Raw genomic sequence first — 57,671 nt, forward strand, 5'->3', positions numbered from 1 at the left:
TTGGAATTTCCCCCTCTCTATACATGTATATTTCCGATTCATTTTTTATATTGGATAAATGAATTACGAGGTAAGGGGAGCATCCCTCCCGCATACGAAATCTACGACAATCAACGGCTCGTTTGAAGTACCCGGCGATAAGTCGATTTCCCACAGAGCCTTAATCTTTTCGTCGCTCGCGAACGGAGTGTCGGAAATCGATGGGATATCGACAGGCGGCGATGTGCGAAGTACGATGAGCTGCCTGAAACAGCTGGGCGTGAAGATCGAACAGACGAACGGTACGGTAAAGGTCCATGGGAAAGGAAAATTTTCCTTCTCGCCTTCGCGTGAAGTTCTCGATGCGGGCAACAGCGGTACGACGATGAGACTCCTCACAGGCGTCCTTGCAGGACAAAAGTTTGAAAGCACTATAAACGGCGATGAGACTCTGCGCAAAAGACCGATGCAGAGAATAATCGATCCGCTCGCTCAAATGGGAGCAAACATCGTCCCGTCATATAACTCGACGGCGCCGCTGAAAATTTTCCCGTCCGACAAACTGCACGGAATCAGGTACGAGCTTCCGCTTCCGAGCGCGCAGGTAAAATCGTCTGTTCTTCTTGCCGGAATGTTTGCTGAAGGAGAAACGACCATCGTCGAGCCGGTCGAGTCGCGCGATCATACCGAGCGGATGTTGAAATTAAATAAAGTTAAGACCCCTTCCGGCTTCGAGACGAAAATTTCTTGCGATTATAATGTGGAGCCGGCAAAGTATGACGTCGCCGGCGATATTTCTTCCGCAGCTTTTTTCTTGGCCGCCGCTGCGATTCTCCCGAATTCATCCGTAACTGCTCTAGGTATCACGTTGAATCCGACGAGGATCGGTTTCCTCGACGTGCTCGAGAAAATGGGAGCGCAGGTCAAGGTTGAGAAAGCCCGCGAGGCGGCGGGTGAGCCGATCGGAGATGTCACGGTCTCATATTCCGAGCTGAACTGCATTGAAATCAAAGGCGGGTTGATCCCGAGGCTGATAGACGAGCTGCCGATTATCGGCGTGATGGCTGCATTTGCACAAGGAGAGACCGTCGTCCGCGATGCGCATGATCTCCGCAGAAAGGAGTCCGACCGGATCGTGGCAGTTGTCGACAACCTTGAAGCGATGGGTGCGGAGGTCGAAGAGCTCGATGACGGCTTTATCGTCCATGGTACAGGGAAATTGAATGGAGCGGAAATAAATTCATATAAGGACCATCGAATCGCCATGGCGTTCGCGATAGCCGGGCTCGCGGCGCACGGCATGACAACGATCGAGAATGCGGAATGGGCGCAGATTTCCTATCCGGAATTTTTTGAAACTCTTGAAAGACTTGTCGTGAGGAATTGAAGATGGCACGGGTTAAACTCGACAAGATTTCGAAAGTTTATGACGGCGGAGTCGTCGCTGTGGAAGACGTCAGCCTCGATGTCGCCGACAAGGAATTTGTGGTTCTCGTCGGACCTTCGGGATGCGGGAAGACGACCACGCTTCGCATGATTGCAGGACTCGAAGAAATTTCGAGCGGCGAGCTCTACATCGAAGATCGGCTGGTCAACGACGTCGCTCCGAAGGATCGGGACATCGCGATGGTGTTTCAGAATTATGCGCTCTATCCGCACATGACGGTGTTTGAGAACATGGCGTTCGGATTAAAGCTGAGAAAATACTCGAAGCAGGAAATAGATTCACGCGTGAGGGAAGCGGCGGAAATTTTGGGAATAACGGAGTACCTTGACAGAAAACCCAAGGCACTGTCGGGTGGTCAGAGGCAGCGCGTCGCGCTCGGACGGGCAATCGTCCGGAAGCCGAAAGTGTTTTTGTTCGACGAGCCTCTTTCGAACCTCGACGCCAAGATGCGCGTCCAGATGCGGGCAGAGATTTCTAAACTCCATCAAAAACTCGGCGCGACGATGATTTATGTGACGCACGACCAGGTCGAAGGGATGACGATGGGCGACAGAATCGTCGTTATGAAGAGTGGAGCGGTGCAGCAGATCGATACGCCTTTGAACCTTTATAATAATCCGGTAAATAAATTTGTCGCCGGATTTATCGGAAGCCCCGCAATGAATTTTTTTGAAGGACATATCAGAAGGAACGGCAAATTATTTTTCAACGAAGTGAACGACGGCATCAAGCTGGAAATCCCCGAGTCCGTCGAATCGAAACTCTCTCCTTACGCGGGAAAGAATTTGTATCTCGGGATCCGCCCCGAACACATTTCAATTTATGAGTATCATCATGGTGAGCTCGATGCGGCCTCATCGCTGCGGGTCGATATTTCCGAGCCGATGGGAAATGAGGTCTATCTGTATTTCAATTCTCCTACGACGCAGATCGTCGCGCGCCTTTCTACGCCGGTCGATCCCAAGCCCGGCTCAGAGCTGAAAATGTATTTCGACACGACGAAGGCCCAGTTTTTCAACAAGGAAAATGAAAACTCGATTTTATTGAATTAATATGGAAATACCACTAACCGGACTACCGGATCAATCGAAACTCTACACGGACTATCTTGAAAATTTCGATAGCCTCAGGAAATACTACAATATAGATTTCTCCAACGAAGATGAGCTGCGGAATTATTTTGCCCGTGCCCTCGAAAGTTTTTCTCCGAAACGCGAGAGGCTGATCGGAATACTCCGCGGCCAGAATTCGCGGTTGAATAATTCTCCAGGTCATGAAGCTTTGCTGGATGTTCTCAGCAAAGACAATGCCCTCGCTGTGGTGACCGGCCAGCAAGTCGGCTTGTTCTGCGGACCGCTTTACACTCTCTTCAAGACGATAAGCGCGATAAAGCTCGCTGACGAGTTGAAACAAAGATTTTCCGAATTTGAATTCGTCCCCGTGTTCTGGCTTGAAGGAGACGACCACGACTTCGAGGAATCGAACCACATACATCTGTTGAACGGTGCATCGGACGTCGTTCGGGTTGAAGCTATTATCACGAACGGTGAAGGGGAAAATCTCCATCCGCTGAGCGAAATAAGATTCGATGCGTCAATCGAACAGGTTTTTCAGCAGGTCGACGCTCTGCTCCCTGCGTCGGAATTCAAGCCTGCCATGATGAAAATGATAGAGTCGTTTTACAGAGAAGGCGAGACTTACTCCACAGCATTTGCAAAGACCATGACGAAGCTGTTGGCAAAGCATCCGCTCCTGCTGGTGGATTCATATGATCCCGAGATAAAAAAAGTCCTCAAGCCGGTCTTCGAGAAGGAATTCCAATCGTCCCCGCGTACGAGCGAAGAGGTCATCAAGCAAAGCGCGGAGCTTGAAGAGATTTACCACGTTCAGGTGAAGCCGAGAGTGATAAATATTTTCTACATCGAAGACGGTATCCGCCGGGGTCTTGAACCCATTGGAAACGGTATTTCTCTTCGTGGCACAAAGAGGAAGTTGATGCAGGAGCAAATCAGAACGATACTTGAAACGAAGCCGGAATCATTCAGTCCGAACGTGGTGCTTCGGCCTATTTGCCAGGACTATCTTCTTCCGACGGCTGCTTACGTCGCCGGTCCGGGAGAGATTGCCTACTTTGCGCAACTGAAAGGTGTGTACCAGCATTTCGGAATAGAGATGCCGCCGCTCTTTCCGAGAGCCGCCGCCACGATCCTTGAACACAGAATTGAAAAAGTCATGGAGAAATATCGTCTGGAATTCTCCGATGCGTTTTCCGATTTTGAGCAGGTAATGAAGAAGGCGTTGGCGGCCGCGAATCCCGAAAATATCCCGGGTGAGTTTCAAAAGGCCGCCGGGGAAATAAAGAAATCAGTCGAGAGTCTTGAGCCTCTGATCTCCCGCGTCGATCCGACTCTGAAGGGAACAATGGACTCCACGGTCTCGAGAATAGTGTATCTCCTCCAGCATTTCGAAGAGAAGACGACGACAGCTTATCGGCGCAAGAACGAACAGGTTCTGCAGCAGACTAAAAAATTTCAGCACTCGATTTTTCCAAATCGCGAATTGCAGGAGCGCGTATTAAACTTCACTTACTTTTATAATAAATATGGAGAAGAATTCATCGAGATCCTTTTCCGCGAGCTGCCTTCTTACGCAAAACTCCACAAGGTGGTAATCATTTGATATGATACGCGAGGCAATTTCAAAACTTGTCGCGGGCGAGAATCTCTCGCGGGATGAAGCATACAGGACCATGCTGGAGATAATGAGCGGAGAAACTACCGAGTCGCAGATCGCCGGATTTCTCATTGCGTTGAGAATCAAAGGCGAGACCGTGGATGAAATAGTCGGCAGTGCGCTCGCGATGCGCGAGAAGGCGGACAAGCTTCATATCGAGAAAGAGGTGGTTCTCGATACTTGCGGAACGGGCGGCGACAGCGCGGGCACATTTAACATTTCTACCGCTGCTGCATTGGTTGCATCTGCGGCCGGCGCGACGGTCGCAAAGCATGGAAATCGAGCAGTGTCGAGCAAATCGGGAAGCGCAGACGTCTTGAAGGCTCTTGGATTAAATCTGGACGGACTCGATTTGCAGAAGACGGAGAAGGCACTGCGAGAGATCGGGCTGGCTTTTCTTTTCGCGCCGGTCCATCATAAGTCGATGAGGTTTGCGGGGCCGGTCAGGCGCGACCTCGGCGTGCGGACAATTTTTAATCTGCTCGGCCCGTTGACGAACCCGGCAGGAGCGAATCGTCAATTGCTGGGGGTTTACAGCAAGAATCTCCTGCGAAGAATAGCGGAAGTTCTTAGAGACCTCGGGAGTGAGGCGGCGCTCGTCGTTCACGGTGAGCCGACGATGGATGAGATTTCGCTCTGCGGAAAAACTTTTATTGCGGAACTAAAGAACGGAAAGATAGACGAGTACGAAATTGCGCCTGAAGATTTCGGCTTCAAGCGCGCTGCGCTAAACGATCTCGTCGTCCATAATCAGGAAGAGTCTGTCGATGCTTTTATGAAGGCAATAAAAGGGATGGATTCGCCGTTCTTTGATGCTATGCTTCTTAACGCGGGTGCGGCAATTTATGTGGCGGGCATCGAGCAGAATATTGAGGCTGGAATAGCCAGGGCGCGTGACGTTGTCGTAAATGGACAGGCGGAGAACAAGCTCCGCTGTCTTATTGAGATAACCGGGTCTGCCGGTCCGACAAACACTCCGCAAGCATGATCGAGAGTTTCATTCTGGCCGTGGTGCTTTTTGCTTCCGCATCACTTTGCTGGGGTTTCGTATGCTCCGTTGACGCGGTCAAGTTTGGGAAACGTCTCCTTATTACCTCGATCTTTATTTCAGCAATCCTTTCTATATTTGCCGCCATATTTTTCGTGAAGGGATTTGCGGAATTGGAAGAGGATATCGGTATTCTCGGCGCATCAATAGTCTTTGCCCTTTCTTTTATTCTGAGCCTGTCGGTCGGTGCCGTGTTGAGCGTCTATTCGAAGTCAGCGAAGATGTTCGTGTATGTCGAGAAAATGCTTAGAGGGTCCGGCGAGAAAGACGGGCGTGAGGAAATTATCGACGAGATTCTGGATCGCAGCTCCGAAACCGGACAGATAGATGTCCTTGAACGTGAGCTGATCGAGAGCGTGCTGAAGTTCACCGACAAAACAGTCCGTGAAGCGATGGTTCCACGCGGCGATATAGTGGCGATTGATATTGATGAAGATCGCAGGCATTTCCTGCATAAGGTTATCGAGGAAGGATATTCGCGTCTTCCGGTCTTTCGCGGCTCGATAGATAATATCGTCGGAATAATTTATGCAAAGGATTTGCTGACGATGGTGGAAAGCGATGCTGTGATAGTTCTCCACGACCTTCTCCGGCCTCCGTACTATGTGCCGGCTACGAAAAAAATAAGTCAGCTCCTCCGTGAAATGCAGAGGGACAAGATACATCTCGCGGTTGTGGTCGACGAGTTCGGCGGAACAGAAGGCATTGTGACTCTTGAAGACGTTCTCGAGGAAATCGTCGGTGAGATACAGGACGAATACGATGAGAATCCATCGGAGTTGACCCGCGATCCGAACGGAGATGTTCATATTGCAGGGTTGATGACAGTGAACAGGTTCAACGAGCTTCTCGAAGCCGGTGTCCCGCAAAGCGACGATTATGACACCATGGCAGGCTTCGTACAGAAACTTGCCGGAAAGCTTCCCCAAAAAGATGAAATCTATAACCACGAGGAAATGTTTTTCATCATAGAAGAAGTCGCCCGTCATAGGATCAAGCGGCTTCGGGTATCGTTTAAAGAACACCCGGCTCAGACTGCCGAGACGAACGATACGGCTTCTGATATAGATCGCTTGACCGACGTCTATCGCCGGTTTCAAAGACAGAGTGGCGATAGGGTTGATCCTTCCACAGATAGGTCAGGCGATTCGTACGGAAAGAAAAAGAGCCGCAATGGAAAAAAGAAGAATTCGAGGGACCAATCTCGACAGGAAAAGATGAAAACCTTCAGGAAACCCGGGGAGATGAAGTGACGAATTTCCTTGAGGAAATAGTCCGTAAGAAAAAAATAGAAGTCGAGACGGCGAAAAAGAAGTTGAGCCTCTCCGAATTGAAGAATATCGTCGACGGCTTACGGCCGAGGAATGATTTTAGAAGCGGAGTCACGCGGAAGAAAGATGGACCCCTAAGTGTTATCGCGGAATTCAAGCGTGCGTCGCCCTCAAAAGGCGTGATTGCAGAAAACGCCGATCCGGCCGCAATCGGCCGGGATTACGAAAAAGGCGGGGCCTCTGCGATCTCGGTCTTGACGGAGAAAAATTATTTCAAAGGCACAGTTGAGGATCTGCAGTGCATCCATGATGCTGTGAGTAGTGTTCCTATTCTCAGGAAAGATTTCATCGTAGATGAATACCAGATTTATGAATCTGTGCGAATGGGCGCGGATGCAATATTATTGATTGTCACGGCGTTGGCTGAGAGTGAACTGAAGAAATTCGCAGCGCTGGCAAAAGACCTGTCACTTAGCAGCCTAATTGAAGTGCATTCGGAGGAGGAGCTTGGAATTGCGCTCGCCGCCGGTGGGGAAATTATCGGAGTGAACAATCGAAATCTTATTACTTTCGAAGTCTCCAATGCAGTTTCCGAGCAGCTGGCAAAGAAGATCCCCGATGAAATCGTGAGCATCAGCGAGAGCGGGATCCGCGACATGTCGGGACTTCAAGCTGCGTTAGAATCCGGCTATCATGCCGTTTTGATCGGCGAACATTTTATGCGGGCGGAAAAGAGAGCTGATGAAGTGCGAAGATTTGCGTCTTATCGCATGGAGAAGAGCGCTCGGCGCATGGCACGGATGTGACAGATGTTCGTAAAAATCTGCGGTATCACAAACATCCAGGATGCTTACGCCTGCATCGAAACCGGCGCAGATGCGATCGGCTTGAATTTTTACCCGAAGAGCAAACGTTTCATTCGATTTGATGATGCCGCGGCAATCGTTCGGGAAGTCTCGGCCTACGCGACGACCGTCGGTGTCATGGTACAGCCTACGATTGAGGAGATCGCCGAAGCGATCGATGCTACCGAGGTCGATGCACTTCAGGTTTACGAGCCGAAATTTGAAACGGCGGACTTCGATTTCAAGAAATTGCTATATTACACCGTTCGCGTGAAGAAGCGTGGCGAAGTAAAAGCCGCGTCGAAGGTTGGAGCGGACCTGATTTTTTTGGATTCATTTACGCAGAGCGAATTCGGCGGGACTGGCAAAATATCGGATTGGGATGAAATTGTGCAAAGCGGCGTCGATCTGTCGACCAGGTTTGTGATTTCAGGAGGCCTGAACAGCCAGAATGTCTGCGACGCTATCAAGAGGTTGAATCCGTACGGCGTCGACACAGCGTCGGGGGTAGAATCGACCCCGGGCAAGAAGGATCATGGAAAAATTAGAGAATTTGTGTCGAATGCAAAGCAATGCGGCAATACCGACTAGGTTTTCGAAAATCGGATGTCAGCAGTTGGTAGATAGAACCTGAAAGTTGAAGAGCAAGAATGGAAAATGTAAAAGAAAAAATTGACGAGTATTATAAACTTCCGGACAAAAAAGGCCATTTCGGGACTTATGGCGGATCGTTCGTGCCGGAGACAATTGTAAAAGCCGCACAGGAACTCGACGAGGCGTTCGAGTCCGTAAAGAATGATAAAGATTTCAACAAGGAATTTGAAGACTTATTAAAAAGCTTCGCCGGCAGACCGACTCCAATTTTCTATACTAAAAATCTAAGCCGCAAGTACGGCGCGAAATTTTACCTAAAGAGGGAAGACCTTCTTCATACCGGGGCGCACAAGATTAACAACACGATCGGTCAGGCGCTGCTTGCTGAGAGATTAGGCAAGAAGAGAATTATTGCAGAAACTGGCGCAGGCCAGCACGGAGTCGCTACGGCGACTGTTTGTGCGCTGCTCGGATTGAAATGTATCGTTTATATGGGCGAGGAGGACATGCATCGCCAGGAGCCGAACGTTTTCAAGATGAGACTTCTTGGCGCGGAAGTCGTTCCCGTCTTGAGCGGGACAAAGACCTTGAAGGAAGCGACGAGCGAAGCGATACGAGACTGGGTGACAAATGTCAGAGATACATTTTATATAATCGGCTCGGTTGTCGGGATGCACCCGTATCCGAAGCTGGTGAGGCATTTCCAGGCAGTAATCGGCCGCGAATCGAAGAAACAATTCAAAGAGAATTATGGAAAGCTTCCTGATTATGTCGTCGCTTGCGTCGGCGGTGGAAGCAACTCGCTGGGGATTTTTTACGACTTTGTAAGGGAGATTCCACACGTGAAGCTGATCGGCGTCGAGGCAGCGGGTGAAGGACTCGATACCGGAAAAACCGCGGCTTCTCTCTCGCTCGGCAAGCCGGGCGTGCTCCATGGTGCAATGCAATACCTCTTGCAGGATGAAAATGGAAACGTCCTGAATGCATATTCGATCTCGGCTGGTCTCGATTATCCCGGCGTCGGACCGGAACATTCCTACTTAAAAGATTCCGGTCTTGTCAAATACGTTTCCGTGACGGATACCGAGGCTCTCGATGTCTTCGTCGAATTGTCGCGTCTCGAAGGGATCATCCCTGCACTCGAATCTGCACACGCTGTAGCTTATGCGGAGAAGCTCGCGGCGGGTGAAGGACAAGGGAAGGATATTCTCATCAATCTTTCCGGTAGGGGAGATAAAGACCTTTACAGCGTGGCAAAAAGGTTGAACCTGGTGTGAATTTTGAAAACTAAGATCGGTAAGCATTTCGATTTCGAGTCGGCACACCAGCTGAAAGGCTCAATATACGGAAAGTGCCAGAACCTCCACGGCCATCGGTATCACCTGATAGTGGAAATCGAGGGCGAAGTCGATCAGCACGGATGGGTATGTGATTTCGCGGAGATAGAAGAAGTCGTAAAGAAATTGATCATCGACAAATTCGATCACAAGAATTTGAACGACCACTTCGAAGTGTCGACCGTCGAGAACATTGCCAAATTTGTTTTCGAGACGATAGATAAAGAGCTTAAAGCTAGCACTTATCGGTTGTCGAAAGTTTTGTTGTACGAAACAGCTGACAGCTATGCCGAAGTTACGCGTTAACGAAATTTTCTACAGCCTCCAGGGAGAAGGCGCTCGTAAGGGGAGCGCAAATATTTTCGTGCGGTTTGCGCATTGTAATCTCGAATGCGGATTCTGCGATACGGAGTTCGAAAGCTTTCGCGAGTTGACAGTCGATGAGTTGCTCGAAGAATGCAGCCGATTCGCTTGCAAGAACATAGTCTTCACGGGAGGCGAGCCTCTCCTCCAGCTCACTATCGATGTGGTGAGAGCGTTCAAGAAACCCGGATATTTTCTGGCCATTGAAACGAACGGGACAATCATTCCACCGAAGGGATTAGACTGGATCACCGTGAGTCCGAAGGTTGCGGAGCACGTTCTGGCGAAAAACTTCAGGAGAATCCATATCAACGAACTGAAGTACGTTCGCAACAAATCTCAGGGTATTCCTCGGAGCAAAGTCAAGGCAGATCATTATTATATCAGCCCGGAATTTGACGGAGACTACCCGAATGAAGAAAATATCAAACACTGCATTGATCTTGTCAAACAAAACGCTGAGTGGAAACTTTCTCTTCAGGAGCACAAGCTTCTGAAAATCAGATAAGTGTTTTGATAAAAGATCCGATCTTGATTTAAGCTTGGGTTGGCCTACCTTGACTTTACTTTAAACGACATTTAAATTGAGCCCGAAAATTTTTTGGTGAAATAGATGCTTTCTCAATTCGGAATTGTGCTGCTTTTCTTTATTGTCGGAGCAATACTCGTAGTTGCGACGCTTTTGATAGCACGGTTATTGAGACCTCATCGGCCGAGCGCGGAAAAACTCAGCACGTACGAATGCGGCGAGGAGCCGATCGGCGATAGCCGGATAAAATTCAACGTAAGATTCTATATCATCGCGCTAATATTTCTGATCTTCGATGTTGAAATAGTGTTCCTTTTCCCGTGGGCGCTCGTCTATCAAAAGCTCGGCATGTTTGCGTTCGTAGAGATGATGATTTTTCTGGCGATCCTCATCGCGGGTTATGTCTATGTGTGGGTGAAAGGTGATCTCGACTGGGACAGGCCGCGGCCAAGGTATATCGACTACGTACGCAACGAATTGACCAGGACCAAGCAAGTCGGGACCGAAACGAAGTGAATGGAATTCTAAATTTGATTTTACGATGGGTTTATTAGATAAACAATTCAGCGACGGAAATATAGTAATAACCTCTCTCGATAATCTTCTAAATTGGGCACGGCTCTCTTCTCTCTGGCAAATGCACTTCGGGTTGGCTTGCTGCGCAATCGAGATGATGGCAGCGTCCGCGTCGCACTTTGATATGATGCGGTTCGGTGTCATACCACGGGCCACTCCGCGTCAAACCGATGTCATGATTGTTTCTGGAACGGTCACACTGAAGATGGCGACACGGGTCAAGAGGCTCTACGAGCAAATGGCCGAGCCGCGCTATGTCATTTCAATGGGATCCTGCTCAAACTGCGGCGGTCCGTATTGGGAGCATGGCTACCACGTTTTGAAGGGTGTTGACCGTGTTATTCCCGTAGACGTCTATGTACCAGGATGCCCGCCCAGACCAGATGCGCTCCTCGAAGGTTTGATGAAATTGCAGGAAAAGGTTAGGCGGGAAAGTCGCATCAAGAAAGAAGATGTTAAGCTGGCGCCGGCTGCGTGAAGAATTGGTCCATGCTTCGCAACGGCTGACATCTGATAGCTAAAACATGAACGCAAACGAAATTCACGATAAGGTAAAATCAAAGTTCCCGGAAGCGGTTATTGAATTCAAACCCGAGGCCGTTACCGAGCCCTTCATTGTCGTCCGTTCCGAAATGATCAGGGAAGTCGCGCAATTTATTTCAGAAGATCCAGAGTTGAAATTTGATTACTTGATTTGTCTGTCGGGAGTAGATTTCAACGACGGCAATCTTGGCATCGTTTATCATTTGTCTTCGATGCCGAAAAGACACCGGATCGTGTTGAAGGTGAAAGTACCTAAAGACAAACCTGAAGTGCCGTCCGTCGAATCGGTTTGGAAGACAGCCAACTGGCATGAACGGGAAGCGTTTGATCTTTTCGGAATCGTTTTTCTCGACCATCCCGATCTGCGGAGAATTTTGTTGCCCGACGACTGGGAAGGTTTCCCGTTAAGAAAGGATTATAAAGTACAAGAGTATTACCAGGGAATGAAAGTGCCATACTAAATGGCAGCGTCCGGCACTTTTATAAAAATTATTTTGCGGAGAGATCCGCAGAAAGTCCCACCTGAGCGAGTAGCAAGAAAAATTTTTGATCTAAGTCAACGACTAAGCGATTTGGAAAATCTCAGAGGAATAAATGGCTGAACTGCACACCGAAGAAATGGTCCTGAACATGGGACCGCAGCATCCTTCGACGCATGGTGTGCTACGGGTCGAATTGGTTGTCGACGGCGAAGTTGTAGTCGATGCCGTTCCACATATCGGGTATCTCCATAGATGCTTTGAGAAGCATGCCGAGGCAATGAATTACCAGCAGGTTGTGCCATACTGCGACAGAATGGACTACCTCGCGTCGATGAACAACGACCACGCGTATGTGCTTGCTGTAGAGAAACTTCTGAACATTCAGGTGCCGGAGCGGGTGGAATATATCCGCGTTGTGATGGCAGAGCTTCAGAGGATCGTCAGCCATCTGGTTGCAATCGGAACTTACGGCCTCGACATCGGTGCGTTCACGCCGTTTCTATACTGCTTCCGCGACCGCGAGATGGTGCTTGATCTGTTCGAGAGAACCTGCGGAGCGAGGCTCCTGTATAATTATATGTGGCCCGGCGGATTATCACACGATATACCGTCCGATTTTATTGAAAAGACGAAAGTCTTCGTCAAACAGTTTCCGGCGACGATAAAAGAGCTCAACGATTTGTTGAGTTACAATGAGATTTTTGTTAAACGCACGGCAAATGTAGGTGTTCTCCCTGCTGATGTGGCAATCAACTACGCGGCAAGCGGCCCGGTCCTTCGCGGCTCGGGCGTGAAATGGGATTTACGGAAAATGGATCCTTATTCGGTGTATCCAAAATTGGATTTTGACGTCGTGGTGGGAACGGGCGAGATGGGAACGCTCGGCGATTGCTGGGACAGGTACATGGTCAGAGTCCGCGAGATGGAACAGAGCCTGAGAATAATTGAGCAGGCAATCGAAAAGATTCCTGAAGGCAACGTCCAGGCCGCGATCCCGAAACGAATTCGACCGCCCGTCGGCGAGGTTTATGTGAGAAGCGAGGCGCCGCGCGGAGAACTCGGCTATTACATAATCAGCGATGGGAGTCAAAATCCGTTCAGAGTCAAAGCGAGGGCGCCGTCGTTTGTCAATCTAAGTCTGCTTCCTGAAATATCCCGCGGCTATTTAATCGCGGACATGATCGCGATCATAGGGAGCATCGATATAGTGCTGGGCGATGTCGATAGATAAACGAATCCGAGATTTGAGATCTAAGACCCTAAGTTGTAAACCATAGATTCTTTTATGCATAATTTCATAACATATTACCTTGGTACGGGCATCGTTGGCTCGCTGGTGTCAAGCCTCTTGCCTCTATTATGGATTTTCCCGTATGCCCTTGTTGCAATGTGGATCGAACTCAAAGTTTCGGCTCATATGCAGGACAGGCTTGGTCCGATGCGCACGGGAAAATGGCATGGATGGGCGCAGCCTCTCGCAGATGTTGTGAAACTCCTGCAGAAGGAAGACACGATACCGACTGCGGCGGATAAATTGTTATACATCCTCGCTCCGCTTCTCGTGTTTGTGGGTGCATACGCGGCTTATGCTGCACTTCCATTCAGCCCTGCTTACATTGGATGCGACATCAATCTCGGGATTTTTTATATCATTGCCGTAAGCGCCATCGTGGTGCTCGGTATTCTGATGGCCGGTTGGTCGTCGGACAACAAATGGTCTCTTCTCGGCGCGATGCGGACTGCTGCCCAGCTTGTAAGCTACGAGATTCCTTCATCACTTGCGGTGATTGCCGTTATCATGGTCGCCGGAAGTTTGAACCTGAACGACGTGTGCGCCGCGCAGGCTGGGTGGTTCTGGCACTGGTTTATTTTTGGAAAGTTTCCATTTCTCTTCATTACTTTCATAATTTATTTCATCGCCTCTCTCGCCGAGACGAACCGCGCGCCGTTCGATATCCCCGAAGCGGAGTCGGAGCTCGTCGCGGGTTATCATACCGAGTATAGCGGGATGAGATTCGCATTCTTCTATCTTGCAGAATATGCGAACATGTTTACGGTCGCGGCAATCGCGTCGATATTGTTCTTCGGAGGATGGAGCAGCCCGTTCGGTGCGTTCATGTCCGGACCGGTGTGGGGCGCGTTTTGGCTGATTACGAAGGGAATGGTTTTAGTATTTGTCCAGATGTGGCTGCGCTGGACGCTGCCGCGCTTCAGAGTCGACCAGCTGATGTATTTGAGCTGGAAGGTTCTTACGCCGTTTGCACTTGCAAATCTGGTTGCAGTCGGTCTGTGGACAGTGCTCCGGTAAGAAATCATAAAGATTGAATCTTGATTTACAAATTATGAGTTCGACGACAAGATACTTTAGAAATATAGGGAAAGGATTCTGGACGGTCCTCATCGGAATGAAAGTTACGATGAAGCACATGTTTACGCCGGCAGTAACGGTCCAGTATCCGGATGCAAGGATGACGATCCCCGAGCGGGGCCGCAACCGGCTTTACGTCAACATGGACGACTGCATCGGATGCGACCAGTGTGCTATGGCATGCCCTGTCGATTGTATCACCATCGAAACTGCCAAGTCTCTTCCTACCGAAGATCTTGGAGTGACCTCTACGGGACAAAAGAAGCGTCTGTGGGTCACGCAGTTCGATATCGATTTCGGAAAATGCTGCTACTGCGGTCTGTGTGTGCCGCCATGTCCGACAGAGTGCATATACATGACCAACGTTTTTGAATTCTCCGATTACGACCGCAAGAATCTGATTTATAGTTTCATAACTCTTACGCCCGAGGAGGTCGCGCAAAAGACGAAACAGGCGGAGGAGGCTGAGCGTGAAGCGGCAGCGAAGAAAGCTGCGGCCGCCGCAGCTGCAGCGGCGCAAAAGGCGGCTCAGGCTGCCCAGAAACCGCAAACCTCGCCTACAGATTCATCGCAGTTGACGCCGTCGGCGCAGACGAGTCCGATTCAAAAAAATGTTCCGGAAGTTCAACCGCCACCATCATCGACCGGTTCGGAAAATCAAAACCAGGACAAACCGAATTGAAATGAACTTTTACGATGTAATTTTTTACGCATTTGCGATTCTAACTATTGTCAGTGCAATCGGCGTCGTCTTTTCTCGAAATATTGTGTATGCCGCATTTGCACTCTTGTTTGCCTTCTTTGGAGTCGCAGGAATCTACGTCTTGCTTGCCGCCGATTTCATAGCGGTAACGCAAATACTTCTGTACGTCGGCGGAATCCTCGTCCTGATAGTTTTTGGTGTCATGTTGACTTCGAAGGCATACGATGTGGAGGTGAAGCGAGGCGTCTTGCAGGTGGTTCCTGCCGTTGTTATTGTCGGTGCCATTGCCGGGACGCTGATCGGAGTTTTCATGACGACGCCATGGCCGATATCGAATTTTGCCCCTTATGAAGAGACTGCCCGTCCGATCGGAGCGCTTCTGATGACGCAGTTCGTGCTTCCTTTCGAACTGGCTTCGGTGTTGCTGCTCGTCGCGCTTATCGGCGCTGTAATTATTGCACGACGCGAGAAAGGGACAAAACCACGATGATGACGCTGCATGTAGGGTTGTACCACTTTCTGATCGTCAGCGCCATGCTTTTTGCTCTCGGGATTTATGGTGTGATCACGAGAAAGAACGCTATCATGGTCCTGATGGGAATCGAGCTGATTCTGAATTCGGCGAATATAAATTTTATTGCGTTTACTCGATTCGGACTGATGAACCTTACCGGTCAGGTGGTTGCCATTTTCGTAATCATCCTTGCTGCGGCGGAGGCTGCAATATTGTTGGCAATTGTCCTGAATGTTTTCCAGCAGCTCAATACGGTGAATGTCGACGAAGTCGACAAGTTGAAGAACTGAAAATCCAAAATTGAAAAATTTAAAAGGTGTCTCCGATTGAAAGTACGTTGATAAACTTGGCTCTTGCGGTGTTGCTCCTGCCGCTTGCAGGTTTTGCGATGCTGATATTTTTCGGCAAGGCCATCCCGCGGCGGGATCTTTTTGAGACCGGGATTATGTTCGTCGCCCTCGGGCTCTCTATATTTATCATGATCGAGAAGGTCTTCGTACTGTCGGTCCCGAGAATTGACATGACAATACGATGGATCGACCTCGGGCTTTTAGGATCGACTCAGGGGTTCGTTCTCGACGTCGGCATAGCGATCGACAATCTTTCCGCAATCATGCTTGTCGTAGTCACGCTGATAAGCGCCTTGGTACATATGTTTTCTCTCGGCTACATGAAAGGCGACGTGAGATATTCGCGTTACTATGCATACCTAGGTTTGTTTAGCTTCTCAATGCTGGGTATAGTTCTCTCCAACAATATCTTGATGATGTATATCTTCTGGGAGCTAGTCGGGATCTGCTCGTACCTTCTCATAGGGCACTGGTACGAGAAGAAATCCGCTGCCGATGCCGGGAAGAAGGCGTTCATCGTCAATAGAGTTGGCGACGTCGGATTTTTTATCGGGATCATGATTTTATTTACTCAGCTTCATACCGTCTTGTTCAAAGGAATATTCAGCGGAATTGCAGACGGGCAGCTGTCCGATGCATGGCTGACGGCCGCCGGCATTTTGATATTCTGCGGGGCAGTCGGCAAGTCCGCGCAGTTCCCGCTGCACGTATGGCTGCCGGATGCTATGGAAGGTCCTACTCCCGTGAGCGCCCTCATTCACGCAGCGACCATGGTTGCCGCCGGCGTGTATCTCGTCGCAAGGGTTTATCCTATGTTTACCGGCGATGCGCTGACAGTCATAGCTTACATCGGAGTCATCACAGCATTCATCAGCGCTACTATCGCCATTACGCAAAATGATATAAAGAAAGTTTTAGCCTACTCGACGATAAGCCAGCTCGGCTATATGATAATGGGGCTCGGCGTGGGCGCTTACTCGGCAGGCTTCTTCCATCTCGTGACTCATGCCGCATTCAAAGCAGGACTGTTTCTTGGAGCAGGCTCCGTAATTTACGCAATGCATCATGAGCAGGACATGCGGCAGATGGGCGGGCTTCGGAAAAAGATGCCGATAACATATTGGTGCTTCGTTATTTTTAGCCTGTCGATCGCGGGAATCCCATTCACTTCAGGCTTTCTCAGCAAGGACAGTATCCTAGCCGGTGCGTTTGCCTACGGAAGGCTCTCCGGGAATTATCTGATCCCGATCGTAGCATATGCGGTCGTCTTTCTCACCGCGATGTACATGTTCCGTCTCATCATTATGACATTTCATGGCGAGCCGCGTGATCAGCACAAATTCGAACACGCGAAAGAATCACCGGCGGTCATGACGATACCGCTGATCGTACTCGCGTCGCTGTCGTTGTTTTTTTTCTACAGCCTCAATCCTTTCGATCCGGAAAAGGGATGGATTCCGCAAGCAGTTGAAAGGCCTGAATCGGTCGCACCGGGGTGGCAGCAGCGAACATGGGATATAATAAAGATTCAAGAAATAACAAGATTGCATCCGAATCTCGGAGGTTCCTCTGCCGTCACAGGACAAGGCGAAACAGGCTCGACTGGCCAACTGCAGGCGAACAACAACGTGTCCCCATTTGAGGTGCAGCCGGGTGACATAGTGAACAATACGACTCCATACGAAATCATACTTGGGGAAGTCCGCTATCCCGGACTCGAGCTTTCGCTGTCGATGGCTGTGATGGGAATCCTTGCTGCCTTTGTTATTTATCAGTGGAAGAAAATCGACGCCGGCAAGTTGAAAGAATCTGTGAAACCCGTTTACACTTTTCTTTCGAATAAATGGTACTTCGATGAATTATACGGTGCGACTGTCGTCGGTGGAACGGTGGCCTTCAGCAGAATGCTTGCGTGGTTTGACAACAACGTGATCGATGGCATTGTGAATGGCGCTGCGACTGTGACTCGTTTAGGATCTTCGCTTAGCGGGTGGTTTGACAACAATGTTGTCGATGGACTGGTGAATTTTTCTGCATGGTTCACCGGTCTTCTCGGACGGGAAACTCGCAGAATCCAGACCGGCAAAGTACAGACTTACATTGTGTTTGCATTGCTGGGCGCGATAATAATATTTTTTGCGTTCAGGCAGTTTTGAATTATGAGTTTGATACTCTTAATTCGAAATTCGGAATTTAAAATCTTTTAGGAGAATTATGGCTTATCAATTCCTTGGAATTGGTTACCTGACCTGGATCACTTTCTTGCCTGTACTCGGGATGATTCTTGTTTTGCTCATCCCGAAGGCAGGCGTGAACCTGATGAAATGGACGGCACTTGCTGCAACGCTATTGCAGCTCGTGTTTGCGGGGCTCATCTGGATGAATTTCAGCGCGCCGCTTACCGGCATCAATGATCCGAACAACTTCCAGTTCGTCGAGAAAACAAGATGGATTGACCTGCCGGGTGTGGCCTGGTTTGGACGGGTTGCTGTCGATTACTTCATGGGAATCGACGGCCTGAGTCTGCCGATGGTGATCCTCACGGCTCTGATTTCATTTGTCGGAGTGATTGCATCATGGAACATAAATAAATCTCAGAAAGGTTACTTCGCTCTGTATCTTCTTCTCGACACCGGTATGATGGGCGTCTTTGTCGCGCTTGATATGTTTCTGTTTTATGTTTTCTGGGAATTGATGCTTCTGCCCATGTACTTTCTCATTGGCATCTGGGGCGGACCGAGGAGGGAATACGCGGCAATAAAATTCTTCCTTTATACTCTGCTTGGTTCGGTACTGATACTTTTAGTCATGTTGGGTCTATATTTCAGTGTCAGCATAAAAGAATCTGGTCAGGAGATGCACACGTTTAACATGCTTGCGATGATGGATCCGAAGAATTTCGTGACCGGTTCACTATTTGCCGGACTCGGTACCTACTGGAGATATGTCGCATTCATAGCGCTTTTCATCGGTTTTGCGATAAAAGTCCCGGTCTTTCCGTTCCATACGTGGCTCCCCGATGCTCATGTGGAGGCGCCGACGGCCATTAGTGTCATTCTTGCCGGCGTCCTTTTGAAAATGGGAACTTACGGACTCTTAAGAGTCAGCTTCCCGATTTTCCCTGACGCGATGTTGAAGTACGCATTTCCACTCGCGATTCTCGGCTTTATCAATATTATTTATGGTGCTCTCTGTGCCATGGCACAAACTGATTTCAAGAAGTTGATCGCTTATTCAAGCATAAGCCACATGGGCGTGGTGCTTCTTGGCATCGCATCGCTGAACACGCAGGGCGTTGCCGGCGGAGTACTGCAAATGTTCAACCATGGCGTCGTCACCGCGATGCTATTCTTGATAGTCGGAGTGATTTACGACCGGGCTCATACGCGCGGCCTGGATGATTTCGGCGGACTCGCAAACCAAATGCCGGTTTATACCGGGATCATGACCGTCGCTTTCTTTGCGGCTATCGGTCTGCCGGGGCTGAGCGAGTTTGTCAGCGAGCTTCTTTCTTATTTGGGTGCGTTCCAGACTTTCAGATGGGTTGCAATTTTCTCCAGCCTCGGAATTGTTCTGACAGCGGGTTATATGCTCTGGACACTGCAGCGCGTCTTCCTTGGACAGCTTCCCGAAAAGTGGAAATCGCTGACCGATGTTAACGGGAGAGAACTCGTTTCGTTTGTTCCTCTCGTGATCGTGGTTATTGTGCTGGGTGTGTTCCCGTCCATTATGCTCCATCCGATTAATGCATCGCTGAACCATCTTGTCGATTTTGTCCAGAAAGTCGGGAACGGCTTGACGGCAGCGAGGTAAGTGAGAAGTTAAAAGCGAAAAATTAAAAATGTTTCAGACCATCTACGAGAGTTTTGGTTATATCTTGCCGGAGACGACGCTCGCAATATTTTTTGTCCTGACGTTATTGACGGCGATTGTTGGAAGAAGGCGCGGGAAGTACCTACCCGCGTTTATGGCTCTGATCGGATTCATAATCGCGGGCATCTACGTGTTTAGGCAGATCGATGTCAGTGTGCTGGTGTTCAGCGGCATGTACGCGGTCGATCCATTCAGCTGGTTCTTCAAAGTGATATTTTTAATAACCGGGATACTCATCGTTCTCTTCTCGATGCAGAGCCGCGAACTTGAGGCGGCTTCAACGAAGTATGCAGAATATTTCAGCCTGATAATTTCGCTGACCATCGGCGCGTTCTTCATGGCGGGTTCGACAAATCTGCTTATGATGTATTTGTCGCTGGAGCTCGTCAGCATTTCATCCTACATTTTATCCGGCTTCACGAAGGAAAACGCGAGAGCAGATGAAGCGTCGTTGAAGTACGTGATCTACGGAGCGTTTTCGTCGGGACTGATGCTCTACGGTATTTCTCTGCTTTACGGACTTACGGGAGAAACCAATATCTATTCATTCAACCAGGCGATAGCCGCCGGTGGTGCACCGAGAATTACCATCCTGGTTGCGATCATCCTGATGCTTGTCGGACTGGGTTACAAAATAAGCGCGGTGCCGTTTCACTTCTGGACGCCCGACGTTTATGAAGGTGCGCCGATTACGGTTACCGCATTTCTTTCCGTCACGTCGAAGGCGGCTGGCTTTGCGATGCTAATAAGGTTTTTTAAAATTGCATTCATCGATGTCACTGCTCAACCGATGGCTGCGGGGATGTGGGAGATCTTCAGAGGGTTCAATTGGACGGACATAATTGCTGTGCTTTCGGTTCTTACTATGACCGTCGGCAACCTTGTTGCGATATGGCAATCTAACATGAAGCGGCTCCTCGCATACTCGAGCATCGCGCATGCCGGGTATATCCTGATGGGATTTGTGACGCTGACGAACCAGGGCATATCCGCGATGCTTGTGTATCTCATAGCTTATCTTCTGATGAACCTTGGAGCATTTTACATCGTAATGCTGGTCGCAAATAAATATCATACCGAAAACGTCGACGGCTACAATGGACTCGGTTATCGTTCGCCATATGCGGCATTTGCGCTGACCGTATTTCTCTTTTCTCTGACTGGGATTCCGCCGACGTTCGGATTCATAGGAAAATTCTATTTGTTCTCATCGCTGATCAGCGCACATTATATCTGGCTTGCGATTGTCGGTGTCATTAACAGCGTGATCTCGCTTTATTATTATGCGAGGGTCGTGCGCAATATGTACCTCGTCCAACCCGAAGACACAACGCGGATCGAGTTTGATTTCGGCACCAATCTCCTTATGACGGTTTTTGTTATTCCCAACATCGGATTGATGCTCTACTTCTCACCGATACTGAGCTGGGCTCAGTATTCCGTAAGCATGTTCGGACTGAGATAACCCCTGCGTCGGTGGGGTTGCGCCGGAGCTGATGAGTCGAAATTTTCCTTTCTCCTTTATATCTTAACGTTTCAGGCAACGTTGAAGATGTTGATAAATCGTTAGTGATAAATTGAAGATGCCGCCGCCAGATTTGTTATATGCCGGCATGAGAAAGGGAGACTTTTGATGCGTAGTATCTACCTAATTGTGTGTATTTTCCTATCAACTTCTATTCTAGGTTTCAGCAGAACCGTTGTTTTCTACGAACAAAATTTTCCCTCAGTTGATAACGGGGTGATCAGTCGTGCGACACTTGAACGGGCATTTGCCTCGATGAACACTCAATTCGTAGGACTTGATGGTCTGGAGAAAGATTTAGCTGACAGTGACCTTCTTGTATTGCCATATGGCTCCGCGTTTCCCGCAGATGCCTGGGACATGGTTAGCCGTCATTTAGGAAGCGGCAACCTCCTGGTGTTGGGCGGAAGACCACTTTACGTGCCGGTGTACCATGATAGTGCCGGCGGCTGGTGGGCGGGACAACCGCAGAATACTTTTTCAAGATACCTCGGCATCATGTACTCGCATGTCGTGACGCAGCTCGAAAATCCGGCGCACAAGCCATGGAGTCTGAGATGGGGTGATGACGCGCCATTTTTCAGTAACCAATTACCGTCAATCACGTTGAATCCTGAGCGTGTTTTCGCTAATTCGGGTTTTGGACAAAAGTATCGCGGCATCGGGTTTCTAGTCGATGCTCACGGCAATCGACTCGCCGCTCCGATAGTCGCCGACGATCGATTCGGTCATGCCTCAACACCGCGGCGTGGCGTTTATCTGAGCTTCGACGCTGACTCCACTTATTGGAATTCAGAAGCGGCAATAGATTTAATACATCAAGCTGGAACATATGCATCCTTCGGTGGGGATCGCCTATGGATCGATTTGCAGTCATTGGCAGTTGATCCGGGCGAGCATGTTACAGGCACGATTGATGTTACGCGGAACGGAGAGCCGGCGGAACTAATGCTGGAATTGTTGTCGGGCTCAAATGTCCTTGAGACCAGGAAGGTAAGTTGTAGTAATTCTCTCCATGAGGAAATTGGACTGACCACGCCATTGAATGTGTCCGGACTCTACGAAGTGCGTGCCATCTTATCGGTGGGTGATACGGTTGTTGACCAGTACACCTCTGGAGTCGAGGTGCGTGATACGTCGCTTCTGCACTCAGGCCACCAGATTGAGGCAGGGCGAGATTATTTCAAGTTGGACGGGAAACCGTACTTGCCGGTCGGGATCAATTACTTCTCTACAGATCCTAATACTTCCGACTTCTTTGTTGGCGGGAGTCTGGGCGGCAACGCATACGTTTGGGAACGAGACTTTGCCGAGATGGAGCACGAAGGAATCACAATTGTTCGGACGGGGACGTGGCAAAATCGCGTTCGTTATCTTGATCAGGTAACCGGTGCGGCAGACGAACAACTTCTCCGAGCCATCGAAGCTTACCTCGACGCAGCCGCGCGACATCATATGCAGGTTATATTCACGTTCTTTGCATTCAATCCTCAAGTGGAAATGCAGCAGGGACCCGGACAGGAAGGCGACCTCCTCGGACCGGGCTCCAATCCATACCTGGATCCGGTCGCGATAGATGCAGAAACCGCTTATGTCTGTTCCATTGTCTCGCGCTTCAAGGATGTACCGTTTTTGAGTTACGATCTTATTAATGAACCGAGTTTTGCAAATCCAAAGCGAATATGGAAAGGAAATTCGCCGAACGGCGATCCGAGAGAAGTTGCCGCCTGGCACCGTTGGATCGAAAAGCGTTATGGCACAATCGACAGTCTCGCGAAGGAATGGCATACACCTCCTTCTGAGCTTGGCTCATTTAATGATGTGCCGGAGCCCACGCTGCCAGATTTCGATTTGACGCGTTACGGAAATCCAAATACGGTGCGGGCGATTGACTTCGATTTGTTTGCACAGGACGCTTTCATCCGATGGGCGGATACGATCATTCAAACGATTCGGTCAACAGGTTCTAAGCAAGTAGTTACTGTGGGTCAGGATGAAGGCGGGGTCACTGATCGCGTGCTTGATCAATTCTGGTCAAATTCAGAAGTCGACTACACGGTAAACCATACATGGTGGCGGGACGATGCGTTACTGTGGGGTTCGGTTGCCGCCAAGAGTACTCGCAAGCCGAATCTGATTGAAGAAACCGGCCCTCAGCCTGTCTGGGACATGGACGGAACCTGGCGCTGGGACGATCATGGAGGACTCGGACTGGAGGAGCGGAAGTTAGCGCTTGCGTTCGCGAATGGGAACGCCGGTATTCTACATTGGGATTGGACTCGCAGCGATGACTTTGGCATCATGCGGCGCGACGGTTCTGAAAAAGTTTGGATGGATGCGTTGAACGGCATAGCCTCCTTCGCTAAAAAAGCACAGCCCTACGCGACCGAAGCCGGACTTCCTCAGGTCGCTCTAGTACTGCCTCAGTCACTGCAGCTCTCGCCGTTCAGCAGTTATGGTTTGGAGGTGCAGCAAAAGGCGGTGCGCGCATTGTACCAGTATGCACGATCGACGGCATTTGCGATTGGAGAATATCAACTTTCTCATATGCCAGATGCGAAACTAATTATTGTCCCTGCGCCATGGATATTGAGCCAGGAATCATGGAATTTATTGATGAGCAAAGTCAGAGACGGTGCGACTCTACTCATCTCCGGAAGGATCGACGTCGATGAGCATTGGATAACGGTTCCCCGTCGCTCAGAAGAACTGAACCTGAAGTACACGTCGGCCGATCTGACCACGCGGGAAGTCGAGGTGAAGTGGCCCGAAGGCACCGCGCACTTGAGCTATTCCACGGACAAGACTACTTACGCGCAGCACGGTGCGTTAAGCAACGGCCGGACCTTTGACGACATCTCTTTGGGCAGAGGACATATATTGTACTTCACCGTTCCCCTTGAGCTTTCCGACCAGCTTAGCGAGATCGGGCGGATTTATAGGTATGCTATTAGGTTCGCCGGTGTCAATTCTCCTTACGAGACTTCTTGTGAAGATCCCGGCATTCTGATTTGTCCGACGGAGCTGCCCGAAGCGACACTTTACGTTTTGACTTCCGAGAGTTCGAACACAGCTCCGTTCGAATTTCACGACAGACTGAGCGGAAAAAATTTTCAAGTTAAACTCGCACCCGGTAGGGCAGCACTGATGCTTATTGGAACGGATGGACGGCTCGTCGCTTCCTACAATGTGAAGTGATCCCGGATAATCTTAAAAAGTGGATCAACACCTTCCTTAAAGATCTCTGTTTGTAACTATCGGCAGGAAATCTGTGTTATTCATGGTACGGTTATGTTACAATTTGCCGAGGAGGAGTTACCGTGGATACCAAGAAATTCCCTAAGCCATTTGATACGGACTTGAATCGCAGAAGCATTTTAAAGAGAGCTTTGGCGGGCGGAGTTCTTGCAGCTACATTCCCCTCACTCGTGAGAGAAAAATTTCCTGTCGGTTTTTCTTTCGATGTGTCACCGTCGGATTTCGATGAGATAACGGTTGCCGAGCTGCAAGATGGAATGAAGTCCGGAAAGTATACGGCAAGATCAATAGCCGAGCGCTATCTTGATCGCATCAATGCAATCGATAAACAAGGTCCGACTCTTAAGAGTGTAATCGAAGTGAATCCTGATGCGTTGGAGATTGCCGATGAACTCGATAAAGAGCGGAAAGAAAAAGGCGAGCGAGGACCGATGCATGGTATACCGGTGTTAATTAAGGATAACATTGACACGGCCGATAAGATGATGACTACTGCGGGTTCACTTGCGCTCGTCGGCTCGAAACGGTCGTCCGATTCATTCCTTGCACAGCAGCTGCGAATGTCCGGCGCGGTGATACTCGGCAAAACTAATCTCAGCGAATGGGCAAACATTCGATCGAATCACTCTACGAGCGGATGGAGCGGCCGCGGCGGACTGACAAGAAATCCTTATGCACTCGACAGAAATACGTCGGGATCAAGCTCTGGTTCTGCAGTAGCAGTGTCGTCGAATCTCTGTGCGGTGGCGGTCGGAACTGAGACTGACGGTTCGATTGTAAGTCCCTCGTCCATAAACGGTATCGTTGGGATAAAACCGACGGTAGGATTGGTGAGCCGCACCGGCGTGGTGCCGATCTCACATTCACAGGATACGGCCGGTCCAATGGGAAGGACAGTGCGAGATGCGGCGACTTTGCTTGGCGCCCTCGTCGGCGTGGATCCGGAAGACAAAGCAAGCGGAGCAAGCAAAGGCAAATTCTTTTCCGATTACACTCAGTTTCTAAATGCCGATGGTTTGAGAGGAGCGCGAATCGGCGTTGTCCGAAGTTACTTTGGTTTCCATGAGGGTGTTGATGTTGTGATCAACAACGCAATTGAAGTTATGAAAAGCAGTGGAGCAACTCTCATCGATCCGGCTGAAATCAAGACTCTCAGCCAGCTTGGGAACGCCGAGGATTTAGTCCTTCAATATGAACTCAAGGCAGATATGAAAACATATCTCGACAGGCTCGGCCCGAATGCGCCGGTGCATACTTTGAAAGACATCATCGAGTTCAACGAAAAGCACAAAGAAATCGAGATGCCTTACTTCGGGCAGGATGTTTTTCTAAAAGCTGAAGCCAGAGGTTCACTGACGAGCAAGGAATATCTTGATGCTCTCGCAAAATGTCGAAGACTCTTCAGGAGGGAAGGAATTGATGCGGCTCTAAAGAGACATAGACTCGATGCGTTGATTGCTCCTACCGACAGTCCTGCTTGGCTGACGGACTTAGTGGACGGCGATCATTTTCTTGGAGGGAGTTCACAGGCAGCTGCGGTTGCAGGTTATCCAACCATAACCGTGCCCGCCGGATTTGTATTTGGACTTCCCATAGGTGTCTCGTTCTTCGGTCGCGCCTGGAGCGAGCCGACGCTTATCAAACTTGCGTATTCATTCGAGCAGGCAACAAAAGTAAGGAAGCCCCCACAGTTCAAAGCCACAGTTGATTTGGTTTAGATATCTCTTAAAAGCACGGTTAGCCTCGTGCCATTACTCTAAAACGAGAAAGTTACACCATTCGACGGGTCTTGCTCATGCCGGCGGTTCTGAGCTTGAGTTACTTCACAAGAGTCATTTTTCTCACCTGATTGATCCCGGGTGAAATTAAACGATAAAAGTAAACTCCGCTCGCTATATTCCGGCCATTGAAATCTGCATAATAACTTCCCGCATTCTGTAGTTCATTCACCAGCGTTTCCACCTCGCGGCCAAGCACGTCGTAGACCTTTAAGGAAACATTGCCAGGTGTCGAGACCTGGTACTCGATGACCGTCGTAGAGTTGAACGGGTTCGGATAATTTTGCATGAGAGCCAATCTTTGTGGAATCGTGAGGGCGTTGAATACCGCATCGGTGTATGATTTGAGATTGTTCGCAGCAAACACCATTATGCCCGCCTTGGGCGAAGAAGTGGGTTGCCATGCCGCAGCAGCAGTTGCAGTTGATAGATCATAATAATCGTTGAGGACCCCGACCATGGTTTTGGACGAACCTATGGAATCGGCCCACTGGTTGAATCGAGAAATGTAGTTCGGTGAAAAATAGGCTATGTCCATTACAAAATTCAAATATGCTGCAACATCCCGGGACCTGCCTATTACGGAACCTGGAGCGCCTCCGGCATAGATGGCCGCTGCATATATTTGTGAATTACTGTTGGAGGATAGCGGGCCAAAATACTTCCCGATCTCTTTTATCAATGCTATGTAGTTTGTGTTGCCGGTCGCCCCATGTTCTATATCAAGTGAAATTCCATCTAAATGCAGTGAGTCAATTGCACATGTTTTTATAAACGTGGCGAATTGCTGATAATCGTACTTTGTACCATCATAAGCAGTGAACGGCGTTGGAGTGCTCCACGATGCCGCGTCGTCGACATTCATTAAAACTTTGACGCCTCTTGCCTGTAATATCCTGATGTCCCTGATGATTTCACCGTAATAATGATAATTTACATTTGTAGTGGTCATCCATCCCGTCGAGTAATGGGCCGAGTCAGCTAATTCCCACAATGTTCCCTCGAAAAGTACCACTATGTTGGCCTCGTCCGTGAATGTTGTCAACGGAAAATGGTCGGGTCCACCGGAATCAAACACATAATATGCCACCTTGTTGGTTCCCGCGACGGGAATGCCTGCTTTTGACACTTGCAAGGCAGGAGTAACAATAAGCAGCAACGCCGTAATTCTTGCAGACAGTATTCTCTTCATGACCGGATAAAATTGCCGTGCCCCCGAGCGGAAGTCAAGGTACATTCGCGACAAGAGGAGTCTGACTGTTTCAATCTCAGTCGTACGAGCAATCCCCCAAGGAATTCTGAAAGTTAGTACTGGTTATACGAAAAAGTCCCGTCAAACGACGGGACTTTTTTCCGTATCAACCGAGTTCCGATGCAATCTTGATGTTGCGACGTATTGCTTTTACGCGCTTCATCCTCTTGCGGACTGATGGCTTCGTAAAGTAAGTTCGCTTCTTGAATTCTTTGAGAATTCCGGAACGCTCGTACTTCTTCTTGAAGCGCCTCAGTGCTCTGTCGATCGGCTCATTCTCTTGAACAATGACGCCGACCAATCTTATCACCTTCCTTTTTTTAATGAACTTTAGTTAAAATTTAATCGACACTCGTTCTAAAAACAAGGGTCGATTCGGGAATTATTCGTGTCAAAATCGTTCATTCGAAGAACGCAAATAATGCAATTACGCTCATATCTCATTATATTTACTTCGTTAAGGGATAAATGACAATGACCAATCTCAAATATCAGTTCGGCGAAACAATCGTCGAATTTGGAAAACGTACCTATCTGATGGGGATCTTAAATATCACGCCCGATTCCTTTTCCGATGGAGGCAGATTTTTTGATCAGACCGACGCGGTGTTGCATTCGTTCCAGATGGTGAAAGACGGAGCGGACATTATCGATGTCGGTGGCGAATCAACCAGACCCGGTGCGGAGTCTGTTCCGGTCGAAGAAGAACTGCGAAGAGTGGTTCCTGTGATTCACAAGATTCGACAGAAGAGCAACGTGCCCATTTCGGTTGATACGTACAAATCCAAAGTTGCAGTTGAAGCTCTGAAGGCGGGTGCAAACATCGTTAATGATATCAGCGGCCTTCACTTTGACGAAAGGATGGCGGATGCCATTGCGGAAAGTGGAGCATCCGTGGTGATAATGCACATGAAAGGTACCCCGAAAGACATGCAGGCGAATCCGCAATACGATAATGTGATACAGGAAATCTACGATTACTTGGCCAAGTCTGTCGATGCTGCGGGGAAAAAAGGGATAAGACAAATAATGATCGATCCAGGTATCGGGTTCGGAAAAGGGCTCGAAGATAATTTGATGCTGATAAATCATCTCGAAAAATTTCGCGGCATTGGCGTGCCGATATTGATTGGTGTTTCCAGGAAATCGTTCATCGGGAAAATTCTTGAAACTCCTGTAGAGACGAGGTTGGAAGGTACTGCTGCAGCAGTGACGGCAAGTATTCTTCATGGTGCAGACGTCGTTCGCGTCCATGATGTGCGCGAAATGCGCCGCGTCGCTCTCATTGCCGATGCGATTCAGAGGCAAGGGATTTAATGGAATTATTTCACATCGGTTTCATCACGGTGTCGCTCATCGATCTCCTAGATATTGCGCTGGTGGCTTTTATTTTTTACAAGCTGTATCAGGTCATGCGAGGAACCGTCGCAGCGCAGATATTCATAGGGTTGCTGATGATCCTCGCTTTGTCGTTTGCCGCGCAAGCTCTCGGAATGCGGGGTCTCGGATGGCTCCTCGGAACTCTCACCAACATTTGGGTAATCGCGTTCATCGTTCTGTTCCAGCCTGAGTTGAGAAGGCTGTTTCTCTACTTCGGCAAGAACAGCTTCGTAAGGTTCTTTATTCACATCGATATCAGCGAGACGGTGGATGAAATTGCCGATGCGGTAGCTGAATTGAGCAATCGCCAACATGGTGCTCTGATTGTCATTACGCGCGGGAGTGCGCTGAGAACGATCATAGAGACGGGCGAAGAGATGGGTGCGAAAGTCTCAAAAGAACTCCTGATCGCCATCTTCAACCCCAAAGCCCCATTGCATGATGGAGCGGTTGTGATCCGAGGCGACACGGTCGAAGCGGCGAGATGCACACTGCCCTTAACCGCCACTACCAAGATAAGCGGGTATGTTCTCGGAATGAGGCACCGTGCGGGGCTCGGCATATCGGAACAATCGGATGCCCTGGTAGTGATTGTCTCGGAGGAGACCGGCACAATTTCAATTGCAGAAGAAGGTATGCTGAGTCGCGGACTTTCTCCTGAGGGATTACGCAGGAAGCTGAAAGAGACTTTGCCGCGTCCTTCAGGGAGGACCGCGAAGTCTCTCTTTTTGAAACGTGCGACGGAAGATGCTTAGAGTCGCGGCCGCGATACCTGCCTACAATGCAGCAGGGACTATCGGGTCTGTAATCTCTCAAGTCGCTGCGTACGTCGGACCCGAAAATATTTTTGTTGTGGATGACGGCTCCGCCGATGAAACTACCCTTATCGCCCGAAGAAAAGGTGCTTGGGTTTTACGGCACACAAGAAGAAGAGGCAAAGGCTCGGCACTCCATGATGCAGTAAAAGAAATTATTGAGCAGGACTACGAATGGATCATAACTCTCGATTCCGATTTGCAGCACGATCCGGGGGAAATTCCCAACTTCCTGTCGGCAGCGGAGCACTTTGACGTCGTGTTAGGGAAGAGATCGATATCGTCAAGTGGAATGCCTTTCCATCGATTTCTTTCAAACTTGATCACCAGCAAGCTCATTTCGCTGAGGACAGGTATCGATGTTGAGGACAGCCAGTGCGGCTACAGACTCTTTCGGGCGGAGGTTCTGAGAAAAATAGAATCGCCATCCAGGCATTATGACTATGAATCGGATATCCTACTCAAGGCTGCTCTTGGCGGTTTCTCGATCGGGTTTGTTCCGATAAAAACAATTTACAACGACTCGAAGAGCAGCATCAGGGTGATCGATGTTCTGCGTTTCATGAAAGTCTACCTAAAGTCTTTTGCATGAATTCGACACGAACTCCAGGAAACATAACAGTGACTCTATGACAAAAACAGGATTGCTTGACAAGTACTTAGAAGCGCGCGATGATATGGTGAGGCTCCTCAAAGAACGACGAATTTCCGACGAACGTGTTCTTAAGGCGATGATGAAAATAGAGAGACATCTTTTTGTGCCCGTGCCTCTTCGGCACCACGCTTATGACGATGCGGCGCTTCCTATAGGTGAAGGACAGACCATCTCGCAGCCATTTACGGTTGCGATTATGACCGAAGCATTGTGCCTTAGGGCGCTTGACAAGATTCTCGAGATAGGAACTGGAAGTGGTTACCAGGCGGCGATACTGGCCGAAATGGGAGCGAGAGTGTTTACGATTGAAAGAATTCCCGCATTGCTCAAGAATGCAAGACAGGTTTTGGAGAGTCTGAATATTAGGTTCGTCTCAAAAGAAGGTGACGGCACAATCGGATGGGTCCAATTTGCTCCATATGACGGAATCATCGCAACTGCAGGTGCCCCTGAGATTCCGAAACCGCTGGTCGAGCAGCTAAGGGTCGGCGGGAAACTCGTCGTGCCGGTTGGCTCGCATGCTTTTCAACAGATGAAAGTGGTTACCAAGATAAACGACAATAATGAATTTGAGGTGGCTGACAAAGCAGACTTCAAGTTTGTCCCGCTGATTGGCAAGGAAGGCTGGCCTGAAGAGTCATTTCCGAGAGGGTCGGATGGCAGAGAGAATGATAAATGAACGAACAGTCGTCGCTATCGTGGGGCCTACCTGTTCTGGAAAAACTAGGATAGGAATCGAGCTTGCAAAACTCATCAACGGCGAAATAATTTCCGCGGATGCCCGGCAAATTTTCAAACTGATCGATATCGGAACGGCCAAGCCGACGCGTGAAGAATTATCGAAAGTCCCGCACCATCTTGTTGATGTTTTCCCGCTTGACAAAGAAATCAGCGCCGGCGCTTACGCGGAGCTCGCCGGTAAAATTGCAGCTGAGATTTTTTCCCGCAACCGCGCTCCAATTATTGTCGGAGGCTCGGGGCTCTACATTCGCGCTCTCGTTGACGGGCTATTTGATGCTCCGAAGATTGAACCGAAAGTCAAGGAAGAATTGAGGGAGAGGCTTCACTCGGAAGGAGCAAAGGAGCTTCTTGATGAATTGAAGCGCATCGATCCGGACGCGGCGCAGGGGTTGCTTCCGCAAAATTACAAACGTGTCGTCCGGGCCCTCGAAGTCTATTACTCCTCCGGCAAGCGAATTTCCGAATTGAGGAAGACACGTCCCTCGGTTGTTAATTTTAATGCCATTCAATTTGGAATTCAGCTTGACAGAAAGCTTCTATATCAGAGAATTGAAAGACGCGTTGACGAAATGGTCGGCCGTGGGCTCGTCCATGAGGTGAAGGAGATTCTGAGGCGTGGATTTGATCCGAAATTGAATTCTCTTCAAACTGTCGGCTACAAAGAAGCGATCAACCATCTCAAAGGAAAAATAAGTTTTGAAGAGATGATCTCATTGATCAAGATGAATACGCGCCGGTACGCGAAACGACAGATGACATGGCTTAAGAAAGACAAGAGGATTGTTTGGATTGAGGCGGACAATAAAGATCCGAAACAGATTGCTGAAGAAATCTGCAGCCATGCCAGTGAAAATGGATTTGTGAAAAACAGAATAGGGGCTGGTCTAAAAAAGGATTGTAATTAATTCCTAACTGGGAGTGCTTCGATCATCATATCGGCAGCTTCAGAGGCGTCTCTTGCTATCTTTACATATTTCGTACAAGATTCGAGTCCTTCGTAGGCGAGTTCCGTATCGAGGAGATCGACGACCGGTTTCCAAAAATCCGTAACCACGATGATCGGCTTTTCGGAAATCATGTTCTTGTTCATCAGCTCCCAGACGAGTGCAAGCTCAACCAGCGTTCCGGTACCGCCTTTCAGAATGATGTAACCGCTCCCAAGTTCTATTAATTTTTGAAGCCGCTCATAAAGCGTCATCGTGTGAACCTGCATGTTCACGTATTCATTTGGTGTGGGAGAGAAAACAGCGGATGTCACTCCGATGATATTTCCCTCCACCCGGGATGCTCCCTTCGACACGGCTTCCATTATGCCGCGATAGCCGCCGGTGCATACCGACAAGCCCGCCTCAGACAATTTTCTTCCGAGTAACTCGGCTTCTTGATATTCTGGGGAATCTTCTTTCGGACGACTGCTTCCGAAGATGGATACAATCCTGTTCGGTTTGTTTGGACTTAGAGCTATGTTTTCAGACACCTCGAATGTCCGTATCTGGAAAGAGTTAATTATAAATCACGATTCGCTGACCGGGTCGGATGTCGCGGTCGGCGGTTACGTTCCATTTTCTAAGTTTATTTATTGTTATGCCGAATTTCTTTGCTATGCTCCATAATGAATCGCCGCGCCGGACTCTATAGATCATTTTTGATTCTTGATTAGCTGATTCCGCGATCATGCTACTGTTATTTGCGTATCCGATGGATGGTCTCAATATTTTCAGACGCTGCCCGACTCTCACACGGTTTGTCGACAAGTTGTTCCAGCCTTTCAGGTCGGAGATACTGACTCCATAGAAAGCGGCAATCTTGGTTAGGTTCTCACGACGTCTGACTCTATGAAAAGTAGCTGAAGCCCGTTGAGAAGGAGTTGTGGTCTCGACTTTTGACGACACCTCATTTTGATTTTGCATATCAACGGAGGACACATATAACTTCATGTTGGGTTTGATCCTGGAACCGGTCAAACGGTTTATTCTCTTTAATGCTGCGACTGTCGTGTTGTAATCGCTGGCAATCGACGTAAGCGTTTCGCCTTCCTCGACGATATGAATTGAAGAGTCTGTCCGGCCCGCATCATGGTGCACCTGCCTGGATGCGAAAGCGGCGCCGCCTTGCTGTTTGTTGCGTGCGTAGAATGAGCTGTTTACCGGGATCATTAGTATTGTGCCGGGACGTATGCGGCGAGTTCTTCGAGAGAAGTCGTTCGCAAGTTTCAGCGAAGAGAGCCTGACTCCGTACCTCCTGGCGATTCCTCCGAGAGTTTCTCCTCGCCTGACAGTATGAAAAGTCCAGGTGAGTTTTGCGCTTTCAGGAAGTTTCTGATAGTTCATAGCAAATAAGGGTCCCATGCCCTGCGGTACCTTAAGCGGATAACCACCGCCATCAAAATTAGGAGGCGTCACCGAGTGCACCAATTCCGGGTTTAGATCGAGCAACGAGTCGATATCAATTCTTGTTTCATCTGCCAGCACCTTCAAATCGACGCTCTCGGGAATTATCACGGTGTCGCAAAGGGGGGGAGAGACTTCATCCACTTTGTCGTCGAATCCGTAAGTCTTCGGGTCCATCGCGATGAGAGCAGTTGCAATGTATTGCGGGACATAATTTCTTGCTTCTCTTGGAAGTCGTTTCTTTATTTGCCAGAAATCTCTCTTGCCGTGGCTTCTCCTGATCGCTCTTCCAACCGATCCACAATCATACGAAGCGAGTACTAAATACCAGTCACCGTACCGATCATACAAGTCGCGCAGGTATACCGCGGCTGCGCGCGTACACTTGATAGGATCGCGTCTCTCGTCGTACCACCAGTTCGAATGAAGTCCGTACAGTGAGCCCGTGCCTCGCGTGAACTGCCAGAGTCCAACTGCTCTCGCCCATGAGCGCGCTTTCGGGTTAAGACCGCTTTCCGGCATTGTCATATAAACAAGTTCTTCGGGGACTCCCTCTTCCTTGAAGATCCGTTTCATCATCGGTATGTAATAACCCGATCGGTAAATCCAATCCTGCATGTGCCATCTTCCGCGGGTCGTTAAAAATTCTATGTTCTGTTCGACATACTTGTTCATTACGAGGGGAACCGTCGTCTTTGTGGTCTCGGGTTGGGGAAAATTTGTGCCGCTGACGTTTATGGAATCGACAACCTGGGAGAGTTTTTCTTTCAATGCAAAAACCGATGTGCCAGGACCCAAGTTCTGCACGCTAGATATATATTTCTCGTAGTCGCCGATAATTTCGCGGCTGAGCGCAACAAAGTCGGAGTCATTTTCAATGTCAGGATAATAGCTCAAATCATTCAAAACATTTATTGCATTTTCGAATTCCATGGCAGAAGAATCCTGAGCTTTTCCTTTCTGCAGCCTCATTGCATTCGAATAATGTTCATTGGCAACCTGGAGAAGCTTATCAACTGCTTGATCATCAGTCAAGATGGAATCAAGACCATACAAAGCGGCAAACCTTGATACTTGAGCAATGCTTTGGCTATGTATTTCGATTGACGCTTTTAGGCTTGTGGTATCTAGCTGGCTGGCGTGCACAACGTCTGTCGTTTCAATCGTTTGGGTTTTTGTCAGCTTCTGGTTTGAGGAACACGAAAATGTGCTGAATGCCATCAACCCCACGAAAATTGCTAAAAATCGGCTTTTATTAAACATTTGCCTCAGTATTTCCGTAAATATGTTTCAAATAACCTACCAATATATGTCCATCGTTCTTCTTAATCAAGAAAAAGTTTAAATGTTTCTCGAAACCGCTTAACTAATCAGCAGTTAACAACGGTCGACACTCAGCATCACCTGATCGAGTTCTTTCTTCAGCCCCAGAACCATATTTTCACTTACGGTGATGGTGATGTGGATGTCTCGACGTTTCTTAATATCGGCGGTTCTTGGAAAAGCATTAGTGTTTCAGAACACCACCGGCTCTTCGTACACCCCAAACACTTTCATGAGCACAGAACACATCTCGCCGAGAGTTGCGTAAGATTGTGACGCCCGGATCAGATGTGGCATCAGGTTCGAGCCGCCTTCGGCCGCTTTTCTTAAGGCCTCAAGTGAATTTTCTGCATCAAAGTTGCTTCTTTGTGCGCGGACTTCAGCGATCCGTCTTCTCTGCTTTCCCTCCACCTCTTTTGGAATTTCGAGAAGCGGGATCTCAATTTGCTCGTTTTCTTGCACATACTGATTAACACCGACAATGACTTTTTCCTTCCGGTCGAGTTCCTGTTGATACCTGTATGCGGCATCTGCGAGTTCTCTCTGGAAAAATCCTTGCTCGATTGCGGGAAGCACTCCGCCAAGCGCCTGGATTCTTTCAAAGTATTTTTCGGCTTCCCGCTCCATGTCGTTTGTCAAACTTTCGATGAAATAGCTTCCGCCAAGAGGATCGACAGTATTTGCGACGCCGGTTTCACAGGCTAAGATTTGCTGCGTCCGCAGTGCGATAGTGGCCGCTTTCTCACTCGGCAGCGCGAGCGTTTCGTCCATAGAATTCGTATGAAGTGATTGCGTGCCGCCGAGTACTGCCGCCAACGCCTGGTACGCTGTTCGTATGATATTGTTTTCGGGCTGCTGTGCGGTTAGTGAGCAGCCTGCTGTCTGAGTATGAAACCGCAGCTTCCAGCTTCGCGGATTCTTCGCGCTGTATCTGTAGCGGATGTGTCGTGCCCAGATTCTTCTTGCGGCTCTGAATTTTGCGATCTCTTCAAAAAAATCCAAATGAGAATTGAAAAAGAAGGACAGCTTCGGCACGAACTCATCGACGACAAGTCCTGCTGCAATTCCTGCTTCAACGTATGCAAATCCATCGGCAAGCGTGAATGCCAATTCTTGAATCGCCGTCGAACCCGCTTCGCGAATATGGTACCCGCTTATTGAAATCGGATTCCATTTAGGCATCTCTTTGGTGCAGTATTCGAACATATCTGTAATGATTCTCATCGAAGGAGTCGGAGGATAAATCCATTCTTTCTGTGCAATGTACTCTTTGAGTATGTCGTTCTGGATTGTGCCACGAAGATGATTCGATTTTACATTTTGTTTTTCTGCCACGGCGATGTAGAATGCCAGCAACATTGCGGCCGGTGCGTTTATCGTCATAGATGTTGAAACTTTATCAAGCGGGATTCCCTTGAAGAGCATTTCCATGTCTGCGAGTGAGCTCACTGAGACACCGCAGACGCCGACTTCTCCTTCGGAAAGCGGGTCATCTGAGTCGCGTCCCATCAAAGTAGGAAGGTCAAATGCGACACTTAATCCGGTCTGCCCGTTTTCCAGAAGATAGTGAAATCTTTTGTTCGAGTCCTCGGGAGTCCCGAATCCGGCGAACTGGCGCATTGTCCAGAGTTTGCTGCGATACATGGTCTTGTGAATTCCCCGTGTATATGGAAATTCACCCGGGAGACCGAGATCATTGCCTACGTCCATGTTCTCGATATCGTCCGGTGTATATAGCATTTCCACCGGATAGCCGCTGATAGTGGTGAACTTAACATCCCGGAGTTTTTCGCCTTTGACTCTCTTCTCCCAATTGTCCTTCTGTTTCTTCATCTCATCGCTCGAATGTGTTATGGTATAGTCCGGTTCTCCCATTGTTCTATACGTCTTATGTTACCGCAGGCCATGGTTTACTGCTCTTACAACTGCTACGCTGATTTCATCCCTGCATGGTGTAATCCGATGATTCACGAATCCGTCAGTTTGCTATTCTACCGTCTCCGCCTTTGTCCTGCGATAACAATCTCTTATCGTAAAGGTGGCCGAGACGCACAAGAGCAGGAAACCTATCAAGAAGATCGGCCAGTCAAACGATGCCGGCCTAAAATTTTCCAGGCCCCTAGTGCCGTGTTTCAACAAGATACGAAAAATTTGCTCGGTAAACGAGTAAATTTCTGCTGCTGCTCCAAGCAAGAAGATCACAAGATTGACGCCGGCGATCGTAAGGTTTTCCGATTTTGCGCCAAAGAAAATTAAGACAGCGGACGTCAGCGTCAGCAAGAGTGAAATCAGAACCGGGCAGATAACCGGGCTGATCCATGCTACCGGGATCAGGAAAAGAACATCATAGTCCATGATCGTTCCCGGCCAGCCTGTAAACAGTTTCAAAAATATGTAATAGAAAATGTCCCATATTGCAAATGCATACACGAAGAACATACATTGCTGAAAACGATTCCTGCCCGCAAGATAGCCGACTGCCAAAAGCATGACGATGGTTGACGCTTCGCGCACAAATTCAATTCCGCTAATCTGAGGTTCCAGGAATTGAATCGGGAAAACCTGAACCGAGTTCCCAAACGCGCATTCTCGCAGATAGATTACAACGGCTGATTCAAGGTATCCCATTGCTACCGCATAGATCGTCACCGCCGCAAGTTTCTTTAATGTTGATCCTGTTCCTTTGGACAACTTATTCCCGATAGACCCTCCGATCGGAGCCTTCTGGGCATTCGGATAGCTCATTTCAAAAATTTCAGAAGACGCATTGAATGTTTCAATGTTCAAAAAAATCTTCGATCCGGATGACTCAGTTCAGTAAGAGTTTTTGAAGCGCAGGATTGTTACCGTTACCATGCGAACCAAGCAGGTTCGCCGGAGTGAGTTGTTTTGCCGGAATGACGTGGTTAAATTGACTTGCAGAGTCATCAATGAAAAAAGAAATTGCAATCCTTGGCTCCACCGGCTCCATCGGCAGAAGCAGTTTGGATGTCATCTCCAGCTTGAACGAGCAGGGCGAAGACTACCGTGTGGCTTATCTGGTCGCGAATAAGAATATCGACTTGCTATATCAGCAGGTGAAGACATACAAGCCTGTCGGAGTTGTGGTAATAGATGAACAACAAGCAATCCGTTTTTGCTCCTATCTGAACGGAGAGAAGCTGAAAGTTTTATCCGGTGAAAAAGGCTTGATGGATATAATGGCCGGCGGCGAGTTTGATATTCTGGTCAGCTCACTGGTAGGCTTCGTGGGGCTCCGTCCTACTTTGGAGGCACTGCGCGCGGGGAAAAAGGTTGCACTTGCAAACAAGGAGACCATGGTCGTTGCCGGTGAAATTGTAAATGAGACCGTGAAACGATGTAACACGACGCTTTTGCCTATCGACAGTGAACATAGCGCAATTATGCAGTGCTTATCCGGAGAAAGAAGGGAATCTGTGGCGAGGCTTATTCTCACCGCATCCGGCGGTCCTTTTTTAAATCGTGACAAATGCGAACTTGAAAACGTCACGGTCGAGGAGGCGTTGAATCACCCTAAATGGAAAATGGGGAACAAAATCACGATCGATTCTGCGACTCTGATGAATAAGGGTCTTGAAGTCATAGAAGCGCATTATCTTTTCGGGCTCCCTGCGGAAAAAATTGAAATAGTGATACATCCACAGTCCGTCATTCATTCCATGGTAGAGTTTGTCGACGGCTCGATAAAAGCTCAGCTCGGGATGCCGGACATGAAGATCCCGATCCAATACGCGTTGTCATATCCTGAACGGGTGAAGTCAAATTATGAAAGGGTCGACTTCGCTAAAATTTCGCAGCTCACATTCATGAAACCGGACGAGGAAAAATTTTCTCTGATAAAACTGGCATACGAAGCACTCAGGGCGGGCGGAACCGCAACGGCAATTTTGAACGCTGCAAACGAGGCGGCCGTAGACTTATTCCTTCAACGGAAGATAAAGTTTACTAAAATTGCCGCACTCGTCGAAGAAGGACTTCAATCCATTCCAATAAAGAGTTCTCCGGCCATCGAGGAAATATTCGAAGCCGATCGAGCAGCAAGGCTGTTCGTTTATTCCGATACGGAACATACATAAATTTTTAGCGTTGGATTGTAAGTATCAGGATCCCGTTCGATCATTTGAAATCTAAAACTCAGAATTACTGATGACATACATAATCTATTTCATAATAACTGTTGGCGTACTCGTCCTGGTGCATGAGTTCGGTCATTTCATCGCTGCAAAAAGTTTTGGAATGAAAGTCGATACCTTCTCGATCGGTTTTCCCCCACGCGCCTTCGGCAGGAAAATCGGAGAGACGGACTATTGCATATCATGGATACCCATCGGGGGATACGTAAAAATCGCTGGAATGGTCGATGAGAGTTTTGATACCGAATTCCTCGACAAACCTCCCCAGCCGAACGAGTTTCGCTCCAAGCCGATATACCAGCGCATCATCGTCGTCTCTGCCGGTGTGATAATGAATTTCTTATTGACGTTTCTGATTTTCTACGGGATAAGTCTCGTCAACGGGAGATCATACATTGCCTCAACCACGATAGGTATTGTCGATACAAGCTCCGTCGCGGCGAAACTTGGCTTTCAACCGGGCGACAAACTAATCGCGATCAACAACAAAGCGATGAACAGCTGGCAGGATATTCAGGCGGATCTGTACATTGATAATGTCGGCTCTCCGCTGGCGGTTACCCTCAACCGCGGTGGACAGGTCAGAACAATAATTGTTCCCAAGGGCTCGGCTAAGGCGGATGATCAAATCGGGATTTATCCGGATCACATGAATGCGGAAATTGATGTTGTCGATCCCAATATGCCGGCTTACAAAGCGGGACTTCGACCCGGGGACATCATATTGTCGATAGATGGAAACGAGATCGCGGCTAATACACAGGTCAGTAATTATATAAAAAAAGATAAAGGAAAATTTGCTCACCTCGTAATAAGACGGGGAAATGAAGATAAGCAGTTTCAGGTCATGCCCAATTCCGATAGTCTGATCGGCATCCAGGTTGGTGGACACTATACAGGGCCCGTTACAAAGTATAGCTACAATATGGTGTCAGCAGTTCCTGTCGGATTCATGCAGACGGTAGACGCGACGGGACTTCTGGTCAAATCTATTTGGCTGATGATAACGGGAAAGGTTTCATTCACGAAGTCGATCGGCGGCCCTATCAAGATTGCACAGCTCGCGACTCAGAGCGCCGAGATGGGCATAGGAGCTTTTCTCGGTTTCATGGCGCTATTAAGCATAAGCCTTGCAGTGTTGAATATACTTCCAGTCCCTGCGTTGGATGGTGGACATCTTGCCTTTCTTGTCTACGAATCGATTTTCAAAAAAGAAGTCCCCGCAAAAATAAAATTGTTTGCGCAGCAAGTTGGCTTTGCGCTTCTATTGCTATTTATGGCCTTTGTAATCTATAATGATATAGTACACTTCTGAATTAATGCATCGCAGGAGCTCGAACGGCTTTCGGGCGCCAGCTTCGAGATTCATGAGTGCCAGGGTTGATCACGTTTGTTCGCCCTCATAGTAAAGTAAATAATTTCAAATAGGCGCCAGCGCTGAGGCGTGACATCCATCAAAGCGTGAATTGACTCGATGTGTTTAAATTTTCCTTGAAAAGAGAGGTGTTTATGCGTTGTCTTAAACTTGGGTTGTTCATCTTCGTATTGTTTGTCGCCGCCGTTGAGTCACATGCACAGTACTCCGTTAATCTCGACGTCAACGTTCCACAATACAATCAAATCTACATTGCAGATTTAGACATCCAGAACAAGATTGCACAGAGTTCCGGTGTTCTGTTTACCGCGACACTTCGATCGAAAGCCTCGACCCCAATTCAGGTGAAACTTAATTTGTCCGTAAATGTAACTCTGGTGGGGCAGACCCCTTTCCAGGTCGCTCAGGGTACAACCACACCGCTTACATTGAATCCGGGACAACTAAAAGTCATAACCAATGTTGATTTATCAGGCCCCACCCCACCGATACAATTTGACAGCTATTCTTTCGATCAAAGTCAGTTCGACCGCATCAGAGACGTTGCATTGGCAACGGGTAAGGCTCCCGCTGGCGTCTATGAGTTTAAGTTGACTTGTTTTGATGTAAGCGGCAACCAGGTTTCAAACGACGCGGCAGGAGATATTATCGTTACCAATCCAAGTCGGATCGATCTCGTCATTCCTATTGAGGGAGAAAACGTCACAACTCTCTTCCCGCATTTTCAATGGTCCGCAAACTCCGACACCGTGATATTATCTATCTACGAAAAGTTGCCAAGCCAGCAGAGCCCGCAGGATGTAGTCTCCGGAGTACCTTTCCTGCAGCAAACAGTGGCAGGCAGCTCGTTCAACTATCCACCTTCCGGTGCAGCAGTAAGGCCATTGGAAAACGGCAAGACTTATTATTGGTTCGTTGATATCCCGCCATCTTCGACAAGAGGAAACGGGACACGGAGCGATATCTGGGATTTCACCGTCGGTGGAATTGATACGACTGGTGGAGCCGGCGTGGATAATGTAGCGGCAACAAAGGCGCTCCAGAATCTTTTGAACGGGACTCAATATCAAAGCTTGCTAAATCAGATCACGACGTTGAACGGCAATTCTTCGTACGATGGAAGTTCGCTCAACATACAGGATTTGATCGACATCCTTCAAAACATGGATAAATCTAAAATTACCAATGTTACCATTCAGTGAGGAGACGCAAATGAAAAAACATAATTCGATTTTTGCGATTGCATTATTTGCATTCGTTGCATCGATCGCTTTCATGGTGGCGACTCCTTCGAACAGCAACATCGCCTTGTTCTGGGTTGTAAAAAACACCGTTGAGAAAAAAGATTCTACCGATCAATGGGTCCAGGCAAAGAAAGGCGATTTTATTTACCCGGGCAATTTCGTTAGAACTGAAAAGGAATCATTCACCCTGGTGAAATTCAATGATGCGAGTACTCTTCGTCTGGGTTCGAACGCCGAGGTGCAAATCTACGGCGACAAGAATCCGCAGAGTGCCAACGTCAGCAGCGGCGATGTCGGCTTCACGATGACGAAGAGGACAAATGGTCAATTTGAATTCACCACCCCAACGAGCGTCGCATCTATCCGGGGTACGGAAGGAGTGGTGACTGTGCAAATGGATGGGACGGATTTTCTCACGATAGTCGAAGGACTCGTGCAATTCACAAACAAGTTTTCAAACAAGACTATCGATGTAAGTGCTGGTCAAACCGGAGAGTCGTCAAAAGACGGAGGGATAGACGTTCATCAATCTACTCAAGAAGATCTGAACAGACTGTCACAGCTGGATAACCAATTCAACCAGCAGCAGCATAAACTTGAGGTATGGTTCCTGGGAAGCGACGGAAAGCTGCACGAGGTTATTATCGAGACCCAGCAATAGTCGTGTCCTGCTTTTGGCGAAGGCGCTCGATTCAATTAAACAATCCGATGTCCCGTATGAAATTATTAATGCTTCGGGATGGGGCGCTTGTTGGAGCGGGAGAGATTGTCTTTAAATCATAGAAGAATTTTTACCGAGGAGGCATCTTGAAAATTTTCATTTACCGCGGCGGGGATTCTTTGTGTCGCGTCTTGGTCACATCTTTTACAGTTGTCTTATTTCTATTTCCAGGTTCGTCTTATGCTCAACAGGGTCAGATCATCAATATCGTAGCCGCTTCTCAGCCGGCCGAGAATGAAGCCTTGAAGGTTAAGGCAAACGTCAAGAGCCTTTCCGGCATATCACAATCGATATTGTTTTACCGTAACGATTTGTCATCAGATTTTCAACAAACGGAAATGAGCCTCGATGAAACAACGATGACGTTGAACGGCGTTGTTCCCGCCGACTATGTGGTGAGTCCTTATGTCGAAGTCTACATAAGGATAACCATGCAGGATGGTACAAGTGAGACTTATCCGTCCGAGAATCCTACTGAGACTCCTGTCCGCTTCACCGTCAGCCAGCCCGAATCTCAACAGAATATTCTTGTCATAAGTCCCGAAAGGAATCAGAAGCTGGACATAAATGACCTGATGATTGCGGCTTCGATGCTTTATGCTCCTGATTATGTGGATCGAACCAAAACTCAGTTGTACCTTGACGGCATAGACGTAACGGCGGATGCGGTCGTGAGCGGCGATATCATTGTTTACTCGCTGTCGAAGTTCCCTGTGGAAATAGCCGGCGGTATTCATACGGCGCGAGTAGTGCTTCACAAGACCGACGGAACTGAGTACGACAGTCTCGAATGGAGTTTCTTCATAACGTCACCGGCAGGACGGACGGCTGAAGAAATAATTTCTTACAGAGGACGGGGTCAAATCGAGCTGAGAGACGAGAATATCTCGGGAAGCTCAACATGGTACAACCGCGGAGATCTAAATTTCGGAGGCAATGGCTACGGCGTCGGTGTAGGAGTGAATCTCCACCTTACTTCGGAAGAAAAATCATATCGTCAGCCTCAGGATAAATATGCATTATATGCAAACACTTCATGGTTAAGCTTAAAGTTAGGTGACAGCTATCCGGCATTCAGTCCGTTGATAATGAACGGGATGCGCGTACGTGGAGTTTCCGGGGAACTTTCTGTCGGTTTCTTCAACCTTGAAGCGGCTTACGGGCAAACAATAAGGAGAGTTGATGGACAATATCTGGACACCGTGTCGACTCCGCCGGTCACCAGCTATATCAAATTGGATAGTTTGACTTACGTTAATGTCAACTACGGCACCTACAGCAGGAATCTTTTTGCGATCCGGCCCTCGTTCGATTTCGGGAGCCATGCGCAGCTCGGATTGACGTATCTGAAATCTTCAGACGCAGCGGGTTCGATCGGCCTCGGAAAAGATCCCAGCCAGAATCTCGTGCTCGGCTCCGATTTTTCCATGAATTTCGACGACCACAGGATAAATCTTCTCGCGGAAGGTGCAATGAGCATGGTCAATCAGAATATCGCCGCGGGAAATCGAACCGCGGCCGACATCGACTCGATTTCTCAATCTAATGCAGGCGACCAGATCAACAATTTTATTCCGCTGTCGACTCTCTCGAGCTTCATCACGATAAATGAATTTCTCGTTCCACTCGATCCATCAAAGCTTTCTTCTCTTGCCTGGGATGCCAATCTAAGCTTGAACTATTTCAACACATTTGCAAAGATAGGATATGTCTATCGCGGTCCCGATTACACCTCGTTCGGTCAAATGTATATCCGGACGGATATCCGAGGCTTGAATGTCGCATTGAGGCCGCGCCTTTATTCGAACCGGATCATACTTTCGATTTACTATGAGAACCTTTTCGACAATCTGCAGAAACAAAAATTTGCCACAACGCATTTTATTAACACTAACGTTGCCGCTTCGTACTTCCCGACCATCGACATGCCAAGCATTACACTCGGGGTCTCTTCTTATTCAAACTCGAATCCGGTTCCGCTAGATTCCAGTTATGCCGTAGACAATGCGACGATAAGGTACTACGTGCAGTCCAGCTATGGTTTTAATTACGTTATCAAACATTATCTGACGGTTGATTTCGGAATAAGCAATACAAACGACCACACTTTCTCAGGCACTAATCTGAGTGATTTCAACTTTGCATTTCTGCTCAACTCGGATTTCGGGGACATGCCGCTGAAGACCACGATAGGGTTCAACATAAACGGGAACAAGACTTCACCGAAGGACACGGCAGTAATCGGCGGGGCATTCAATTATACCTTCATAACATTCGGCGGCACGTACGGCTTGTTGGAGAACCAGCTTGTCGTCGGCGCGAGCTATACTCCGACTTTCGGCTCATTTTCGAGAAACATGTTTGCAGTGACTGCGAGTTACAAGGTGGCAAAATCTCAGTCGTTGAACCTGAATCTAAATTATCTTGCCGTAACAGGCTCGAACGACTTTGTCGGGTCGCTTATCTATGCCGTGGATTTTTGACTCTATCGGGATGGACCTTTGGACCCGATTCGAAATTGTTCCTGACCGCAGAGATTGAAAAGTCACGTCAACTTTGTTTGCTTGAACCACAATTTTTCTTCGCGGCACTTTCCAGTGGTTGCAGTTAAGATTCTTTTTGATTATGGTTTAAATAATGATTAAGGCTCTCGGCGGATTTTCTAAGACGCGAAAATTGATCTTGCCTCTGGTCATTGCCGCGGCCTCATCAGCCCTCGCCTTCCTCCTTTCAAGAGGCATCCCCATGGAGATTTCATTTCTTGAGACTGCACAAATGAAGACACTCGATCAGCGTTTCGAGCACCGCGGGGCAATGGACATCAAAGACTCTTCGAAGGTGGTGATTGTCGGGATAACCGATCAATCATCAGAGGCGCTTCCCGCAGGCTTCCCGTTCCCGCACTGGTACTATGCGCGAATGATCAAGAACCTTTTTGATGCGGGAGCAAAAGCCGTAGGGATCGATATCCTGTTTGAAGACTCATCCCGGATACCGGGGGATGATAAGATTTTTTCCGATGCGCTGCGAAAATACAAAGGTGTGGTATTGGCTGTGAGAAGCGAGATCGAGAGCAGCGAGAAATACAAGATCCTGAAGAGCGAGGATTTTTATCACAATATTTTCGCGGGAGCAGACAGCTCATTAGGGATGGTGTTCGTAGAGAACGATCTTGACGGAGTTTATCGCAGGTATCGTCCGATCGTTGAGATCCAGGCAGGTCAGGGGAAATACAAATTTATTCCGTCGTTTGCGTTTGCAGTCCTGTCGCAATATTTAGGATTGGGAAATCAGCTGGCTGTCAATCATGAGAGATATTTCGAAATCGGAAATCTTGAGATTCCCAAATACGACGAGACGTCGATGCTCATAAATTACCCCGGGCCGTCGGGAAGGATCTTCCCAAGATATGATATGTGGCAAGTTCTGGATGATTCTTCGTTCACTACGAAAGACGAAAAGGAAGCTGGTATTGAAATAAACGCATACTATGATTTGAAAGACGCCGGGCTGTTTAAAGATAAGATCGTTTTGGTAGGCGCATTCTCTCCCGAATCTCATGACCTGATGCCGATCTCGTTCACTCTGGGGGAGAATAATCTCGCTTACGGAGTCGAAGTTCACGCGGCGGCCATAGAAACTGTTCTCGATGGGGATTTTCTGAGACGCTCGGATGCAATCATGGATCTCGCCGAGATGTTCATAGGCGCATTCCTGATTGCATTGACCTCATTTGTATTTAAGTCCGCGCAGCGTTCGAGAATGTTGCTGGTAATCTTCATACCGTTGCTCGCTACGATCGCAGTTATCTTCATATCGTTTCAGGCAGCATTTTTGTTCTTTGACAGACAAAGAATTGTTTTGGATGTCATTTATCCGGTCCTTGGTTATGTTTTCGGTTATGTCGGTACGGTTGTTTACCAATATGTTTCGGAACGTCGGCAGAAGGCCGCTATCAAATCAATCTTCAGCAGATACGTCGATCCATCTGTCGTGAATCAGTTAGTCGATAATCCCGAGCTTGTTAGATTGGGCGGAGAGAAAAAAACGATGAGCGTCCTTTTTTCCGACATAGCCGATTTCACAGGTGTCAGTGAAAAACTTTCTCCCGAAGAGCTGGTCGCCCACCTGAATGAGTACCTGACAGAAATGACCGGGACGATTTTCCAATACAGCGGCACACTGGACAAATACATCGGTGATGCCATCATAGCATTTTGGGGAGCGCCGATCGAGCTTAAGGATCATGCCTTTCGTGCCTGCCAGACTGCGATGGAGATGACGAGAAAATTGGGCGAGCTTCATTCAAGGTGGACCAAGGAGGGGAAACCTTTGCTGGATTTCAGGATTGGAATTAATTCCGGCGAGATGGTTGTTGGAAACGTGGGAGGGAAAGAGCGTTTCGATTATACGGTGATCGGGGACAATGTTAATTTGGCTTCCCGCCTCGAGGGTGCGAACAAATTCTACAGGACGAAGATTCTTCTAAGCGAGTTTACCCACGAGCTGGTCAAAGAAAAGGTCTTTGCGCGTGAATTGGATTTGATAGTCGTGAAAGGGAAGACGCGTCCCGTAAAAATATATGAGCTATTGTCGGATAAAATTGAAAGCGTAAGCAAAGAAGAGAAAGAGCTTGTGGATCTCTATTGCTTCGGGATTTCAAAGTACAGGAACCGGGAGTGGGGAGCCGCGGCAGACTTCTTCGAGAAGGTGATTTCATTGGATCCATCCGATTATCCTTCCGAAATGTACCTCGAACGAAGCAAGGTTTATGAAATTGATCCGCCTCCCGATGATTGGAACGGCGTGTTTGTCATGGAGACGAAATAAACAGGCTGCAGACAGGTTATGGCGATTGTCGTTGTGTCTCAATCGCCTGCCGTTTAAATTGATTTCATGAAAACCGATCGGAAAGAGCAAAGAGCGAAGAGCAAAGTTAAATCGGGAGCGGCGTCCGAAAGGCCTGCAGCGCCGAGTCAAGCGGGAGACGATGTAAAATTCGATAGAGCACTTAGACCTAAGCTACTGAACGACTTTGTCGGTCAGAAGAAGATTGTAGAGAAGCTGCGCGTTTTCATCGAGGCTGCAAGAAAAAGGAAAGAATCTCTTGATCACGTCTTGTTGATGGGGCCGCCGGGATTGGGGAAGACCACCTTGGCGAATATCATCGCAAACGAACTTCAATCGGAGATCGTTTCCACGACAGGTCCGTCTTTAGAAAAACCGGGAGACCTCGCGGGAATATTGACCTCGCTGGAGACAGGTGTTGTCTTATTTATCGACGAAGTCCACAGGATGCCGCCGGCTGTGGAAGAAATTCTGTACGGCGCCATGGAAGATTACCGGCTCTCGATTGTCGTTGATCGCGGGCCCGGTGCACGCAACGTCCAGCTTGATTTGAAGCCGTTCACCCTTGTTGCGGCCACGACGCGCGCTGGACTTCTAAGCAACCCTTTCAGGTCAAGGTTCGGCATTATTGAACGACTCGAATATTATGAAGACGGAGAGCTTAAGAAAATTGTCAATCGTTCGGCGGCCATTTTGAAAGTTCCGATTGAAGAAGATGCCGCTTTTGAAATCGCGAGGCGCAGCCGTGGCACGCCTAGAATAGCGAATCGCCTTTTGCGGCGGACGAGGGATTTTGCGGATGTAAAGGGGAAAAACAGAATCGATGTCGAAACCGCACGGGATGCGCTCGACCGCCTGGAAGTTGACAAGACCGGGCTCGACGAAATGGACAAAAAGATTTTGTCGACGGTAATAGATTTCTACAAGGGTGGGCCGGTCGGTGTAAGTGCCATAGCAGCGGTGGTGAGCGAAGACAGCGGAACACTCGAAGAAGTTTATGAACCTTTCCTGCTGCAAAAAGGCTATTTGAGACGGACTTTGAGAGGGAGGGAAGCTACGGAAAGAGCTTATGAGCTTTTGAACAAGAAGAAAACGGCCCCTTCTTCACAAACGGAGATAGATGGGTTGACCAAGCAGTGAGAAGCAAACGGTAAGCAGATTTTATTTGTCCAAAATCAAGAATTATCCCCCTCTCCCGCCGAAATTTTTCCAAAGAGACACTCTTGAATTAGTCCCGGAAATTCTCGGCAAAGTCCTTGTCCGGAAAATCCGCGGAAAAATGCTGTCTGGCAGGATTGTCGAAATCGAAGCCTACATAGGAAATGATCCTGCGAGCCACGCGGCGAACGGAATGACTGAAAGAAACAAGGTCATGTTCGAAGACGGCGGGCTCTCTTATGTTTATTTCACCTATGGCATGCATTTCTGTTTCAATATTGTCACCGGCAAGAAAGGATTTCCTGCGGCACTCCTCGTGCGGGCTCTGGAGCCGCTGGATGGAATCGAAGTGATGAAAAAGTTCAGGGGGACAGATGTCATCACAAATCTGACAAACGGTCCTGCAAAGCTTTGTCAGGCGATGAAGATCGACCGCAAATTGAATGGAGTCAAACTGGACTGCAAAAATTTTTTTATCGCGGATGATGGATTCGTTGTCGGGAAAAAAGACATTGAGTGCTCCACGAGAATTGGAATCAAGGTCGGAACAGATAAGGAATGGAGATTTTTCTTAAGGGGGAATGAGTTCGTGAGCAAGCGCTAAAATAGATATATGGCAGTCTCTTCTGATCTTATCCCAGGAAGAACAAGTTGAGCTGGGGAAGGAATATCACGTAAAGCGCCCACATTGTAAGACCGAACGAAATCGGGATAGCGATATTGTCGTCCACGATGCTGTAAGACAGGACTTCGGCGAACGACGCGACCACAACCGAAGCCGTGCCGATCAAATATTCAACAGCCGAATAATTTATTTTTGGTGTCAGAGCGACGGCCACCATACCCGCAACTATAAATGCAAAAGAGCCTTCGTAACTTTTCGGCACATTTCGGGCCGGGAAAATTCTGTGCTTTCCAAATCTCTTTCCGAAAACCGCCGATGCAGCGTCGCTGAGAATCAAAACGGGAAAACTGTTTATCATGACATACTTCGGAAATATTGCCACGCAAATTACAGCGGAGATCAACATGAATGTTGCGCCGTTCAGCGCGTGCTTCTTCTCGTCGACTTCATGCCTGCGAAGAAGGAATCCGAAAAACCTGTAGAAGAATCCGGAGAAAATCGGAACTTCGTATCGTGCCAGGTCTGCAATAATGAAAATTATGGTTAGCGGTACGAGGATTATCAGAGCCGCCTCTTTTGAAATGAAATAATAAACGACAGGGATCGAAAGAGAGAAGAGGTGGATCGCCTTTCTGACGAGTTCTGCTCTGAAATTTACATTGTCTCTGAGTGCGGTTTGTTCGGTCAGATTATCCAGTCCTCCGGAAGGTGCGTCATGTCTCGGATGATTTTGATTTTGAAGCGGCTCGATGATTCTTCTTAACTTTTGGTGGAAGTTGTTGTGGTCTGTCCCGATTGGCTTCCATCCATTCGGGATTCTTCGGGCTGCGTTCCGTTGCCATTCGGTTTGACGAACGGGGGAAGCTCCTCGCCTTTTATTGCCTTGCCGATCTCATCCGCATCAAGTATCTCACGCTCGAGCAACGCCGCTGCAAGTCTGTCTAATGCATCTTTGTGGTTGTTGATTATATTCTCCGCCCGACCCATACACATCAGGACGATTGATCTTATCTCACTGTCGATCTCGATCGCGGTCTTTTCGCTGTAATTTCTATGTTTTGTAATTTCACGTCCGAGGAAAATTTCCTGCTCATTTTCTCCCCACGTCAACGGACCAAGTGTGTCGCTCATTCCCCATTCACAGACCATCTTGCGGGCGATATTGGTTGCCTTCTCGATATCGTTCCCCGCGCCGGTAGTGAACTTGTTGAAAATAATTTTCTCCGCCGCGCGTCCACCGAGCGCATAAGTTATCATGGCCATAAGATATTCGCGGGAATACGTATGCTTCTCGTCGATGGGAAGATATGTAGTCACACCAAGAGCTCTTCCTCGCGGTATGATGGTCACTTTGTGGACGGGGTCCGCCTCAGGAACCATCTTCGCAACGAGCACGTGTCCGGATTCATGGTATGCGGTTACTTTTTTCTCTTCGTCGGAAATGATCGTGCTCTTCCGCTCCGGTCCCATCATGACTTTGTCTTTTGCCTCTTCCATATCCGCCATCGATACGCTTGAGCTGTTTCTTCGGGCCGCTAACAAGGCAGCCTCATTGACAAGATTCGCGAGATCTGCTCCGGCAAACCCGGGCGTTTCCTTCGCGAGAATGCTTAAGTCCACTTCAGCAGACAATGGAATATTCCGCGTGTGAACCTTCAGAATCCCTTCTCTTCCTTTAACGTCCGGTCTATCGACTACAACCTGGCGGTCAAATCGTCCGGGACGAAGGAGAGCAGGATCAAGAACGTCAGGCCGGTTTGTGGCAGCAATTATTATGACGCCGCTGTTTTGCTCGAAGCCATCCATCTCCACGAGGAGCTGATTCAAAGTCTGCTCGCGTTCGTCGTGACCTCCTCCGAGACCTGCGCCGCGGTGCCTTCCGACTGCGTCAATTTCATCTATGAAGACTATGCAGGGCGCATTTTTCTTTGCCGTATCGAAAAGGTCGCGGACGCGGCTTGCTCCGACACCTACGAACATCTCGACGAAGTCGGCACCGCTGATCGAGAAGAATGGAACACCGGCTTCTCCTGCCACAGCCCTTGCTAAAAGCGTTTTGCCCGTACCGGGAGGACCAAGCAGAAGAACACCGCGCGGAATTTTTCCACCTAACCGCTGAAATTTCGCCGGCTCCTTAAGAAACTCTATGATCTCCCCGAGCTCCTCCTTTGCTTCGTCGGCGCCTGCAACGTCATGGAACGTTACTTTTACCTGACTTTCAGTCATGAGTTTAGCGCGGCTCTTGCCGAAGCTGAAGATTCCTTTGGTGCTGTTTCCCTGCATTCGCCGCATGAAAATCAGCCAGATCGCCCCAAGGAAAATCCACGGCAGGAAACTGATCAGACCGTTCACCCACTGGTCGCTTTCTTTGACGAAATTGAATTTCACACCTTCCTTCTGCCATTGAGCAACGACGTTTGGATCGGCGGCCTGGGGCAGGAATACGATGAACTTTTCAATCTTGATCCTCTTTCCAGCATCAGTCGTGATCTCCGTCGGTTCTTTCAGCGTGCCGTGGAAGTCGAAATTGTTTATGTCCGATTTTTTTATGATCGCTTCCTTTATTAGTCCGGAATCTAAAAGTGTCTGGTACTGTGTGTAAGTAATTTCCGTTTCCTGGTTATCACTTCCCCTAAAAAGGGTCATGACCAGGAAAACCGCGAGAATTATCGCCGCCCACCCAATTATGATCCGGCCCGTTCTCCAATTGAAGTCGTCTTCAGGCTGCTGACTCGACTTCCTCTTGAGGTTCGGAGGCCTTCTTCTTAGATTGCCATTTTTGTTTCTATCGTTTTGTGGATTCGGCATCAAAACTCCTATCGCCTATTTATCTAAAATATATATCGATCTCAAATTTCTAGCTTTCTGTGCGTAATCCAGTCCATAGCCGACTACGAAATGGTTGGGAATTTGAAAACCTATATAATCTACTTTAAAATCGATTCTAACGCAATCACTCTTGTAGAGAAGCGTAACAACGGCAAAAGATCGCGGGTTCTGTTTCATAATGAGCTGTTTTATGAAACCTATTGATATACCTGAGTCGATTATGTCCTCGACGATGATTATATCCCTTCCCGTAACCTGACAATTCAAGTCCTTTAAAAGTTTCACATTCCCGGAAGAGATCTTAGCATCGCCGTAGCTTGAAAGTTTAAAAAAATCTATCTCGCAGTCTAAATCCACCCTGCGTATCAAATCGGAAAAGAATATGAAAGCTCCGTTAAGGATTCCAATGAAAATCGGCGTTTGACCGGAATAGTCGCGCTCTATTTCTTTTGCAAGCTCTTCTACTCGTTTTTGAATCTCATCCTCTGAGATAAAAAGACGAAATCGTTCGTTGTTTATTGTTACAACTTTTTCATTTATAACCGAACTCAAGTTTCAATACTCTCCTTGTTTTTTCCGTAATCTTAAACCTGTCGTCAACTCTCAGCCCGCATACCCAGATTATTCCATCCTTGCCTGACAACACCAACACATTATTTTTCTGATAGATAGGGATTTTCTGATCCACCAGAAAATCGCTGATTTTTTTGTGGCCCTTCATTCCGAGCGGCGTAAACGAATCTCCGGGGTGCCAGCTCCGAAGCGTAAGGGCATCTCCTGCATTGTCCGCATCAACAAATTCAACAACCGGAGAAAGCGAAAAGTTGACTTCGCCTTTTTCGACAACTTCGGTGTTAAGGTAAAACTCTTCAAACTCATATTTCTTCCCGGGAATTATTTCGGCGACGAAGTCCGCGGGCTCTTTCGGATTCTTTATGAAGACCAGATTATACCTGTCTCTGAATACGACGACATCGCTCCCTAATTCTATTGAACTCCCCGTTTCGGAGTTTATCAGGTCCATGACGGCGTGGACTTTGTTGTAGTCTACTTCTCCCCGGACAAATTCCTTCAGTGCCGCCATGATCATGTTTTCGCGGATGAAGAGAAGAGTGTTTTTCAGTTTGAAAATATCCAGAACGAGCTTCTCCCCTTCGAAATTCTTCGCCACGCTGGAATAGAGAAGCTTCACCTCGTTGCTTATGAATGAGTTCATCTCCTGAAAAATTTCAGCGGTTCGATTAAGTGTGGCGATTACCGCAGGATTGATCTTTTCTTGAATCTGAGGGATTGTCGAATGGCGGATTACGTTGCGCATGTAATAATTTTTTATGTTTGACGAATCTTCACGGTACTTGAGACTTTTTAATCTCGCATATTGTTCTATCTCTTTCCGTTCCGCAAACAGAAGAGGTCTGATTATATGTCCTCGTTTTACCGGAATTCCTCCGAGACCGTTGGCGCCCGAGCCGCGCAGCAGATTAAATAACATGGTTTCGGCGTTATCGTTTGCATTGTGCGCAGTGGCGATCCTTGTAAAATTCTTCAATATCATAACCGTTTCTAGAAATTTGTAACGGATTTCTCGCGCACCGGCTTGAAGCGATGTTTTGTGTTCTATGATAAACGCCCGTGTGTCAACCCCATGCACGAAGCACTCGATCCCGCTGCTCTCCGCCAGGTCCTTTACGAACTTTTCATCTTCTTCGGATTCACTGCCGCGGAGCTTGTGATTGATATGTGCGACGGCGATTTGCATTTGCATGCGGTTCTTCAACTCCATCATCAGATCCAGGAGCACGGTGGAGTCTATTCCGCCAGAGACGCTCACGATGATCTTGTCGTTCTCGGAGACGAGCTGGTGCTTTCTGATGTAGTTCTCGAACCTATTAAAGAAATCGCGCAGCATAACTTATTCTTTTCGAAACCCTCACGAATCTCCTGAACTGAGGGCCGGTTTTTTCAAAAAAGTTATAACTCGCACGCATCAATTGCAATTTTCGACCATGATACAACCCCCTTTTCATTGAAAGGCAGATGAGTTATATTATTGGTTCGCGAGGTGCAGCCCGGCCGGAGCGTGGTGCCTTTGGTGCCAAAGCCGCGGGTCGGACGTTACACTCTAAGACGATACAAAGTTCTTTAACTTTTGTCAGAAGAATTCGGGGCGTGGCTCAGTCCGGTTAGAGCACTTGGTTTGGGACCAAGGGGTCGTGGGTTCGAATCCCTCCGCCCCGACAAAAAGATTAAAGATGGAATGAGGTCGAGGATTCTGTGCCGAGGGCGGACTGGCTCCGGCTGAGAATTCGTCGGACCTGAGTTGTTTGCTTAACGTTCAGCTTGATTTTTTTTCCCACCTCGGCTATATTTTTACCGGAACGTGTCTGTTCATTGAAGTAATTTGGCACGCAAGTGCGGGAATAGCTCAGTTGGTAGAGCGCAACCTTGCCAAGGTTGATGTCGCGGGTTCGAGTCCCGTTTCCCGCTCGACAATAGCTCATGGCTGACAGTTCATAGCTCATAGGGAAACAATTTTGTTTATTGTATTTGAAATGCCTTACCACGAGCTGTGAGTCATGAACTATGAGCAAAAATCTGGCGACGTACCCAAGTGGTAAGGGAGAGGTCTGCAAAACCTTTATGCGGCGGTTCGAATCCGCCCGTCGCCTCTCCGCCGGAATTCAATTCGGCTCCGGCGTAAGCCCCCATCCTCCTGCTCCAAAGTGGTCCTTTGGATCATTCTCACGCGACGTGAGAAGTGTACTCCCAAACTTATCTCGGAGTTTTTATGAAAACTATTTTGGTCGTTGACGACGAAAAGGACATCGTTCAACTCATCAGGTATAATCTCGAGCGCGAAGGTTTCAGAGTTGAAGCAGCGTCAGACGGAAATGAAGCTTTGAAAAAGGCGAACGAAGTAAGACCGGATCTTATATTGCTCGACATAATGCTTCCGGGGAAAGACGGCTACGAAGTCATGAAATCTTTGAACCAGAATGAAAAGACGTCGAACGTACCGGTGATTTTCCTGACTGCCAAGAGCGCCGAGTTCGACGAAGTACTGGGATTGGAGTTGGGCGCGGATGATTATATAGTCAAACCTATTAGTCCCCGCAAACTTGTCTCGCGTATTCGCGCAGTGTTGCGGAGAGCGGAAGGAGTAAAAACCGAAGACGGCAAGAATATCGACTACGGCAGAATCCTGATCGATAGGGAAAGTTACATGGTGAAGATAGAAGGAGAGCATGTATTTTTCCCGAGGAAAGAATTTGAAATATTATATTACCTTGCATCTCACGAAGGAAAAGTCATCTCTCGTGAGACTCTTCTAAGCAGGATTTGGGGTGCAGAGGTCTATGTCGGAGACAGGACGGTCGATGTCCATATCCGCAAGATTCGGGAGAAGTTAGGGGATCATGCGAACATGATCGAGACGATCAAAGGCGTCGGTTACAAATTCAAAGCCGAATGAATAGACTTCTTCATTCACGTAAAATAAAATTAGCCTTCGCGGTGATTTTTGGAATTGCCGTGTATTTTCTCACGATGCTGGTGGAAAATATTTTTTCATCCGGGATTTCCTTCGGCGAGAACCATCTCGTGCTCGCCGGAATTCTCAGCACCGTCTTGCTTTATCTGTTCGAAGAAGTCTTTTACTCTTACAGCGCCCGGCAGTCAAAGATATTGAGCACGATCGTGGATGCTCTTCAGAGAATCAGTGCCGGCGACTTGTCCGTGCAGCTGCCCAGAACCGGCTCCGTGGAATTAAAACAAATCAGCGAATTGACAAATCAGATCGTCGGGAACCTGAAGAGAGACATAGCAAAGTTTGAAAAATTGGAGAGAGTCAGGAGTGAATTCCTTGCCAATGTTTCTCATGAGTTGCGTACGCCGATATTCAGCATACAGGGTTTCATAGAAACCCTGATTGACGGAGCGATAAGTGATCCGAAGGTCAACAGGGAATTTCTTCAGAAGGCACTCGAACACTCCGAACGCTTGAACGTTCTGTTGAACGACCTCATAGAAATTTCCCGGATCGAAAGCGGCGAGATGAGAATGAGCTTTCGGTACTTCGACATAACCAATTTCCTGAGAAATGTCGTTCAAGAGATTTTGCCGAAGGCGGAAAAGAAGTCTTTGAAGATTGTTCAGTGCTTCGATTCGAGTGAGGTTCTTGTCCTCGGTGATAAGGATAGACTCAGGCAGGTTTTAGATAATTTGATAGACAATTCAATTAAATACACCGACCGCGGCGGGACGGTAGAGGTCGGATTCGAGGAGTTTCCTAATTCGGTCAGAGTATTTGTGAGAGACAACGGTGCCGGGATAGGTGAGGAGCATCTATCCAGAATCTTCGAGAGATTTTACCGGGTCGACAAAGATAGAAGCCGGAGCGTCGGTGGAACGGGGCTTGGCCTCGCGATCGTAAAACATATAATTGAGGCGCATAATAGTAAGGTTGAGGTGAAAAGCGAATTGGGAAAGGGATCGGAGTTCAGTTTCGTTTTGAAAAAGTAGCGGCGATTGCGCGCGACTACTTAACAGTCTGTATTGAGAATGAAGGAGAAGAAATATGCATAGACATTTTGAAGATTTACTCGAAAACCTGAGATCAAATCTGATTAAAATGGGAAGCCTTGTTGATGAGCAGCTTGAGTTGGCCTTGCGTGCGCTGCACGATGGCGACTTGAAGACCACTGAAAAAGTGTACGAGAACGAAAAGAAGGTAAATGAATTCGACAATCTTTTGGATAAGCAGGTCGACGAGATTATGGCACTTGAGCAGCCGGTCGCCGCAGATCTGCGTCTCGTGGTTTCTGCAATAAAGATGAATCATGAACTCGAAAGGATAGGAGATGTGGCTGTAAACATCGCCCAGCGTGTCAAGCCGCTCCTAAATTACGCGGATCTTGTCCGCAGAACCGCAATTCTCGATATGGGTGATGTGGCGAGGAAAATGGTACATGATGCCATCGATTCTTTCATTCATGGCGATCCTGAATTGGCACAGCAAATCTGCAAAAAAGATGATGTGGTCGACGAGATGAATCGTAATAAATTCAAGTTTGTAATTGAAGAGATGGAGAAAAATCCGAATTTGATCGAGCCCGGCGCACACTTGATTGTGGCGCTGAAACACATTGAAAGGGTAGCCGATCACGCAACGAACATCGCCGAAGACGTGGTGTTTCTAGTCGATGCGAAGATAATTAAGCACCACGCGGCAGAGAAAGCTTGAAAAAACGGAAACTTTGCCGGGCTGACATTTTGTCATACTAAATCCTGAACGGTCGTCGGATTCCATTTGCAGGATTTCGGAGTCTCACCGCTCCATGTTTTTGGATGTTGAAATTCCTGCACAGTCGTCAGACCATCTTAATCTGGGGTTATCTCGCGGGGGCGGAACAAGTTTATCGCTACGCTCTTGAAATAAGCCTTAGAGGTAGTCTAAACGTACGAATTTCCATGAACATGCGGGAATAATTATTTTTTGCCAGATGCCTTGGCTTATTGATATTCAACGCCGGGTTTAATAACTTACAAAAGGATTTTTGCGCAATTACATGCTTTTTAAGAAAACCCAAAATATCAGGCCGGCTACCCAACAACCACAACAACCTGCCAGTACACGACAGGAGATTGCCGCTCACCTTAGAATGGCAGATAAGCACATCAGAGAAGGCAATCTTGCAGAAGCCAAAGTGGAACTGGATGCCGTGAGGGCAATCGAGCCGAATAATGTCTATGCTTTGGCTCTTGAGGAGAGAAGACAGGCACTCGAGAAAGCCACGAAGGAAGGGGAAGTTCCTGCCGAAGAAGCCGCTAAGCCTGAAGCGGCGGCGGCGGTAGAAGAAAAACCATCTGAGAAACCGCCTGTTGCAGTCGACGAAGAAACAATAAGAGCCGAGATCGAGCAGCGTCTCGAGATCGAGTACAACAAGAAATTCACCGAAGAAATTCGCAAGGCTGAACAGCGCATAGCGGAAGCTCTCAAGAAGGAACGTGAATGGCAGGAAGCGGAACGTGCATCTTTGATTGCAA

Annotated in this window: 50 protein-coding genes and 3 tRNA genes (1 of these 53 only partly in view); 43 read left to right on the forward strand and 10 right to left on the reverse strand. The window is 48.3% G+C overall.

The annotated features are described in order from the left end of the window. Positions 1 to 58: 58 nt before the first annotated feature. The 23 genes from aroA (at position 59) to VLX91_09265 (ending at position 26,056) form a co-directional block, all read left to right on the forward strand. Positions 59 to 1,366: a 3-phosphoshikimate 1-carboxyvinyltransferase gene (aroA, locus tag VLX91_09155; protein HUI30373.1), complete on the forward strand. Its 1,308-nt coding sequence runs from the start codon at positions 59 to 61 to the stop codon at positions 1,364 to 1,366. 2 nt (positions 1,367 to 1,368) lie between these two features. Beyond that, a complete protein-coding gene (gene ugpC, locus VLX91_09160) occupies positions 1,369 to 2,478 on the forward strand; it encodes a sn-glycerol-3-phosphate ABC transporter ATP-binding protein UgpC (GenBank protein ID HUI30374.1) in 1,110 nt (369 codons plus the stop codon). 1 nt (position 2,479) lies between these two features. Beyond that, positions 2,480 to 4,105, forward strand: a complete 1,626-nt coding sequence (gene bshC / locus VLX91_09165) for a bacillithiol biosynthesis cysteine-adding enzyme BshC (GenBank protein ID HUI30375.1) — start codon at positions 2,480 to 2,482, stop codon at positions 4,103 to 4,105. Between the two features lies 1 nt (position 4,106). Continuing rightward, positions 4,107 to 5,147, forward strand: coding sequence for an anthranilate phosphoribosyltransferase (gene trpD, locus VLX91_09170; protein ID HUI30376.1), 1,041 nt, complete (start codon positions 4,107 to 4,109; stop codon positions 5,145 to 5,147). Continuing rightward, on the forward strand, positions 5,144 to 6,460 hold the full coding sequence (locus tag VLX91_09175; GenBank protein ID HUI30377.1) for a hemolysin family protein: 1,317 nt from the start codon (positions 5,144 to 5,146) through the stop codon (positions 6,458 to 6,460). Before trpD ends, VLX91_09175 begins: the two co-directional genes overlap by 4 nt. Continuing rightward, a complete protein-coding gene (gene trpC / locus VLX91_09180; GenBank protein HUI30378.1) occupies positions 6,457 to 7,284 on the forward strand; it encodes an indole-3-glycerol phosphate synthase TrpC in 828 nt (275 codons plus the stop codon). The genes VLX91_09175 and trpC overlap by 4 nt, the downstream gene beginning before the upstream one ends. A gap of 3 nt (positions 7,285 to 7,287) precedes the next feature. Continuing rightward, positions 7,288 to 7,914 (forward strand): phosphoribosylanthranilate isomerase, encoded by a 627-nt coding sequence (locus VLX91_09185; protein HUI30379.1) that lies wholly within the window; start codon positions 7,288 to 7,290, stop codon positions 7,912 to 7,914. A gap of 59 nt (positions 7,915 to 7,973) precedes the next feature. After that, the gene (gene trpB / locus VLX91_09190; protein HUI30380.1) at positions 7,974 to 9,194 is read left to right on the forward strand and encodes a tryptophan synthase subunit beta; all 1,221 of its coding nucleotides are present in this window, start codon (positions 7,974 to 7,976) and stop codon (positions 9,192 to 9,194) included. A gap of 3 nt (positions 9,195 to 9,197) precedes the next feature. Next, complete coding sequence (gene queD, locus VLX91_09195; GenBank protein ID HUI30381.1) at positions 9,198 to 9,560, forward strand: 6-carboxytetrahydropterin synthase QueD; 363 nt, start codon at positions 9,198 to 9,200, stop codon at positions 9,558 to 9,560. Then, entirely contained in the window at positions 9,541 to 10,125 is a 585-nt protein-coding gene (locus VLX91_09200) for a 7-carboxy-7-deazaguanine synthase QueE (protein HUI30382.1), read from the forward strand. Before queD ends, VLX91_09200 begins: the two co-directional genes overlap by 20 nt. 105 nt (positions 10,126 to 10,230) lie before the next feature. Then, a complete protein-coding gene (locus tag VLX91_09205) occupies positions 10,231 to 10,662 on the forward strand; it encodes an NADH-quinone oxidoreductase subunit A (protein ID HUI30383.1) in 432 nt (143 codons plus the stop codon). Positions 10,663 to 10,687: 25 nt separating this feature from the next. Further along, positions 10,688 to 11,200: an NADH-quinone oxidoreductase subunit NuoB gene (gene nuoB, locus VLX91_09210; protein HUI30384.1), complete on the forward strand. Its 513-nt coding sequence runs from the start codon at positions 10,688 to 10,690 to the stop codon at positions 11,198 to 11,200. Between the two features lie 46 nt (positions 11,201 to 11,246). After that, positions 11,247 to 11,726: an NADH-quinone oxidoreductase subunit C gene (locus VLX91_09215; GenBank protein HUI30385.1), complete on the forward strand. Its 480-nt coding sequence runs from the start codon at positions 11,247 to 11,249 to the stop codon at positions 11,724 to 11,726. A gap of 133 nt (positions 11,727 to 11,859) precedes the next feature. Further along, a complete protein-coding gene (locus VLX91_09220; protein HUI30386.1) occupies positions 11,860 to 12,978 on the forward strand; it encodes an NADH-quinone oxidoreductase subunit D in 1,119 nt (372 codons plus the stop codon). A gap of 54 nt (positions 12,979 to 13,032) precedes the next feature. Then, the gene (nuoH, locus tag VLX91_09225; protein ID HUI30387.1) at positions 13,033 to 14,055 is read left to right on the forward strand and encodes an NADH-quinone oxidoreductase subunit NuoH; all 1,023 of its coding nucleotides are present in this window, start codon (positions 13,033 to 13,035) and stop codon (positions 14,053 to 14,055) included. Positions 14,056 to 14,089: 34 nt separating this feature from the next. Then, positions 14,090 to 14,797 (forward strand): NADH-quinone oxidoreductase subunit I, encoded by a 708-nt coding sequence (locus VLX91_09230; GenBank protein ID HUI30388.1) that lies wholly within the window; start codon positions 14,090 to 14,092, stop codon positions 14,795 to 14,797. Between the two features lies 1 nt (position 14,798). Further along, positions 14,799 to 15,308: an NADH-quinone oxidoreductase subunit J gene (locus tag VLX91_09235; protein ID HUI30389.1), complete on the forward strand. Its 510-nt coding sequence runs from the start codon at positions 14,799 to 14,801 to the stop codon at positions 15,306 to 15,308. Then, positions 15,308 to 15,622: an NADH-quinone oxidoreductase subunit NuoK gene (nuoK, locus tag VLX91_09240; protein HUI30390.1), complete on the forward strand. Its 315-nt coding sequence runs from the start codon at positions 15,308 to 15,310 to the stop codon at positions 15,620 to 15,622. Before VLX91_09235 ends, nuoK begins: the two co-directional genes overlap by 1 nt. A 26-nt stretch (positions 15,623 to 15,648) precedes the next feature. Next, on the forward strand, positions 15,649 to 17,838 hold the full coding sequence (nuoL, locus tag VLX91_09245) for an NADH-quinone oxidoreductase subunit L (protein ID HUI30391.1): 2,190 nt from the start codon (positions 15,649 to 15,651) through the stop codon (positions 17,836 to 17,838). Between the two features lie 58 nt (positions 17,839 to 17,896). Beyond that, positions 17,897 to 19,495, forward strand: a complete 1,599-nt coding sequence (locus tag VLX91_09250; protein HUI30392.1) for an NADH-quinone oxidoreductase subunit M — start codon at positions 17,897 to 17,899, stop codon at positions 19,493 to 19,495. 28 nt (positions 19,496 to 19,523) lie between these two features. Next, a complete protein-coding gene (locus VLX91_09255) occupies positions 19,524 to 21,020 on the forward strand; it encodes an NADH-quinone oxidoreductase subunit N (GenBank protein HUI30393.1) in 1,497 nt (498 codons plus the stop codon). A gap of 168 nt (positions 21,021 to 21,188) precedes the next feature. Continuing rightward, a complete protein-coding gene (locus VLX91_09260; GenBank protein ID HUI30394.1) occupies positions 21,189 to 24,278 on the forward strand; it encodes a beta-galactosidase in 3,090 nt (1,029 codons plus the stop codon). Between the two features lie 122 nt (positions 24,279 to 24,400). Continuing rightward, on the forward strand, positions 24,401 to 26,056 hold the full coding sequence (locus VLX91_09265) for an amidase (protein HUI30395.1): 1,656 nt from the start codon (positions 24,401 to 24,403) through the stop codon (positions 26,054 to 26,056). A 100-nt stretch (positions 26,057 to 26,156) separates the two neighbouring features. Here VLX91_09265 and VLX91_09270 read toward each other — a convergent pair whose 3' ends face one another. Both VLX91_09270 and rpsU read right to left on the reverse strand, forming a co-directional pair. Then, complete coding sequence (locus VLX91_09270; protein ID HUI30396.1) at positions 26,157 to 27,308, reverse strand: T9SS type A sorting domain-containing protein; 1,152 nt, start codon at positions 27,306 to 27,308, stop codon at positions 26,157 to 26,159. Between the two features lie 166 nt (positions 27,309 to 27,474). Further along, positions 27,475 to 27,678: a 30S ribosomal protein S21 gene (gene rpsU / locus VLX91_09275; GenBank protein HUI30397.1), complete on the reverse strand. Its 204-nt coding sequence runs from the start codon at positions 27,676 to 27,678 to the stop codon at positions 27,475 to 27,477. A 164-nt stretch (positions 27,679 to 27,842) separates the two neighbouring features. Between rpsU and folP the strand changes: the two genes are divergently transcribed. Genes folP through miaA form a run of 5 tightly spaced genes read left to right on the forward strand, consistent with a single transcriptional unit; the run spans position 27,843 to position 31,864 of the window. Next, positions 27,843 to 28,685 (forward strand): dihydropteroate synthase, encoded by an 843-nt coding sequence (gene folP, locus VLX91_09280; GenBank protein HUI30398.1) that lies wholly within the window; start codon positions 27,843 to 27,845, stop codon positions 28,683 to 28,685. Next, positions 28,685 to 29,503, forward strand: a complete 819-nt coding sequence (cdaA, locus tag VLX91_09285; GenBank protein HUI30399.1) for a diadenylate cyclase CdaA — start codon at positions 28,685 to 28,687, stop codon at positions 29,501 to 29,503. Before folP ends, cdaA begins: the two co-directional genes overlap by 1 nt. After that, positions 29,496 to 30,155: a glycosyltransferase family 2 protein gene (locus VLX91_09290; GenBank protein ID HUI30400.1), complete on the forward strand. Its 660-nt coding sequence runs from the start codon at positions 29,496 to 29,498 to the stop codon at positions 30,153 to 30,155. The genes cdaA and VLX91_09290 overlap by 8 nt, the downstream gene beginning before the upstream one ends. Before the next feature lie 37 nt (positions 30,156 to 30,192). After that, the gene (locus VLX91_09295) at positions 30,193 to 30,897 is read left to right on the forward strand and encodes a protein-L-isoaspartate(D-aspartate) O-methyltransferase (GenBank protein HUI30401.1); all 705 of its coding nucleotides are present in this window, start codon (positions 30,193 to 30,195) and stop codon (positions 30,895 to 30,897) included. Then, positions 30,875 to 31,864, forward strand: coding sequence for a tRNA (adenosine(37)-N6)-dimethylallyltransferase MiaA (gene miaA / locus VLX91_09300; GenBank protein ID HUI30402.1), 990 nt, complete (start codon positions 30,875 to 30,877; stop codon positions 31,862 to 31,864). Before VLX91_09295 ends, miaA begins: the two co-directional genes overlap by 23 nt. On the opposite strand, the gene VLX91_09305 is transcribed toward miaA, so the two are convergent. The 4 genes from VLX91_09305 to VLX91_09320 all read right to left on the reverse strand — a co-directional run bounded on the left by VLX91_09305 (position 31,861) and on the right by VLX91_09320 (position 37,417). Beyond that, the gene (locus VLX91_09305; protein ID HUI30403.1) at positions 31,861 to 32,436 is read right to left on the reverse strand and encodes an LOG family protein; all 576 of its coding nucleotides are present in this window, start codon (positions 32,434 to 32,436) and stop codon (positions 31,861 to 31,863) included. The two genes, miaA and VLX91_09305, sit on opposite strands and share 4 nt — an antisense overlap. A gap of 25 nt (positions 32,437 to 32,461) precedes the next feature. Then, entirely contained in the window at positions 32,462 to 34,612 is a 2,151-nt protein-coding gene (locus VLX91_09310; GenBank protein HUI30404.1) for a LysM peptidoglycan-binding domain-containing protein, read from the reverse strand. Between the two features lie 252 nt (positions 34,613 to 34,864). Continuing rightward, the gene (locus VLX91_09315; GenBank protein HUI30405.1) at positions 34,865 to 36,505 is read right to left on the reverse strand and encodes a methylmalonyl-CoA mutase family protein; all 1,641 of its coding nucleotides are present in this window, start codon (positions 36,503 to 36,505) and stop codon (positions 34,865 to 34,867) included. 153 nt (positions 36,506 to 36,658) lie between these two features. After that, complete coding sequence (locus VLX91_09320; GenBank protein ID HUI30406.1) at positions 36,659 to 37,417, reverse strand: hypothetical protein; 759 nt, start codon at positions 37,415 to 37,417, stop codon at positions 36,659 to 36,661. A gap of 185 nt (positions 37,418 to 37,602) precedes the next feature. On the opposite strand from VLX91_09320, the gene VLX91_09325 reads away from it, so the two are divergent. From VLX91_09325 to VLX91_09360, 8 genes are all read left to right on the forward strand, one after another. After that, positions 37,603 to 38,769: a 1-deoxy-D-xylulose-5-phosphate reductoisomerase gene (locus VLX91_09325; protein HUI30407.1), complete on the forward strand. Its 1,167-nt coding sequence runs from the start codon at positions 37,603 to 37,605 to the stop codon at positions 38,767 to 38,769. Positions 38,770 to 38,839: 70 nt separating this feature from the next. Then, positions 38,840 to 40,141, forward strand: coding sequence for an RIP metalloprotease RseP (rseP, locus tag VLX91_09330; GenBank protein HUI30408.1), 1,302 nt, complete (start codon positions 38,840 to 38,842; stop codon positions 40,139 to 40,141). A 194-nt stretch (positions 40,142 to 40,335) separates the two neighbouring features. Then, on the forward strand, positions 40,336 to 41,403 hold the full coding sequence (locus tag VLX91_09335) for a hypothetical protein (GenBank protein ID HUI30409.1): 1,068 nt from the start codon (positions 40,336 to 40,338) through the stop codon (positions 41,401 to 41,403). A 10-nt stretch (positions 41,404 to 41,413) separates the two neighbouring features. Next, positions 41,414 to 42,106 carry a FecR family protein gene (locus VLX91_09340; GenBank protein HUI30410.1) on the forward strand — a complete coding sequence of 231 codons (693 nt, stop codon included), beginning with the start codon at positions 41,414 to 41,416 and terminating at the stop codon, positions 42,104 to 42,106. Positions 42,107 to 42,252: 146 nt separating this feature from the next. Further along, positions 42,253 to 44,649, forward strand: coding sequence for a hypothetical protein (locus VLX91_09345; protein ID HUI30411.1), 2,397 nt, complete (start codon positions 42,253 to 42,255; stop codon positions 44,647 to 44,649). Positions 44,650 to 44,803: 154 nt separating this feature from the next. Beyond that, on the forward strand, positions 44,804 to 46,996 hold the full coding sequence (locus tag VLX91_09350) for an adenylate/guanylate cyclase domain-containing protein (GenBank protein HUI30412.1): 2,193 nt from the start codon (positions 44,804 to 44,806) through the stop codon (positions 46,994 to 46,996). A 66-nt stretch (positions 46,997 to 47,062) separates the two neighbouring features. Further along, positions 47,063 to 48,154: a Holliday junction branch migration DNA helicase RuvB gene (gene ruvB, locus VLX91_09355; protein HUI30413.1), complete on the forward strand. Its 1,092-nt coding sequence runs from the start codon at positions 47,063 to 47,065 to the stop codon at positions 48,152 to 48,154. Positions 48,155 to 48,179: 25 nt separating this feature from the next. Continuing rightward, positions 48,180 to 48,776, forward strand: coding sequence for a DNA-3-methyladenine glycosylase (locus VLX91_09360; protein ID HUI30414.1), 597 nt, complete (start codon positions 48,180 to 48,182; stop codon positions 48,774 to 48,776). A 28-nt stretch (positions 48,777 to 48,804) separates the two neighbouring features. Here VLX91_09360 and VLX91_09365 read toward each other — a convergent pair whose 3' ends face one another. The 4 genes from VLX91_09365 to tilS form a co-directional block, all read right to left on the reverse strand. Continuing rightward, entirely contained in the window at positions 48,805 to 49,155 is a 351-nt protein-coding gene (locus VLX91_09365; GenBank protein ID HUI30415.1) for a hypothetical protein, read from the reverse strand. Between the two features lie 401 nt (positions 49,156 to 49,556). Further along, on the reverse strand, positions 49,557 to 51,605 hold the full coding sequence (gene ftsH / locus VLX91_09370; GenBank protein HUI30416.1) for an ATP-dependent zinc metalloprotease FtsH: 2,049 nt from the start codon (positions 51,603 to 51,605) through the stop codon (positions 49,557 to 49,559). Between the two features lie 15 nt (positions 51,606 to 51,620). Next, positions 51,621 to 52,178 (reverse strand): hypoxanthine phosphoribosyltransferase, encoded by a 558-nt coding sequence (gene hpt, locus VLX91_09375; GenBank protein HUI30417.1) that lies wholly within the window; start codon positions 52,176 to 52,178, stop codon positions 51,621 to 51,623. Next, positions 52,159 to 53,535, reverse strand: a complete 1,377-nt coding sequence (gene tilS / locus VLX91_09380; GenBank protein ID HUI30418.1) for a tRNA lysidine(34) synthetase TilS — start codon at positions 53,533 to 53,535, stop codon at positions 52,159 to 52,161. The genes hpt and tilS overlap by 20 nt, the downstream gene beginning before the upstream one ends. 254 nt (positions 53,536 to 53,789) lie before the next feature. On the opposite strand from tilS, the gene VLX91_09385 reads away from it, so the two are divergent. From VLX91_09385 to VLX91_09415, 7 genes are all read left to right on the forward strand, one after another. Then, positions 53,790 to 53,864, forward strand: a tRNA-Pro gene (locus tag VLX91_09385). A 176-nt stretch (positions 53,865 to 54,040) separates the two neighbouring features. Next, a tRNA-Gly gene (locus tag VLX91_09390) sits at positions 54,041 to 54,113 on the forward strand. Between the two features lie 110 nt (positions 54,114 to 54,223). Then, positions 54,224 to 54,295 (forward strand) — tRNA-Cys (locus VLX91_09395). Between the two features lie 119 nt (positions 54,296 to 54,414). Next, positions 54,415 to 55,098: a response regulator gene (locus VLX91_09400; protein HUI30419.1), complete on the forward strand. Its 684-nt coding sequence runs from the start codon at positions 54,415 to 54,417 to the stop codon at positions 55,096 to 55,098. Then, positions 55,095 to 56,147 carry an ATP-binding protein gene (locus tag VLX91_09405; GenBank protein ID HUI30420.1) on the forward strand — a complete coding sequence of 351 codons (1,053 nt, stop codon included), beginning with the start codon at positions 55,095 to 55,097 and terminating at the stop codon, positions 56,145 to 56,147. The genes VLX91_09400 and VLX91_09405 overlap by 4 nt, the downstream gene beginning before the upstream one ends. Positions 56,148 to 56,202: 55 nt before the next feature. After that, positions 56,203 to 56,868, forward strand: a complete 666-nt coding sequence (phoU, locus tag VLX91_09410; GenBank protein ID HUI30421.1) for a phosphate signaling complex protein PhoU — start codon at positions 56,203 to 56,205, stop codon at positions 56,866 to 56,868. Between the two features lie 418 nt (positions 56,869 to 57,286). Beyond that, a protein-coding gene (locus VLX91_09415) for a response regulator (GenBank protein HUI30422.1) crosses the window boundary here: on the forward strand, positions 57,287 to 57,671 show its 5' portion. 1,583 nt of this gene lie beyond the right edge of the window; the window shows 385 of its 1,968 coding nt (coding positions 1-385); the start codon lies at positions 57,287 to 57,289; its stop codon lies off the right edge, out of view.

The organism is Candidatus Acidiferrales bacterium (genome assembly GCA_035515795.1).
Classification (GTDB): domain Bacteria; phylum Bacteroidota; class Ignavibacteria; order Kryptoniales; family JAKASW01; genus JAKASW01.

What these genes read in the sequence shown, in the direction of transcription:
- aroA (HUI30373.1), top strand. Translation starts at nt 59, where the DNA reads ATGAATTACGAGGTAAGGGGAGCATCCCTCCCGCATACGAAATCTACG.
- ugpC (HUI30374.1), top strand. Translation starts at nt 1,369, where the DNA reads ATGGCACGGGTTAAACTCGACAAGATTTCGAAAGTTTATGACGGCGGA.
- bshC (HUI30375.1), top strand. Translation starts at nt 2,480, where the DNA reads ATGGAAATACCACTAACCGGACTACCGGATCAATCGAAACTCTACACG.
- trpD (HUI30376.1), top strand. Translation starts at nt 4,107, where the DNA reads ATGATACGCGAGGCAATTTCAAAACTTGTCGCGGGCGAGAATCTCTCG.
- VLX91_09175 (HUI30377.1), top strand. Translation starts at nt 5,144, where the DNA reads ATGATCGAGAGTTTCATTCTGGCCGTGGTGCTTTTTGCTTCCGCATCA.
- VLX91_09185 (HUI30379.1), top strand. Translation starts at nt 7,288, where the DNA reads ATGTTCGTAAAAATCTGCGGTATCACAAACATCCAGGATGCTTACGCC.
- trpB (HUI30380.1), top strand. Translation starts at nt 7,974, where the DNA reads ATGGAAAATGTAAAAGAAAAAATTGACGAGTATTATAAACTTCCGGAC.
- VLX91_09200 (HUI30382.1), top strand. Translation starts at nt 9,541, where the DNA reads ATGCCGAAGTTACGCGTTAACGAAATTTTCTACAGCCTCCAGGGAGAA.
- VLX91_09205 (HUI30383.1), top strand. Translation starts at nt 10,231, where the DNA reads ATGCTTTCTCAATTCGGAATTGTGCTGCTTTTCTTTATTGTCGGAGCA.
- nuoB (HUI30384.1), top strand. Translation starts at nt 10,688, where the DNA reads ATGGGTTTATTAGATAAACAATTCAGCGACGGAAATATAGTAATAACC.
- VLX91_09215 (HUI30385.1), top strand. Translation starts at nt 11,247, where the DNA reads ATGAACGCAAACGAAATTCACGATAAGGTAAAATCAAAGTTCCCGGAA.
- VLX91_09220 (HUI30386.1), top strand. Translation starts at nt 11,860, where the DNA reads ATGGCTGAACTGCACACCGAAGAAATGGTCCTGAACATGGGACCGCAG.
- nuoH (HUI30387.1), top strand. Translation starts at nt 13,033, where the DNA reads ATGCATAATTTCATAACATATTACCTTGGTACGGGCATCGTTGGCTCG.
- VLX91_09230 (HUI30388.1), top strand. Translation starts at nt 14,090, where the DNA reads ATGAGTTCGACGACAAGATACTTTAGAAATATAGGGAAAGGATTCTGG.
- VLX91_09235 (HUI30389.1), top strand. Translation starts at nt 14,799, where the DNA reads ATGAACTTTTACGATGTAATTTTTTACGCATTTGCGATTCTAACTATT.
- nuoK (HUI30390.1), top strand. Translation starts at nt 15,308, where the DNA reads ATGACGCTGCATGTAGGGTTGTACCACTTTCTGATCGTCAGCGCCATG.
- VLX91_09250 (HUI30392.1), top strand. Translation starts at nt 17,897, where the DNA reads ATGGCTTATCAATTCCTTGGAATTGGTTACCTGACCTGGATCACTTTC.
- VLX91_09255 (HUI30393.1), top strand. Translation starts at nt 19,524, where the DNA reads ATGTTTCAGACCATCTACGAGAGTTTTGGTTATATCTTGCCGGAGACG.
- VLX91_09260 (HUI30394.1), top strand. Translation starts at nt 21,189, where the DNA reads ATGCGTAGTATCTACCTAATTGTGTGTATTTTCCTATCAACTTCTATT.
- VLX91_09270 (HUI30396.1), bottom strand. Translation starts at nt 27,308, where the DNA reads ATGAAGAGAATACTGTCTGCAAGAATTACGGCGTTGCTGCTTATTGTT.
- folP (HUI30398.1), top strand. Translation starts at nt 27,843, where the DNA reads ATGACCAATCTCAAATATCAGTTCGGCGAAACAATCGTCGAATTTGGA.
- cdaA (HUI30399.1), top strand. Translation starts at nt 28,685, where the DNA reads ATGGAATTATTTCACATCGGTTTCATCACGGTGTCGCTCATCGATCTC.
- VLX91_09290 (HUI30400.1), top strand. Translation starts at nt 29,496, where the DNA reads ATGCTTAGAGTCGCGGCCGCGATACCTGCCTACAATGCAGCAGGGACT.
- VLX91_09295 (HUI30401.1), top strand. Translation starts at nt 30,193, where the DNA reads ATGACAAAAACAGGATTGCTTGACAAGTACTTAGAAGCGCGCGATGAT.
- miaA (HUI30402.1), top strand. Translation starts at nt 30,875, where the DNA reads ATGGCAGAGAGAATGATAAATGAACGAACAGTCGTCGCTATCGTGGGG.
- VLX91_09310 (HUI30404.1), bottom strand. Translation starts at nt 34,612, where the DNA reads ATGTTTAATAAAAGCCGATTTTTAGCAATTTTCGTGGGGTTGATGGCA.
- VLX91_09315 (HUI30405.1), bottom strand. Translation starts at nt 36,505, where the DNA reads ATGAAGAAACAGAAGGACAATTGGGAGAAGAGAGTCAAAGGCGAAAAA.
- VLX91_09320 (HUI30406.1), bottom strand. Translation starts at nt 37,417, where the DNA reads ATGAGCTATCCGAATGCCCAGAAGGCTCCGATCGGAGGGTCTATCGGG.
- VLX91_09325 (HUI30407.1), top strand. Translation starts at nt 37,603, where the DNA reads ATGAAAAAAGAAATTGCAATCCTTGGCTCCACCGGCTCCATCGGCAGA.
- rseP (HUI30408.1), top strand. Translation starts at nt 38,840, where the DNA reads ATGACATACATAATCTATTTCATAATAACTGTTGGCGTACTCGTCCTG.
- VLX91_09335 (HUI30409.1), top strand. Translation starts at nt 40,336, where the DNA reads ATGCGTTGTCTTAAACTTGGGTTGTTCATCTTCGTATTGTTTGTCGCC.
- VLX91_09340 (HUI30410.1), top strand. Translation starts at nt 41,414, where the DNA reads ATGAAAAAACATAATTCGATTTTTGCGATTGCATTATTTGCATTCGTT.
- VLX91_09350 (HUI30412.1), top strand. Translation starts at nt 44,804, where the DNA reads ATGATTAAGGCTCTCGGCGGATTTTCTAAGACGCGAAAATTGATCTTG.
- ruvB (HUI30413.1), top strand. Translation starts at nt 47,063, where the DNA reads ATGAAAACCGATCGGAAAGAGCAAAGAGCGAAGAGCAAAGTTAAATCG.
- VLX91_09365 (HUI30415.1), bottom strand. Translation starts at nt 49,155, where the DNA reads ATGATAAACAGTTTTCCCGTTTTGATTCTCAGCGACGCTGCATCGGCG.
- ftsH (HUI30416.1), bottom strand. Translation starts at nt 51,605, where the DNA reads ATGCCGAATCCACAAAACGATAGAAACAAAAATGGCAATCTAAGAAGA.
- tilS (HUI30418.1), bottom strand. Translation starts at nt 53,535, where the DNA reads ATGCTGCGCGATTTCTTTAATAGGTTCGAGAACTACATCAGAAAGCAC.
- VLX91_09400 (HUI30419.1), top strand. Translation starts at nt 54,415, where the DNA reads ATGAAAACTATTTTGGTCGTTGACGACGAAAAGGACATCGTTCAACTC.
- VLX91_09405 (HUI30420.1), top strand. Translation starts at nt 55,095, where the DNA reads ATGAATAGACTTCTTCATTCACGTAAAATAAAATTAGCCTTCGCGGTG.
- phoU (HUI30421.1), top strand. Translation starts at nt 56,203, where the DNA reads ATGCATAGACATTTTGAAGATTTACTCGAAAACCTGAGATCAAATCTG.